Source organism: Paraburkholderia sp. BR10937 (genome assembly GCF_040965695.1).
Taxonomy (GTDB): Bacteria; Pseudomonadota; Gammaproteobacteria; order Burkholderiales; family Burkholderiaceae; genus Paraburkholderia.
Genome location: NZ_JBFRCL010000065.1, coordinates 1 through 50,925, shown reverse-complemented (window position 1 = coordinate 50,925; position 50,925 = coordinate 1). Strand labels below are relative to the sequence as shown.

At 67.0% G+C, this 50,925-nt stretch carries 42 protein-coding genes and 1 riboswitch; of the genes, 27 read left to right on the top strand and 15 right to left on the bottom strand.

Annotation, left to right across the window (positions count from 1 at the left end):
• From AB4Y44_RS35600 to glgC, 5 genes are all read right to left on the bottom strand, one after another.
• Window positions 1-758, bottom strand: a 758-nt coding sequence (locus tag AB4Y44_RS35600) for a branched-chain amino acid ABC transporter substrate-binding protein (protein WP_368702132.1), incomplete at its 3' end; no start/stop codon positions are given.
• 293 nt (window positions 759-1,051) lie between these two features.
• On the bottom strand, window positions 1,052-1,513 hold the full coding sequence (locus AB4Y44_RS35595; protein WP_342925106.1) for a hypothetical protein: 462 nt from the start codon (window positions 1,511-1,513) through the stop codon (window positions 1,052-1,054).
• 101 nt (window positions 1,514-1,614) lie between these two features.
• Window positions 1,615-2,487, bottom strand: a complete 873-nt coding sequence (pdxY, locus tag AB4Y44_RS35590) for a pyridoxal kinase PdxY (RefSeq protein ID WP_342925107.1) — start codon at window positions 2,485-2,487, stop codon at window positions 1,615-1,617.
• Between the two features lie 161 nt (window positions 2,488-2,648).
• A complete protein-coding gene (glgA, locus tag AB4Y44_RS35585) occupies window positions 2,649-4,139 on the bottom strand; it encodes a glycogen synthase GlgA (RefSeq protein WP_368702131.1) in 1,491 nt (496 codons plus the stop codon).
• A gap of 104 nt (window positions 4,140-4,243) precedes the next feature.
• Window positions 4,244-5,509, bottom strand: coding sequence for a glucose-1-phosphate adenylyltransferase (gene glgC, locus AB4Y44_RS35580; RefSeq protein ID WP_342925109.1), 1,266 nt, complete (start codon window positions 5,507-5,509; stop codon window positions 4,244-4,246).
• A 266-nt stretch (window positions 5,510-5,775) separates the two neighbouring features.
• Between glgC and AB4Y44_RS35575 the strand changes: the two genes are divergently transcribed.
• Window positions 5,776-7,020, top strand: a complete 1,245-nt coding sequence (locus AB4Y44_RS35575; protein ID WP_368702130.1) for an alpha/beta fold hydrolase — start codon at window positions 5,776-5,778, stop codon at window positions 7,018-7,020.
• A 24-nt stretch (window positions 7,021-7,044) separates the two neighbouring features.
• On the opposite strand, the gene AB4Y44_RS35570 is transcribed toward AB4Y44_RS35575, so the two are convergent.
• Window positions 7,045-8,049 (bottom strand): LLM class flavin-dependent oxidoreductase, encoded by a 1,005-nt coding sequence (locus AB4Y44_RS35570; RefSeq protein WP_368702129.1) that lies wholly within the window; start codon window positions 8,047-8,049, stop codon window positions 7,045-7,047.
• A gap of 705 nt (window positions 8,050-8,754) precedes the next feature.
• Here AB4Y44_RS35570 and hpnI point away from each other — a divergent pair.
• The 6 genes from hpnI (at window position 8,755) to AB4Y44_RS35540 (ending at window position 15,277) form a co-directional block, all read left to right on the top strand.
• Window positions 8,755-10,044, top strand: a complete 1,290-nt coding sequence (hpnI, locus tag AB4Y44_RS35565; RefSeq protein WP_342925112.1) for a bacteriohopanetetrol glucosamine biosynthesis glycosyltransferase HpnI — start codon at window positions 8,755-8,757, stop codon at window positions 10,042-10,044.
• A gap of 86 nt (window positions 10,045-10,130) precedes the next feature.
• A complete protein-coding gene (hpnJ, locus tag AB4Y44_RS35560) occupies window positions 10,131-11,552 on the top strand; it encodes a hopanoid biosynthesis associated radical SAM protein HpnJ (protein ID WP_342925508.1) in 1,422 nt (473 codons plus the stop codon).
• Window positions 11,552-12,451 (top strand): hopanoid biosynthesis-associated protein HpnK, encoded by a 900-nt coding sequence (gene hpnK / locus AB4Y44_RS35555; protein WP_368702128.1) that lies wholly within the window; start codon window positions 11,552-11,554, stop codon window positions 12,449-12,451. The genes hpnJ and hpnK overlap by 1 nt, the downstream gene beginning before the upstream one ends.
• On the top strand, window positions 12,448-13,536 hold the full coding sequence (locus AB4Y44_RS35550; RefSeq protein WP_368702127.1) for a lysylphosphatidylglycerol synthase domain-containing protein: 1,089 nt from the start codon (window positions 12,448-12,450) through the stop codon (window positions 13,534-13,536). The genes hpnK and AB4Y44_RS35550 overlap by 4 nt, the downstream gene beginning before the upstream one ends.
• A gap of 78 nt (window positions 13,537-13,614) precedes the next feature.
• Window positions 13,615-14,196: a hypothetical protein gene (locus AB4Y44_RS35545; protein WP_028204757.1), complete on the top strand. Its 582-nt coding sequence runs from the start codon at window positions 13,615-13,617 to the stop codon at window positions 14,194-14,196.
• Between the two features lie 43 nt (window positions 14,197-14,239).
• A complete protein-coding gene (locus tag AB4Y44_RS35540) occupies window positions 14,240-15,277 on the top strand; it encodes a patatin-like phospholipase family protein (RefSeq protein WP_342920700.1) in 1,038 nt (345 codons plus the stop codon).
• Here AB4Y44_RS35540 and AB4Y44_RS35535 read toward each other — a convergent pair.
• Both AB4Y44_RS35535 and AB4Y44_RS35530 read right to left on the bottom strand, forming a co-directional pair.
• Window positions 15,252-15,638 (bottom strand): type II toxin-antitoxin system PemK/MazF family toxin, encoded by a 387-nt coding sequence (locus AB4Y44_RS35535; RefSeq protein WP_368702126.1) that lies wholly within the window; start codon window positions 15,636-15,638, stop codon window positions 15,252-15,254. The two genes, AB4Y44_RS35540 and AB4Y44_RS35535, sit on opposite strands and share 26 nt — an antisense overlap.
• Window positions 15,639-15,780: 142 nt before the next feature.
• Window positions 15,781-16,410, bottom strand: a complete 630-nt coding sequence (locus tag AB4Y44_RS35530; protein WP_368702125.1) for a histidine phosphatase family protein — start codon at window positions 16,408-16,410, stop codon at window positions 15,781-15,783.
• Window positions 16,411-16,454: 44 nt separating this feature from the next.
• Window positions 16,455-16,600: riboswitch (cobalamin riboswitch) on the top strand.
• A 39-nt stretch (window positions 16,601-16,639) separates the two neighbouring features.
• On the opposite strand from AB4Y44_RS35530, the gene AB4Y44_RS35525 reads away from it, so the two are divergent.
• The 14 genes from AB4Y44_RS35525 to AB4Y44_RS35460 all read left to right on the top strand — a co-directional run bounded on the left by AB4Y44_RS35525 (window position 16,640) and on the right by AB4Y44_RS35460 (window position 31,604).
• Window positions 16,640-16,858 (top strand): CbtB-domain containing protein, encoded by a 219-nt coding sequence (locus AB4Y44_RS35525; RefSeq protein WP_368702124.1) that lies wholly within the window; start codon window positions 16,640-16,642, stop codon window positions 16,856-16,858.
• Between the two features lie 13 nt (window positions 16,859-16,871).
• On the top strand, window positions 16,872-17,624 hold the full coding sequence (locus AB4Y44_RS35520) for a CbtA family protein (protein ID WP_368702123.1): 753 nt from the start codon (window positions 16,872-16,874) through the stop codon (window positions 17,622-17,624).
• A gap of 325 nt (window positions 17,625-17,949) precedes the next feature.
• Window positions 17,950-18,639 (top strand): ABC transporter permease, encoded by a 690-nt coding sequence (locus AB4Y44_RS35515; RefSeq protein ID WP_028204762.1) that lies wholly within the window; start codon window positions 17,950-17,952, stop codon window positions 18,637-18,639.
• A gap of 13 nt (window positions 18,640-18,652) precedes the next feature.
• The gene (locus tag AB4Y44_RS35510; protein ID WP_158758056.1) at window positions 18,653-19,366 is read left to right on the top strand and encodes an ABC transporter permease; all 714 of its coding nucleotides are present in this window, start codon (window positions 18,653-18,655) and stop codon (window positions 19,364-19,366) included.
• A 23-nt stretch (window positions 19,367-19,389) separates the two neighbouring features.
• Window positions 19,390-20,178, top strand: a complete 789-nt coding sequence (locus AB4Y44_RS35505) for an ABC transporter ATP-binding protein (protein WP_133184153.1) — start codon at window positions 19,390-19,392, stop codon at window positions 20,176-20,178.
• Window positions 20,179-20,334: 156 nt separating this feature from the next.
• Window positions 20,335-21,306, top strand: coding sequence for a GlxA family transcriptional regulator (locus AB4Y44_RS35500; protein ID WP_368606966.1), 972 nt, complete (start codon window positions 20,335-20,337; stop codon window positions 21,304-21,306).
• Between the two features lie 230 nt (window positions 21,307-21,536).
• Window positions 21,537-22,754, top strand: a complete 1,218-nt coding sequence (locus AB4Y44_RS35495) for an aspartate aminotransferase family protein (RefSeq protein ID WP_368686481.1) — start codon at window positions 21,537-21,539, stop codon at window positions 22,752-22,754.
• Between the two features lie 42 nt (window positions 22,755-22,796).
• Complete coding sequence (gene aruF / locus AB4Y44_RS35490) at window positions 22,797-23,876, top strand: arginine/ornithine succinyltransferase subunit alpha (protein WP_342920694.1); 1,080 nt, start codon at window positions 22,797-22,799, stop codon at window positions 23,874-23,876.
• Window positions 23,873-24,907 carry an arginine N-succinyltransferase gene (astA, locus tag AB4Y44_RS35485; protein WP_342920693.1) on the top strand — a complete coding sequence of 345 codons (1,035 nt, stop codon included), beginning with the start codon at window positions 23,873-23,875 and terminating at the stop codon, window positions 24,905-24,907. The genes aruF and astA overlap by 4 nt, the downstream gene beginning before the upstream one ends.
• A gap of 2 nt (window positions 24,908-24,909) precedes the next feature.
• Entirely contained in the window at window positions 24,910-26,373 is a 1,464-nt protein-coding gene (gene astD, locus AB4Y44_RS35480) for a succinylglutamate-semialdehyde dehydrogenase (RefSeq protein WP_368702122.1), read from the top strand.
• 9 nt (window positions 26,374-26,382) lie between these two features.
• Window positions 26,383-27,723, top strand: a complete 1,341-nt coding sequence (gene astB, locus AB4Y44_RS35475) for an N-succinylarginine dihydrolase (RefSeq protein WP_368702121.1) — start codon at window positions 26,383-26,385, stop codon at window positions 27,721-27,723.
• Window positions 27,707-28,759 carry a succinylglutamate desuccinylase gene (gene astE, locus AB4Y44_RS35470; RefSeq protein ID WP_368702120.1) on the top strand — a complete coding sequence of 351 codons (1,053 nt, stop codon included), beginning with the start codon at window positions 27,707-27,709 and terminating at the stop codon, window positions 28,757-28,759. Before astB ends, astE begins: the two co-directional genes overlap by 17 nt.
• A 329-nt stretch (window positions 28,760-29,088) precedes the next feature.
• Window positions 29,089-29,889 carry an ABC transporter substrate-binding protein gene (locus tag AB4Y44_RS35465; RefSeq protein WP_368702119.1) on the top strand — a complete coding sequence of 267 codons (801 nt, stop codon included), beginning with the start codon at window positions 29,089-29,091 and terminating at the stop codon, window positions 29,887-29,889.
• Between the two features lie 329 nt (window positions 29,890-30,218).
• Window positions 30,219-31,604 carry an EAL domain-containing protein gene (locus AB4Y44_RS35460; protein ID WP_342920688.1) on the top strand — a complete coding sequence of 462 codons (1,386 nt, stop codon included), beginning with the start codon at window positions 30,219-30,221 and terminating at the stop codon, window positions 31,602-31,604.
• 108 nt (window positions 31,605-31,712) lie between these two features.
• Here the strand turns inward: AB4Y44_RS35460 and AB4Y44_RS35455 are convergent, their stop codons facing one another.
• Window positions 31,713-33,155 (bottom strand): HDOD domain-containing protein, encoded by a 1,443-nt coding sequence (locus AB4Y44_RS35455; protein WP_342920708.1) that lies wholly within the window; start codon window positions 33,153-33,155, stop codon window positions 31,713-31,715.
• 48 nt (window positions 33,156-33,203) lie between these two features.
• Complete coding sequence (locus AB4Y44_RS35450) at window positions 33,204-35,177, bottom strand: GGDEF domain-containing protein (RefSeq protein ID WP_342920687.1); 1,974 nt, start codon at window positions 35,175-35,177, stop codon at window positions 33,204-33,206.
• Window positions 35,178-35,585: 408 nt separating this feature from the next.
• Between AB4Y44_RS35450 and AB4Y44_RS35445 the strand changes: the two genes are divergently transcribed.
• The 5 genes from AB4Y44_RS35445 (at window position 35,586) to AB4Y44_RS35425 (ending at window position 39,142) form a co-directional block, all read left to right on the top strand.
• Window positions 35,586-36,878 carry an EAL domain-containing protein gene (locus tag AB4Y44_RS35445; RefSeq protein ID WP_342920686.1) on the top strand — a complete coding sequence of 431 codons (1,293 nt, stop codon included), beginning with the start codon at window positions 35,586-35,588 and terminating at the stop codon, window positions 36,876-36,878.
• A gap of 162 nt (window positions 36,879-37,040) precedes the next feature.
• Window positions 37,041-37,604, top strand: a complete 564-nt coding sequence (locus tag AB4Y44_RS35440; RefSeq protein WP_342920685.1) for a peroxiredoxin — start codon at window positions 37,041-37,043, stop codon at window positions 37,602-37,604.
• Window positions 37,605-37,738: 134 nt separating this feature from the next.
• A complete protein-coding gene (locus AB4Y44_RS35435) occupies window positions 37,739-38,206 on the top strand; it encodes a hypothetical protein (protein WP_342920684.1) in 468 nt (155 codons plus the stop codon).
• Window positions 38,207-38,289: 83 nt separating this feature from the next.
• Window positions 38,290-38,832, top strand: a complete 543-nt coding sequence (locus AB4Y44_RS35430; RefSeq protein WP_254357527.1) for an outer membrane protein assembly factor BamE — start codon at window positions 38,290-38,292, stop codon at window positions 38,830-38,832.
• A gap of 43 nt (window positions 38,833-38,875) precedes the next feature.
• Window positions 38,876-39,142, top strand: coding sequence for a hypothetical protein (locus tag AB4Y44_RS35425; protein ID WP_342920683.1), 267 nt, complete (start codon window positions 38,876-38,878; stop codon window positions 39,140-39,142).
• 51 nt (window positions 39,143-39,193) lie between these two features.
• Here AB4Y44_RS35425 and AB4Y44_RS35420 read toward each other — a convergent pair whose 3' ends face one another.
• The 5 genes from AB4Y44_RS35420 to AB4Y44_RS35400 all read right to left on the bottom strand — a co-directional run bounded on the left by AB4Y44_RS35420 (window position 39,194) and on the right by AB4Y44_RS35400 (window position 50,249).
• On the bottom strand, window positions 39,194-42,493 hold the full coding sequence (locus AB4Y44_RS35420; protein ID WP_368702118.1) for an efflux RND transporter permease subunit: 3,300 nt from the start codon (window positions 42,491-42,493) through the stop codon (window positions 39,194-39,196).
• A 4-nt stretch (window positions 42,494-42,497) separates the two neighbouring features.
• A complete protein-coding gene (locus AB4Y44_RS35415) occupies window positions 42,498-45,620 on the bottom strand; it encodes an MdtB/MuxB family multidrug efflux RND transporter permease subunit (RefSeq protein ID WP_368702117.1) in 3,123 nt (1,040 codons plus the stop codon).
• Window positions 45,621-45,626: 6 nt separating this feature from the next.
• Window positions 45,627-46,991 carry an MdtA/MuxA family multidrug efflux RND transporter periplasmic adaptor subunit gene (locus AB4Y44_RS35410; protein WP_342920680.1) on the bottom strand — a complete coding sequence of 455 codons (1,365 nt, stop codon included), beginning with the start codon at window positions 46,989-46,991 and terminating at the stop codon, window positions 45,627-45,629.
• Between the two features lie 398 nt (window positions 46,992-47,389).
• The gene (locus tag AB4Y44_RS35405; RefSeq protein WP_368702116.1) at window positions 47,390-48,226 is read right to left on the bottom strand and encodes an IclR family transcriptional regulator; all 837 of its coding nucleotides are present in this window, start codon (window positions 48,224-48,226) and stop codon (window positions 47,390-47,392) included.
• A 475-nt stretch (window positions 48,227-48,701) separates the two neighbouring features.
• Window positions 48,702-50,249: a class I adenylate-forming enzyme family protein gene (locus AB4Y44_RS35400; RefSeq protein WP_368702115.1), complete on the bottom strand. Its 1,548-nt coding sequence runs from the start codon at window positions 50,247-50,249 to the stop codon at window positions 48,702-48,704.
• 277 nt (window positions 50,250-50,526) lie between these two features.
• On the opposite strand from AB4Y44_RS35400, the gene AB4Y44_RS35395 reads away from it, so the two are divergent.
• On the top strand, window positions 50,527-50,925 hold a 399-nt coding region (locus AB4Y44_RS35395), incomplete at its 3' end, for a LysR family transcriptional regulator (RefSeq protein ID WP_368702114.1).

The window sequence follows — 50,925 nt, the reverse complement described above, 5'->3', positions numbered from 1 at the left end:
AAGTAGAGCAGATCGGCGTCGGCGGCCTTGATTTTCGCAAGCTGCGGGCCGAAGTCGCTCGCGATGCTTTCGGCGAACTCGCGCGCGACCACGGTGCCGCCATGCGCGCGCACCGCGCGCTCGAACACATCGGCTTCGCCCTGACCGAAGGCGGTGCGGTCGTCGATGATGGCCACGCGTTTGGCCTTCATCACGTCCACGGCCCACGCGCCGGCAATGCCTGCGTTCTGCGCGTCGTTTGCAATCACCATGAAGGTGTTGGCGAAGCCTTGCGACGTGATGACGGGATTGGTGGCCGCGGGGCTGATCATCGGAATGCCGGCGCTCTCGTAGATGCGCGAGGCCGGAATGGCCGAGCCCGAATTGAAGTGTCCGACCACGGCGTTCACTCCCTGATTCGCCAGCGTCGCGGCGGCCTGCACGCCGAGGCGCGGGTCGCTGCGGTCGTCGATGGGCACGAGTTCGAAGTGCGCCGTCTGCTCGCCGATCTTGAGGTTTTGCGCGTTCGCCTCATCGAGGGCGAGCTGCACGCCGTTTTGCAGATCGCGGCCGTAATTGGCGTAGTCGCCCGAGAGCGGCGAGACGAAGCCGATCCGCACGTCGAGCGGGCCGGCGGCCAGAGCGCCACGGCTCGCGCCGAGCGTCCCGACGGTGGCCAGCGCGCCGATCAGGAGCCCAGCCGCAAGCTTGCGGCACGCACGGTACGGCCTGGCGAATGCGCAGGCGCTAGCGGTTCCAGGCGCGGCAGCGAGACTCATGGTGACTCCTTGCGCGACAGCGGCGCGGTGTTCTTGTGTGCGTTTTGTCCGGGTACGCCGCGCCGTGCGCCGGCGTGGCGCGGAGGCTGGGCGTCTCGTTTTCAGGTCTTGCGTCTTGCTGTTTGCGACTGCGGCTTGCCGGGACGGGCTGTGCGACGGCTGCGCGCGCGGGTGGGGTGGTTCAGCCGGGTCCCCATGTGCGCCGGCTGGGCGCGCGCCTTCGTGAGGCGGCGGATGGCGAGCAATATAGCAGGCCGCCGGGTCAGTCGCTCACGCCGTGTCGCGCGGGTGGGCTACTCGCTCCTTTGCAGTTCGAAGAGCGCGTCGCGCAGGCGTACGAGCGGCGCCATGGTGTCGGCGCTCGCCCATCCTTCGAGGTCGTCGAGCGCGCGGTTGCAGCCGTCGAGTATCACGTCGAGATCGACGGGAATGCCGTTGGCGAGCGCAAAGCGAATCGTCGCTTCGAAGCGTTCGCATTCGTCGTCGCCGTACGAGATGTCGAGCGTGTCGGCAATGGTCTGGGCGATGTCGCTGCGTTGGCGGTCGCTCTCGTCGACGAAGTCGATGATGCCGCGCGCGACGTCGGGCGCATGGTAAAGCGCGATGTCGAGCCACACGGCGGCATCGAAATCGCTTTCGTGGCTTTGTTCCTCGAAGTATTCGATGGCTTCCTGCTCGTGGGTCTCGCCGGCGTCGACGGCGAGGCAAAGCTGCTCGAAATACTCTTCCTGTTCGCTACGGATTGAATCGGACATCGGTCATTCTCTAAAGACGGTGGGCGCCGCGGCCGTGTGCTGTGTCTGGCCGCCGCGAGTCATGCGGACGGCATTATAGGCCGTGCGCGCACCGCTTCAGTTTAGGCGGCTTCCACCGCCCAGGCGTCGAACCATTCGCGCGGGCGCGCGATCTGGTCTTGCGCCGCGACGATCTCCAGCTCGTAGCGGCCTGCGTCGTAAGTCGCCTTCACCACGGCGTTCACGGCCGCGAGCGTGTGTTCGAACGCGCGGCGCAGCGAGTCGCCGAGCATCAGGCGCGCGACGAACACCGCGCTCGTCACGTCGCCCACGCCCACCGGCTGGCGCGCGAACGGGTAGAGCGGGCGCTGGCCGAGCCACGCTTCATGCTCGGTCACGACGAGCATGTTGAAGCGGTCGGCAGGGCTGTTGCGGTCGAGCAGATGCTTCACGAGGACCAGCTTCGGGCCGCGGCGCAACAGTTCGCGGCACGCGAGCACGCCTTCTTCCGCGGTCTCGATCTCGCGGCCCACGAGCCGTTGCAGTTCGGTGTGATTGGGGATCATCGCGTCGGCGACCTCGGGCATGTTGCGCACGAGGAACTCCTGGATGCCGGGTTCGACGCGGCAGCCGTTCTCGGCGTTGAGCGTGCCCATCACCGGGTCGCAAAAGTAGCGCGCCTGCGGATTGGCGGCCTTCACGGCGCGCACCACGTCGATCACGGCCTGGGCCTGCTCGGGGGTGCCGAGGTAGCCCGACAGCACCGCATCGCAGCGCGGCAGCACGCCGATCGCGCCGATGCCTTCGACGAGATCCACGACCTCGTCCGAGCCGATGGCGGCGCCGGTCCAGTGGCCGTATTGCGTGTGATTCGAGAACTGCACCGTGTTGAGCGGCCAGACATTGACGCCCAGGCGGCGCATGGGAAACACCGCGGCGCTGTTGCCCGCGTGACCGAACACGACGTGCGACTGGATGCTCAAAACGTTTTTCATGGCCGGTCCAGATTTCGTTATCGCTTGCGGCGCTTCGAGCAGCGCGCCTTTGCGCAGTTGCAGCAACGATAACCGAATTCGCTGCGCCCAGTCGATGGATGCCTGGGCGCGGTGTTGCGTGTGCGCCCGCCGCGAGCGCCAGCACTGCGCCTGGGCAGGCGCTAGGCCACGACGTGTTGACCGGCCAGTTCCCGATAGAGCGACATGTAGCGCTGCGCCGAGGCCGCCCAGCCGAAGTCCTGCTGCATTGCACGCGTGCGCGTCTCGCGCCAGTCGCGGCTGCGCCCATAGAGCGCGAAGGCGCGGCGGATTGCGGCGGTGAGCGCTTCGGGTTCGAAGCGCTCGAAGACGAAGCCGGTGGCGAGACTATCGGCGAGATTTTCCAGCGAGGCGTCGACCACCGTGTCGGCGAGTCCGCCCACGCGGTGCACGAGCGGCAGGGCGCCATACGCGAGCGCATAGAGCTGCGTGAGGCCGCACGGCTCGAAGCGCGAGGGGACCATCATCACGTCGGCGCCCGCCACGATTTCGTGGGCGAGCGTCTCGTCGAAACCCAGTTCCACGGCCACCGATTCGGGATGCTGGTGCGCGGCGCGCGCGTAGCCCTGTTCGAGGCTGGGGTCGCCGGTGCCGAGCACGACGAGCTGCCCGCCGCGCGCGACGATCTCGGGCAGTGCCGCGAGCAGCAGGTCGAGGCCCTTTTGCTCGGTGAGCCGGCTCACCACGCCGAACACCGGGGCGTCGTGCTTCTGCGCGAGCTTCAAGCGCGTCTGCAGCGCCGCCTTGCAGCGCATCTTGCCGCTCTGGCGCGTGGCCGAATAGCGCGTGGCGATGGCCGCGTCGCTCGACGGATTCCAGACGGCGTAGTCCACGCCATTGAGGATGCCGACGAGGTCGTGTGTGCGTCCGCGCAGCAGCGCCTCGAGGCCGCCGCCCTGGGCGACCGTTTGAATCTCGCGCGCGTAGGTCGGGCTCACCGTCGTGATCTTGTCGGCGAAATAGAGGCCGGCTTTCAGAAACGAAAGCTGGCCGTAGAACTCCACGCCGTGCATGTCGAAGAAGTCGCGCGGCAGGCCGAGCGTGTCGAACTGCTGCGCGGGGAAGATGCCCTGGTATGCGAGGTTGTGAATCGTGAAGATCGAGCGCGCACCGCCGGGCGCCAAGCTCGTGCCGCGTTCGCGCGCCGCTGCGCGCAGATAGGCCGGCGCGAGCCCCGCATGCCAGTCGTGCGCCTGCACGATGGCGGGCGCCCAGTCGGGATCGAGGTGCAGCGCGAGCTGCGCGGCGGTCCAGCCGAGCAGCGCGAAACGTTGCGCATTGTCGCCGTAGGGCACGTGCTCGGCGTCGAGGTAGGGGTTGCCGGGGCGCGCGTAGAACGCATCGGCGCGGATCATGTAGACGGCCAGCTCGCTGCCGGGCAGGCGCCCGAGTTCCAGCGTCGCCTCGGGCGCGCCGAACGTGCGCGCGAGGCGCGCGACGGGGCGCAGGTCCTCGAGCCCAGCCGCCACGGGCGCAAAGCCCGGCAGCAGCAGGCGGGCGTCGGCGCCCTGTTCGATCAGCGCGGCGGGCAGGGCGGCGGTGACGTCGGCGAGGCCGCCGGTTTTCAGGAGCGGATACAGCTCGCTGGCTACGTGCAGGACGCGAATGGTCATCGGGAGTCTGTCCTCTCGGTGCTCGGGTTGCTTGCGGATTGCTTGCGGATCGGCGCGCCCGTGAGCGAAGCCGATCCGGCGGATCGGCCTCGCGAGGCGCACGGCTAGCCAGGCAGCTTCGCCAATGCCTCGCTGGTGACCAGTACGACGCCGCTCTCGGTGCGATAAAAGCGTTCGGCGTCGAGCGTGGCGTCTTCGCCGATCACGGTGCCGTTGGGTATCGTGCAGCCGCGGTCCACGACGACCTTGCGCAGCCGGCAACTCGTGCCCACCGTCACCTGTGGCAACAAGACTGCCTCGGCAATGTTGCAGAACGACTGCACGACGACATTCGACGAGAGCACCGAGCGCGAAATCTGCGAACCCGAGATCACGCTGCCGCCGCACACGATCAGGTTGGTGCCCGAGCCCTGCAGGCCGTTGAGGTCGCGCACGAACTTGGCGGGCGGCAGCTGTTCCTGGTAGGTCCAGATCGGCCAGTTGCGGTCGTAGAGATCGAGTGCGGGGATGGTCGAGGCGAGGTCGAGGTTGGCGGACCAGTAGGCGTCGACCGTGCCCACGTCGCGCCAGTACGGTTCGGCGGCCGGATCCGACGACACGCACGACATGCTGAACGGATGCGCGATCGCGTGCCCGTCGCTCACCACGCGCGGAATGATGTCCTTGCCGAAGTCGTGGTCGGTGGCCGAGCGCGAGATGTTCTCTTCGAGCAGATGGACGAGGTAGTTGGTGTCGAACACATAGATGCCCATGCTCGCGAGCGCGATGTCGGGGCGGCCGGGCATGGCGGGCGGGTCGTCGGGCTTTTCGACGAAGCCGGTCACGCGGCGCGACTCGTCCACGGCCATCACGCCGAATGCGCGCGCTTCCAGGCGCGGCACCTCGATGCAGCCCACCGTGCAGTCGGCGCCGCTCGCGGCATGGTCGGCGATCATGCGCGTGTAGTCCATCTTGTAGATGTGGTCGCCGGCCAGCACCACCACGTACTTCGGGCTGATCGAGCGGATGATGTCGAGGTTCTGGTAGACGGCGTCGGCGGTGCCCCGGTACCAGTGCGCGCCTTCCACACGCTGCTGCGCGGGCCACAGGTCGAGGAACTCGTTGAATTCGCCGCGCAGGAAGCCCCAGCCGCGCTGCAGGTGGCGCAGGAGCGAGTGCGCCTTGTACTGCGTGACGACCGCAATGCGGCGGATGCCCGAATTCAGGCAGTTCGAGAGGGCGAAATCGATGATGCGGTACTTGCCGCCGAAGTACACGGCCGGCTTCACGCGCTTGTTGGTGAGCGGCCCGAGGCGCGTGCCGCGGCCGCCAGCGAGCACGATGGCGAGGGTGGTGCGTTGCAGGTCGTTGAGGCTTGCCGGAGTTTCCATGGTCGTCTCCTTGTTGTGCCCCCCGGTACGGCCGCCGCGGCCCGCCTCGTCGTGCCCGGGCCGGTGCGGTCCCTCTTGCGTGCTTCGCGTGTCCCTGATGCGGCGCGTTTCGCGGTGCAACATGCGAGCGTCTCTCGCGTCGCGGACGTCTCGTGCGTCCTGTATTGACTGTTCTAGCACCGAATGCAGCGTAGCGCGAATTGCCTGTGCCCAGGGCCGGACATGCGCGCCGCGTTCGTGCGAGGCGTTGATGACCAGCAAACGGCATGCCGCTCGGTTCGCCGGGCGAGAAAACCGGCATGAGCGGGGCGGGGCCGCTAGAATCGCTGGCTGTACCGGCGCCATTTCGCCGTCCTGTTTTTCTGTCCGACCTTTCGCCCGATCTCCCGTCGATGAGAGCCATCCTGAACCACTCGCTTGCCCGCTTTGCTGCCCTCGCTCCCTTCGTTGCCGCGCTGAGCGCGGCCGCGCTCTGTCACGCCGCCCTCGCTGCCGACCCCGAGGCGAGCGGGGCGGCGCCGCTGGCGGCGTCGTCACCGCAAGCCGCGATCGAGACGCCCGACGGCCCCGCGTATGGTCCCGAGCTGCAGGGCTTCGAGTATCCGCATCCCGTGCATGACTTTGCGTTCGTTTCGCAGGGCCAAACGCTGCATATGGCGTATATGGACGTGCAGCCCGCGAAACCGAACGGACGCACCGTGGTCCTGCTGCACGGCAAGAACTTTTGCTCGGCGACGTGGGACGCCACCATCCGCGAGTTGCACGCCGCGGGCTACCGCGTGATCGCGCCGGACCAGATCGGCTTTTGCAAGTCGAGCAAGCCCGCTGCGTACCAGTTCAGCTTCCAGCAGCTCGCGCGCAACACGCATGCGCTGCTCGCGGCGCTCGGCGTGCATGACGCGACGATCGTCGGTCATTCGACGGGCGGCATGCTGGCGGTGCGCTACGCGCTGACGTATCCGCGCGAAACCGAACAGCTCGTGCTCGTGAACCCGATCGGGCTGGAAGACTGGAAGGTGAAGGGCGTGCCGTCGATTTCGGTGGACGACTGGTACACGCGCGAACTCAAGACGAACGCCGACGGTATTCGCCGCTACGAGCAGGCCACCTATTACGCGGGCCAGTGGCGGCCGGCCTACGAGCCGTGGGTGCAGATGCTGGCGGGCATGTATCGCGGGCCGGGCAAGACGCAGGTGGCGTGGGACTCCGCGCTGCTTTACGACATGATCTACACGCAGCCGGTGATCTACGAGTTCGGCCAGTTGCAGATGCCGACGCTCTTGCTCATCGGCGACAAGGACACGACCGCCATCGGCAAGGATCTCGCGCCGCCCGAAGTGCGCGCGCAGCTCGGGCACTATCCGGTGCTGGCCAAAGCCGCGCAGCGCGCCATTCCCCACGCAACGCTCGTGGAGTTCGCCGATCTCGGGCACGCGCCGCAGATGCAGGATCCGCGGGCGTTTCATGCCGCGCTGCTCAAGGGTCTCGACACGTTGAACGCCTCGCACTGACGGCGCGGTCGAGGGCGGGGGCGGTTACCGTCCCGCGGCGGCTTCCTTCAATTCTTCGCGCGCTTGCGCCGCCATCTCGAACGAACGCAGGCGCGCCGCGTGGTCGTAGATCTGCGCGGTGACGATGAGCTCGTCCGCGCCGGTCTGCTCGATCACCGAGGCGAGGCCCGCGCGCACGGTTTCCTGGTCGCCGACCACGGAGCAGGCGAGCGAGTGCGACACGCCGGCGAGTTCGAACTCGTTGGCCGCGATCTGCTCGACCGGCGGCGGCAACTGCCCCGGCGTGCCGCGCCGCAGATTCACGAACTGCTGCTGCAGCGAGGTGAAGAGAAAGCGCGCTTCTTCGTTGGTGGGCGCGCCGAACACGTTCACGCCGACCATCGCATGAGGCTTGGCGAGCACCGCCGACGGACGGAACTGCGAGCGGTACAGACGCAGCGCCGTGAGCAGATGGTCCGGCGCGAAGTGCGAGGCGAACGCGAACGGCAAACCCATGGCCGCCGCGAGTTGTGCGCCGTAGAGGCTCGAGCCGAGGATGTAGAGCGGGACGTTCAAGCCCGCGCCGGGCACCGCGCGCACGCGCTGGCCTTCCACGGGCGCGGCGAAATAGCGCTGCAACTCGGCCACGTCGTCGGGGAAGCTGTCGGCGCTGCCCTGCAGGTCGCGGCGCAGCGCGCGCGCCGTGGTCTGGTCGGTGCCGGGCGCGCGCCCGAGGCCGAGGTCGATGCGGCCGGGGTAGAGCGCTTCGAGCGTGCCGAACTGCTCGGCAATCACGAGCGGCGCGTGGTTCGGCAGCATGATCCCGCCCGAGCCCACGCGGATGGTCTGCGTGCCGCCCGCCACGTAACCGATCACCACCGAAGTCGCGGCGCTGGCGATGCCCGTCATGTTGTGATGTTCGGCCAGCCAGAAGCGGTGGTAGCCGAGGCGCTCGGCGTGGCGGGCGAGATCGAGCGTGTTGTGCAGCGCGGCGCCGGCATGCGAGCCTGCCGGGATGGGCGAGAGGTCGAGTACGGAGAAGAAGGTCATGGGCTAGCGTGGGGCCTGGTATGAGGGGCGCGACGCGCGTGCCGTGCGCCGGCGGTTGCCCGACGCGAGGCCGCAAGGCAGTCGCAAGGTGCGGCCATTGTGCCAAAGCACTTTCGTTCGTGCTGGCGGCCTTCGGGAACCCATGCCGCCCGCGTGGGTTCAAAAACGGCTGATTGCTTCTACGCCCAGTCGATTGGAATATTAATGAGAACCACTCCTGTTTCAATGCAAAAAACGCGCTTTCAATTCAAAATTATTAAAGGATCATTTCTATACGCTTACCGAATTTTTTCGGGGGCGGAAAGGCTCTGGAAGGTGGCTGTTTAATCGCTGAAATAGTTACGCTTTTACAACTTTGGCAACGCATTTTCCCGCGTCCGTCGGAAGCAACTGACGGAGCTTGCTGATACAATTTTCGGCGTCGAATCGGGGATCGACCATGTCCAATGTTTCATACGATGGTTTATCTCCATTCGTTGTTTGTTCAATTGCCTCGCATCCTGCAAACCGGCACCCATTGTCTGGTTTCCCGCTTCAAATACGTAATGCGGCTAAGATGCGCGGCTTATTTCTGGATTTTCAGGGCAGGGAAATGGTACGTGGTGAAACGCGAATTCCGGTCGGGGCACCGCAGGAGCTTCTCCCCTTGCGCGCAGCCCGCGGCGAGCGCGGCTTGGCCCACGTGACCCGGCAAGGCGGCGCGTCATGACGGTGGCGCAGGTTTTCGCCATCCCGGCGCCCTGGCCCGTGCTCGTCTGGGTCGTGGTCGTGCTGTGCGGCGTGGCCGCTTTCTACGGCCTCGTTGCCGCGCTGACGATGCCGCGCCTCGGTTCGGCCGCGCTCGTGCGCGAAGCCGCGCACCGCGCGCGCCGTGCGCAACCGCAGCCCGTGAGCGTGCTCAAGCCTTTGTGCGGCGCCGAGCCGCGCCTCTACGAGAATCTCGCGACCTTCTGCGAGCAGCGGCATCCGCGCTTTCAGTTGCTGTTCGGCGTGTCCTCGCCGGCGGATCCGGCGATTGCCGTGGTGCGCCGGTTGCAGGCGGCGTATCCCGGCCACGACATCGAGCTCGTGATCGACCCGCGCGTGCACGGCAGCAATCTCAAGGTGAGCAACCTCATCAATCTGGCTGCACGCGCGCGCTACGACGCGATCGTCGTGGCCGACAGCGATATCGCCGTCGAGCCCGACTATCTCGAGATCGTCACCGCGCCGCTCGCCGACCCGGACGTGGGCGTCGTGACCTGCCTCTACAGTGCCCGCAGCATCGGCGGTTTCTGGCCCCGCGTGGGCGCGCTCTTCATCAACGAGTGGTTCGCGCCTTCGGTGCGCGTGGCCCATTCCACGGGCTCGCGCGCGTTCGGTTTTGGCGCGACGCTCGCGCTTTCCCGTGCGACGCTCGAGCGCATCGGCGGTTTCGCCGCACTCAAGGACTGCCTTGCCGACGACTATCTGCTCGCCCGCTATGCGCGCGATCACGGCCTTGCCACGGTGCTGGCGCCCGTGGTGGTCGCCACCGACGTGATCGAGCCGACCTTCGGCTCGCTCTGGCTGCGCGAGACGCGGTGGCTGCGCACCATCCGCTCGGTGAATCCGGCGGGCTTTGCTTCGCTGTTCATTACGTTTCCCACGCCGTGGCTCGTGCTGGGCGCGCTGTTCTACGGCCTGCTGGCGGCGGGCGCGGGCATCGGCGCGTGCGCGACGACGCGCGCGGCGCTGGCCGGACTCGCCACGGCCACGATGGCGGGTATCATTGCGCGTTTGATACTGCACGCGCGAGCGAGCGGGAGCTGGCGCGGGTTCTGGCGCGATTTGCCGCTCGTGCCGCTGCGCGACGTGCTGCTGGCCCTGCAGTGGCTTTCCGCCGCGTTCGGCTCGCACGTGATCTGGCGCGGTGTGCGCGTGAGCGTCGCCAATCCCGAGGCCGAAGCGCCTTCCGCCATGGCCAGGCCCGCGAGCGCGCGGCGGCCTGCCGTCGAAGGATCGGACGCTCGCTGAGCGCGTCGCTGTTTACCGCGCTTCTTTACCGAATTGTCACCTCAATCATCACCCGACACAGTACGGGTACCCGGAGCACTCATCGCATGAAAACGCTGTTTCTGCAGGCCCCGTCGTATGACGGCTTCGACGGTGGCGCGGGCTCGCGCTACCAGGCAAAGCGCGAGATCCGCTCGTTCTGGTATCCCACCTGGCTCGCGCAGCCCGCGGCCCTCGTGCCCGACAGCCGCGTGCTCGACGCGCCGGCCGACGGCCTGGGTGTCGAAGAGACGCTGAAGATTGCAGCCGCGTACGACCTCGTCATCATCCACACGAGCACGCCGTCGTTCCCGACCGACGCGCTCTTCTGCGAAGACCTCAAGAAGCGCAAGCCGTCGATCGTCATCGGGCTGGTGGGCGCGAAGGTGCAGGTCGATCCGCACAATTCGCTCACGGCGAGCGAGGCGATCGATTTCGTCTGCCGCGAGGAGTTCGACTTCACCTGCAAGGAAGTCGCCGAAGGCATGCCGCTGGCCGAGGTCAAGGGCATTTCGTGGCGCGCGAAGGACGGCTCGATCGAGCACAACCCGGGCCGTCCGGTGCTGGAAGACATGGACTCGCTGCCGTTCGTCGCGCCGATCTACAAGCGCGACCTGAAGATCGAGAATTACTTCATCGGCTACCTGAACTACCCGTACGTGTCGATCTACACGGGCCGGGGCTGCAAGTCGCGCTGCACGTTCTGCCTGTGGCCGCAGACCGTGAGCGGCCACGTCTACCGCACGCGTTCGGTCGAGAACGTGCTTGCGGAAGCGAAGTGGATCCGCGAGAACATGCCGGAAGTCAAGGAGCTCATGTTCGACGACGACACCTTCACCGACAACCTGCCCCGCGCTGAAGAGATCGCCATTGGCCTCGGCAAGCTCGGCTGGACGTGGTCGTGCAACGCGAAGGCGAACGTGCCGTACAAGACGCTCAAGATCATGAAGGAAAACGGCCTGCGTCTCCTGCTCGTGGGCTTCGAATCGGGCGATGACCAGATTCTCGTGAACATCAAGAAGGGCGTGCGCACGGACTTCGCGCGCCGCTTCAGCGCCGACTGCAAGACGCTCGGCATCAAGGTGCACGGCACCTTCATTCTGGGGCTGCCGGGCGAGACGCAGGACACGATCAGGAAGACGATCGAGTACGCGAAGGAAATCAATCCGCATACGATTCAGGTGTCGCTGGCCGCGCCGTATCCGGGCACGACGCTGTACAAACAGGCCGTGGAAAACGGCTGGATGGAAGAGAACAAGACCATCAACCTGGTGAGCAAGGAAGGCGTGCAGCTCGCGGCGATCGGCTATGCCCACCTGTCGCGCGACGAGATCTATCACCACCTGGAGCAGTTCTATCGCCAGTTCTATTTCCGGCCGTCGAAGATCTGGGAGATCGTGCGCGAGATGCTCACGAGCTGGGACATGATGAAGCGGCGTCTGCGCGAAGGCGTGGAGTTCTTCCGCTTCCTGCGCGCACACGAGGCATGATGGACCGCTCGTCCCCCGATGCGCGCGCGCTCATCTTCACCGCCGACGACTTTGGCCTGCACGAGCGGGTCAATGCGGCGGTGGAGCGTGCGTATCGCGAGGGCGTGCTCGACTGCGCGAGCCTGATGGTGGCCGCGCCCGCCGCGGCAGACGCCGTGGCGCGGGCGCGCCGTACGCCGGGTTTGCGCGTCGGGCTGCATCTGGTGCTGGCGGACGGCGCGGCCATGCTGCCGCGTGCGCAGATTCCCGCGCTCGTCGACGCGCAAGGGCGTTTCGGCGACAACATGGTCCGCGACGGCGTGCGCTTCTTCTTCCTGCCGCACGTGCGCAGGCAGCTCGCGAAGGAGATCCGCGCGCAGTTCGAAGCGTTCGCTGCGACCGGGCTTGCGCTCGATCACGTGAATACGCACAAGCATTTTCATCTGCATCCCACGGTGCTCGCGCTGATCCTCGCGATCGGCCGCGACTATGGTTTGCGCGCGATGCGTCTGCCGCTCGAGGCAGGTGCGCCGTTCGCGCTCAAGCCCTGGCTCGCGCTCGTGCGCGCGCGGCTCGCGCGTGCGGGGGTCGCGCACAACGACTACGTGGTCGGCATCGCGAAGACGGGCGCAATGGACGAGGCCGCCGTGCTCGACGCGCTCGCGCATCTGCCCGCGCGGGGCGTGGGTGAGATCTACTGCCATCCGGCGCTCGCCGCCGAAGCGCACGAAGGACCCATCACGCCGTCGATGCAGACGTATCGCCACGCCGACGAATTCGGCGCGCTGATCTCGCCGCGCGTGGCCGCAGCGCTCGCGCAGGCGGGCGTGCGCCGGGGTGGTTTCACCGACGTGTTCTTCGGCGCCGCTTCGGGCTCTGGTCCCGCTGCGTCGCGCGGCCCAGAGGTGCAGGTGTCATGAAGTGGCTGCAATGGCTGGGCCTGCCCGTCGGGATCGCCATCCTGATCGGTCTCGTCGTCCATAACGGCGCGCACGACGTGCTGCGCGTGATCGGCACGGCAGGCCCCATGCTGCTCTGGCTCGTGCCATTCCACGCGCTGCCGCTCCTGCTCGACGCGCATGCGTGGCGCCTCCTGCTCGACAAGCGCGCACCGCTCAGCTTCCTCTGGTGGACCGCGACCGTGCGCGAGGCCGTGAACCGGCTGCTGCCCGTGGTTGGCGTGGGCGGCGAACTCGTCGGCATTCGCCTCGCGCGCTGGAAGGTGCGCAATGCGAGCGAGGTCACGGCTTCGGTGATCGTCGAGGTGTTCGTGACCATCGCCGTGCAATACGCGTTCTCGGCGCTGGGCGTCGTGCTGATCGTCGCGGCGACCGGCGCCGGCGGTTCAATGCGCACCATCGTGACGATCGCGCTGGCGCTCGTGCTCTCGGCGCCGCTGCCCGTGCTCGCCGTGTTTCTGGTGCGTCGCGGCGGCGTTTTCCATGCGATCGAACGCTGGGCCGCGCGGCTGCTCGGCACCGACAATCCGCTCATACTCGGCATCGACGGCAAGCAGCTCGACGCCGATCTCGACGCGCTGATGTCGCGCACGGGCCTCATGTTTCGCGCTTTCTTCTGGCAGCTCGGCGGCTACATGCTCGGCGCGTTCGAGACGTGGTGGGCGCTCTCGCTGCTCGGCCATCCGGTGACGGTGGGCGATGCGCTTGCCATCGAGGCCATCACCCAGGCCGTGCGCCATGCCGCCTTCATGGTGCCCGCCGGCCTCGGCGTGCAGGAAGTCGCCGTGGTGCTGCTCGCGCAACTCTTTGGCGTCAGCCAGGACGTGGCGTTCTCGCTCGCGCTCGTCAAGCGCATGCGCGAAGTGGTGTTCGGCGTGCTCGCGCTGCTGTCGTGGCAGGCCGCGGAAATCGTGCGCACGCGTCGCGCATTGCGCCCCGGCGCGCAGTCCGCCACACAGTCTGCCGATGCGCTGCCCGCCGCGGCGAGCGTGTCCGCACGCGCGCCCCGTCCGAAGCAGGACTCGCAGCACGATCAGGTCCATTGACGGTACATTGTGGGCATGTCGTGGCGCGCCGGATCGGCGCGCGTAGACGCAAGCCCATGTTGATGCGTTAGCAAGGACATGAAGCCCACGTTTTCACTCACGCGTTCGCTCGCGCTCGCGTGCGCCGCCACAGCGGCGTTCACGCTTTCCGGCTGCGACGATCGCCAGTTCGATGCCATGCTCGACACCATCCGGCAGGGATTCAAGGCGTTCTTCGATTCCGTGAAGCCCGACGCGCTGCTGCTCAAGGGCCTCACGCCCGGCGTTTCCACGCTCGAGCAGGTGCGCGAGCAAATGGGCAAGCCCGAGACCGAGCGCGTGTTCGACGACGGCTCGCGCCGCCTCGAATATCCGCGCGGCCCGCAGGGCCTCAAGACCTGGATGGTCGACATCGGTCCGAACGGGCGGCTCGTAGCCATTACTCAGGCGCTCACGGCGGAAAACTTCGCGAAGATCCGCGTCGGCATGAGTGAGGACGAGGTCCGCCGTTTGCTCGGTAAACCTGGGCAGGTGGCCGGCTATCGCTTGAAGAAGGAGACAGTGTGGAGCTGGAAGTGGCTGGAAGGGGGCGTGACGCCCGAAGCGTATTTCAATGTGCATTTCGGACCGGACGGGCGGGTCACGACGACCTCGCGCTCGGACGTGATCCGCGGTCGCTGACTCGGTCGAGCGAGTCGACCCAGGGCCACGCATGGAGGCGCGCATGATGAACCGGCGACGGCCCAAGCGCGTGGGACTCGTGCTCGGCGGTGGAGCGGCGCGCGGCTGGGCGCATATCGGCGCGATTCGCGCGCTCGAGGAAGCGGGCATCAAGCCCGACGTGGTGTGCGGCACGTCGATTGGCGCGCTGGTCGGCGCCGTGTACGCGAACGGCGATCTCGACTGGCTCGAGGAATGGGTGGGCAAGCTCACCTGGCAGACCGTGGTGCGCCTGCTCGACTTGCGTTTTTCGGGCGGCCTGCTCGGTGGGCGCAAGGTGATCGACCTGTTTGCGCACCAGTTCAACGGCCGCTCGATCGATGACCTGCGGCTGCCGTTCACGGCGGTCGCCACCGAACTCGATACAGGGCGCGAAGTCTGGCTGCGCGAAGGCGGGGTGGTGGACGCCGTGCGTGCGTCGATCGCGATTCCCGGCATCTTCACGCCGATCTGGCATGACGGCGTGTGGCTCGTGGACGGCGGACTGAGCAACCCGGTGCCGGTGTCCGCCGCGCGCGCGATGCGCGCGGACACCGTGATCGCCATCGACCTCAATCACGACATTCTCAACGGCCGCGACCTGGGCGGCGCGATCGACACGATGCCGCGCGAACTGCCCGTGGAGACGAGCGACGCGGCGACGGCGGCATCGGCTGCCGGGGCGGCCAGCGGTGCCGCCAATGGTGCTGAAAAAAGCGAAGCGGCGCCCGAACCGCTCCTGCGCCGCAACGGCAAGCGCTTCCCGCGCTGGCTGCAGCCTGCAGGCCCCGGTGCGGCTGGCGGGCCGGACGTGCGCGTGGCGCCGCCGCCCAGCACGCGCGTGCCTTCCGTGTTGAGCTCGGTGGCGCAGAGCATCGACATCATGCAGGTGCGCATTACGCGCAGCCGCCTGGCAGGCGAGCCCGCCGACGTGCTGATCCAGCCGCGCCTGGGCGGCATGGGGATCTTCGACTTTCATCGCGCCGCACCCGCCATCGAGGAAGGACGCGCAGCCGTGCAGTACATGATGCCGGCCATCAAGGCGCAGTTGGGACTGGACTAGGGCGCTTCCACTGCGCTGCTGGCGACAGCTCCAGAATGCCGGCGACGGCGAATTTCGCTGCCTCCAGTTCCTCGGCTGCCGCCGCTTCCCCTTTGTGCCGCCAGACTCTGCCCGCGAGCGAAAGCGTGGTGACCTGGTCGGCCATCGCGACGCAAGGCGTGGCAAGGCCGCCGATGGGGATTTCCGACTCCCACCCGTGAATGGTGCTGGTGATGGGCAGCCCCACGAAGCGGCCTGTCAGTTCGTTGAACTCGGCGTCGGTGAGGACGAGGGCAGGGCGATAGCCGTCCTGCTCGCTGCCTGCGCCCGGCCCGACGTTGAGCCAGAGGATGTCGCCTGCGTCTGGTGTGCCGTTTTTCATGCGTTTCTTACCATGGGTCGAAACGCGTGGGGTCATCGGGTCCGCCGATCTCGGTCCCTTGCGGCTGGCCGAAGTCGACGAGCGGGTGGGGCGTGTAGTTTCGCGGCGCATGGACGCAGATCAAGGAATGCCTTCCCTGTCCTCAGTCCATCGCTGCGAGCCATACCGAGCCTTGCTCCGTGCGGCGCAGCGCCGTCACGGCAAGCGGCGCGATTTCGATCGAGCGAAACCCCGGCGACGGTGCGCCCAACGCGTGAAGAATCGCCGCCCGGATCACGCTCGCGTGCGTGAAGGCGATCACGTTGCCCCCCGAGCAAGGCACCGCATCGAGCCAGGCGCCGACGCGCGCGCGGACATCGTCGAACGATTCGCCGCCGCCTGGCGGCCTGAAGCCTGGATCGCGCGTCCAGGCCGCAAGGGCTTCGGGCGCTTCCCGCGCGAGATCCGTCAGGTGCCGGCCTTGCCACGCGCCGAAGGCGGCTTCGGCGAGCGCGTCAGCTGGCGTTGCCCCCGCGAAGCCTGCCGCGCGTGCGCTCGCGCGCGCGATCGCTGCGGGACTCGTGAGCGCGCGCGGCGCCTCGCCATGGCGATGACCGCCGGCCAGCTGCGCGTGCCAGCGCTTGCGCCAGGCGGCGAGCGCCTCGAGTGCGCGCGCGTCGAGCGCTGCTTCGGCGTCATCGCCCACTACAGGCACGTCAGCCTTGTGCGGGAAGGTGCCCGAGCGCAGCGCGGCATTGGCCGCATGGCTCACCAGCCAGACTGTCGTCGACATGCTTCTCCTTTTGCTTCGCCACTCTGTGGCTGACATTCGAGCCGCGGCCAGCCGCCGCAGCGCGTAGAATACAGGCTCCACGACACGCGGAAGCCGGTGCAAGTCCGGCGCGGTCGCGCCACTGTAACTGGTTGCCGTCGAAAACATCGAAGCAACGGAAGTCAGACCTGCGCGTCGTGAACCACGCTTTCAACGACTAGCGGGGCGCGTAACCCCAGGAGAAGTCAGCATGTCCGAAACCACATTCGCCTTGCAGCACACACCGGCCGCGCCGGCGCCCATTCCGCTGCGAGACATCCTGCCCTGGGCGATCTTCGGCGGCCTCATGCTGCTGCTGGCCCTGTACTTCGTGGGCGCCGAGCAGGGCGCGACCTCGATCTTCCCCGGCATGTACGTCCACGAGTTCGTTCACGACGGCCGCCATCTGCTCGGCTTCCCCTGCCACTGACCGGGAGCTGAACATGGTTGGCAAGTTGCTGGTACGCGGCATGCTCGCAGGCATCGCCGCGGGACTCCTCACGTTCGGCTTCGCGAAGATCGCGGGCGAGCCCCAGGTCGATCAGGCGATCTCCTTCGAGGAGAAAGCGGACGCCGCGAAGGGCGAAGCGCCCGAGCCCGAACTCGTCAGCCGCAAGACCCAGGCGAGCGTCGGTCTCTTCACGGGCGTGATGGTCTATGGCGCGTCGATCGGCGGGCTCTTTGCGCTCGTCTTCGCGTATGCGAATGGACGCGTGGGGCGTCTTTCGCCGCGCGCGCTCTCGGCCTGGCTCGCGCTCGCGGCGTTCGTCGTGATCTACATGGTGCCGAACATCAAGTATCCGGCGAATCCGCCCTCGGTCGGCGACCCGGAGACGATCGGCTATCGCACCGGGCTCTTCTTCCTGATGATCTCGATCTCGATCGCCGTGTCGGTGTTCTCGCTCAAGGTGCGCGCCGCGTTCGTGCCGCGTCTGGGCGTCTGGAACGCTTCGATCGTGGCGCTCGTGCTGTTCGTCGTCGTGATCGGCGCGGTCCAGCTCGCGCTGCCGACGATCAACGAGGTGCCCGCCGCGTTCCCGGCCGTGCTGCTGTGGAAGTTCCGCACGGTGTCGATCGGCATGCAGCTCATTCTCTGGACCACGATCGGCCTGCTGTTCGGCGTGCTCGCCGAACAGCTGCTCGGCGCGAACGCCCGTGCGGGCAACGCACGCGGCACGCAAACGCGCGCCGCTTAAGCTCCGCCGGGGTCGCCGCGCGCACGCCGCACGCCGCGCGCCTATCGAAAAAGCGACCCCAAACTTGCGTAAATGCCCCGCGCGCCTCGCGTGCCGGGGCATTTTTTTTCGCCTTTCAAAAGCACCGCGCCCGCGGCTGTGCGGGCCCGGTCCGCACGCGGCCGCGCGCCGTACTCTAATGCTGCACCGCAATATCCACGCCGCGCGAGTTTGAGCAATCCATTTTGCACTGAGACGATCCGCGCCAGTTCATCGGTTTCCGCGGCGCTCAGGCGCCGCGCGAGGCCGCCCGACACGACAACACGATTCTGTTCCGGAGACGCGCGTGATCCTTTACGGCTTTGGCCCGGTGCTGCTCGCCGGCACGATCCAGACCATCGAACTTTCGCTCCTCTCGCTCGGCGTGGCTGTCCTGCTCGGCCTGGCGGGCGCGGCAGCCAAGCTCTCGTTCAACCGGCCGCTCGCGGCCGTGGCGACCGCCTACACGACGCTGATCCGCTCGGTGCCCGACCTCGTGCTGATGCTGCTGCTCTTCTACAGCATCCAGATCGGCGTGAACGAGGCCACCGACGCGCTCGGCATGGCGCAGATCGATATCGATCCGTTCGTCGCCGGCGTCGTCACGCTCGGCTTCATTTACGGCGCGTACTTCACCGAAACCTTCCGTGGTGCGTTTCTCGCGGTGCCGCGCGGCCAGCTCGAAGCGGGCCACGCCTACGGCATGAGCGGTGCGCGCGTGTTCGCCCGCATCCTCTTTCCGCAGATGATGCGTTTCGCGCTGCCCGGCATCGGCAACAACTGGCAGGTGCTCGTCAAGGCGACGGCGCTCGTCTCGATCATCGGTCTCGCCGATGTCGTGAAGGCCGCCCAGGACGCGGGCCGCAGCACCTTCAACCTGTTCTTCTTCCTCGTGATCGCGGCGCTCATCTATCTCGCGATCACCACGCTCTCGAACTTCGCGCTCGTCTGGCTCGAACGCCGCTATTCGGTGGGCGTGCGTCACGCGCAACTGTGAGGAAATGGCCGTCATGAACGAAATCATTCAGCAATTCGGCCGCGCGTTCCTCTACTGGGACGGCGAGCATGTCTCGGGCCTCGCGATGACGCTGTGGCTGCTCGTGATCTCCGTCGCCTTCGGCTTCGTGTGCGCGGTGCCGCTCGCCGTGGCGCGCGTCTCGAGCCGCCGCTGGCTCTCGCTGCCGGTGCGTTTCTACACCTACGTGTTTCGCGGCACGCCCCTCTACGTGCAGTTGCTGCTCATCTACACGGGCGTGTACAGTCTCGCGTTCATCCGTTCGGAGCCGCTGCTCGACGCGTTCTTCCGCAGCGGCCTGAACTGCGCGGTGCTCGCGTTCGCGCTCAACACCTGTGCGTACACGACGGAGATTTTCGCGGGCGCGATCCGCGCGACCTCGCACGGCGAAGTGGAAGCGGCGCGCGCCTACGGCATGAGCCCGTTCACGATGTACTGGCGCGTGATCCTGCCTTCGGCGCTGCGCCGCGCACTGCCGCTGTACAGTAACGAAGTGATCCTGATGCTGCACGCGACCACGGTGGCCTTCACCGCGACGGTGCCCGACATCCTCAAGGTCGCGCGCGACGCCAACTCGGCCACCTACCGCTCGTTCGAGTCGTTCGGCCTCGCGGCGCTGATCTACTGTGCGGTATCGTTCGTGCTGGTGGCCGCGTTCCGCCGCGCCGAAAAACGCTGGCTCGGCCATCTCGCCGTGCGCACCCGCTGATTCACCGGAAACTGGAGACCATCTTGGCTCAGACGCAATCCTCAGATAGCAAGCTCGTCGCGCGCGACATCCACAAGCGTTACGGCGACAACGAGGTGCTCAAAGGCGTCTCGCTCGACGCGAAGAAGGGCGACGTGATCAGCATCATCGGCGCGAGCGGCTCGGGCAAGAGCACGTTCCTGCGCTGCATCAATTTCCTCGAGAAGCCGAACGCGGGCGAGATCGTCGTGGACGGCGAGGCCGTGCGCACGAAGGCTGGCCGCAACGGCGACCTCGACGTGGCCGATCACAAGCAGTTGCAGCGCATCCGTACCAAGCTCGCGATGGTGTTCCAGCACTTCAATCTCTGGTCGCACATGAACGTGCTCGAGAACGTGATGGAAGCGCCGATCCACGTGTTGGGCGTACCGCGCAAGGAAGCCGAGGAGCGCGCGCGGCAGTATCTGGAGAAAGTGGGCCTCGCACCTCGCGTCGAGAAGCAATATCCCTCGCATCTTTCGGGTGGCCAGCAGCAGCGCGTGGCGATTGCGCGTGCGCTCGCCATGCATCCCGATGTGATGCTGTTCGACGAGCCGACTTCGGCGCTCGACCCCGAACTCGTGGGCGAAGTGCTCAAGGTGATGCAAAAGCTGGCCGAAGAGGGCCGCACGATGATCGTCGTCACCCACGAAATGGGCTTCGCGCGCAACGTCTCGAATCATGTGATGTTCCTGCACCAGGGGCGCACGGAGGAAGAGGGCGCGCCCGCCGATGTGCTCGGTGCGCCGAAGAGCGATCGCTTGCGTCAGTTCCTCTCCGGCAGTCTCAAGTAAGCGGCGCGTTCAGTCTCGCGCCGCGTCTTGCCGATGGTCCGTTCCGCCGCTCTTCCTTCCGCTTCAGTTCCGGCCGCCGCACCCGGCGGCCAGGCGCCGCTCGCTCGCGCCGGCCGCACGACCCAGGTGGCGATCGTCGCGCTCCCGCCCGTTTCGATGTCGGGCGTTGGCCCGATCGTCGACGCGCTCAATCTCGCGAACGAGATCGACGGCCGCGCGCTGTACCGCTGGCAGATGTGCTCGTGGAACGGCCGCCCCGTGCCGCTCGCGGGCGGCGCGCAGTGGCCCGCCGACTGCGCGTTCGGCGACGCCGTTTCCGCCGACTGGCTCATCGTCGTGACCGAGCGCTACCAGCAGTTCGCCGACTACCGGCTCTTTCTCGCGAGCCTCGCGCGCGTGGGGCAGCGCACGCCGCTCGTCACGGGCATTCACCACGGCATCTGGTGGCTTGCGATGGCGGGGCAGTTGCAGGGCTACCGCGTGGCCGCGAACTGGGAAACGTTCCAGCAGTTCGCCGAACAGTTCGAACGCACCATCGTCACGCAGCACATCTACGAAATCGACCGCGACCGCGCGACCTGCTCGGGCGGCCAGGCCACACTCGACTTCATGCTCGCGATGATCGGCCGCGACCATGGCCCGGAACTCGCCGAGCGCATTGCCGACGCGCTGGGCGCCAGCACGCTGCGCAGCGGCGACGAGCGCCAGCGCATTCCGTTCGTGACCGCGCCCGGTGAGCGGCATCCGCGCCTGAACGATGCGCTCAAGCTGATGGAGGCGAATATCGAGGACCCGCTCACGACCGACGAGATCGCGAATCTCGTGGGCGTGTCGCGGCGTCAACTCGAGCGGCTCTTTCGCCAGTACCTCGGCGCGATGCCGTCGAAGTACTACCTCGGCCTGCGCCTCGCCAAGGCGCGCTCGCAGTTGCAGCGCACCAGCAAGTCGGTGGTGCAGATCAGCCTCGCGTGCGGCTTCTCTTCGGCGGCGCATTTTTCGAATGCGTACCGCGAGCGCTTCGGCGTGACGCCGCGCGAGGACCGCCGCAACTGGATCGAGCGCCAGCACGGCGGGGCCGCCGCCGAGCCGCGCGCTGGCGCGCTCGTCGAGCCGCCGGAAGTGCAGTGAAGCTGGCCGCGGCGCAGCAACCGCCCGGACCTTGCAGGTTCCGTACGAAAAAATGCGTCGCGCCTGCGCAAGACGTTTGCGCGCAGCTTGCCTACACTGCACAGGTGTCGACGGGGCTTGGCGCTTGAGCGCTTAGTCCCGTCCCATGCAACGCTAGCTGAGCGAAAGGGCACAGCCCCAACGCATACCGACCCCGAATTCGACACGCACTGAGTAATAGAGGAATCGCCATGAACGATCAGACTGTGAGCCGCAAGACCTTCGACGAAGTGATGGTGCCGTGTTTCTCGCCCGCGCCGTTCGTGCCGGATCGCGGTGTCGGCTCGCGCGTGTGGGACACCGAGGGTCGCGATTACATCGACTTCGCCTGCGGCATCGCCGTGACGTCGTTGGGCCACGCGCATCCGGAGCTACTGCGCGTGCTGCAGGAGCAGGGCAGCAAGCTCTGGCACATCGGCAACGGCTACACCAACGAGCCGGTGCTGCGACTCGCGCGCCAGCTCGAAGCGCTCACGTTCGCCGATCGCGCGTTCTTTGCGAACTCGGGCGCGGAGGCCAATGAGGCGGCGCTCAAGCTCGCGCGCCGCGTGGCGTTCGATCGGCACGGCGCCGACAAGTTCGAGATCGTCTCGTTCACGCAGTCGTTCCACGGCCGCACGTTCTTCACCGTGAGCGTGGGCGGCCAGCCCAAGTATTCGGAAGGCTTCGGCCCCGTGCCGGGCGGCATCACGCATCTGCCGTACAACGACATCGAAGCGGCGAAGCGCGCCATCGGCGCGCAGACCTGCGCCGTGATCGTCGAGCCGGTGCAGGGCGAGGGCGGTGTGATTCCCGCCGATCCCGCGTTCCTGCGCGCGCTGCGCGAAGCGTGCGATGCGCATGGCGCGCTGCTGATTTTCGACGAAGTGCAAACGGGCGTGGGCCGCACGGGCCACTTCTACGCCTACGAAGATACGGGCGTCACGCCCGACATCCTCACGACGGCCAAGGCGCTCGGCAACGGCTTCCCGATCGGCGCGATGCTGACGACCGAAGCGATTGCCGCACACTTCAAGGTGGGCGTGCATGGCACGACCTATGGCGGCAATCCGCTGGGCGCCGCGCTGGCGGGCAAGGTGGTCGAGCTGGTGAGCGATCCGGCGCTGCTGGCGGGCGTGCGTGCGCGCGGCGAAGCGATTCGCGGCAAGCTCGCGAAGCTCAACGAGCGCTTCGACATGTTCAAGGAAGTGCGCGGCAAGGGGCTGTTGATCGGCGCCGAACTGAACGCCCGCTTTGCGGGCCGCGCCAAGGACTTCAACGGGGCGGCCGCGAATCGCGGCGTGATGATGCTGATTGCCGGGCCGGACGTGCTGCGCTTCGCGCCCTCGCTCATCATTCCCGAAGCGGACCTCGACGAAGGCTTTGCGCGCTTCGAGCAGGCGTGCGCAGACGTGATCGGCGCACGCTAAATCGCAACCCAGCCGCAACCCAGCGCACACACAGGATCGACGATGCTATTCGTTCGCCCCGCCAGGCTTTCCGATCTCGACGCGATCGCCCACATGGCGCGCACCGCGCAGCCGGTGCTGCATTCGCTGCCGCACGACCGTGCGGCGCTGGAAGCGCGCATCGCGCTTTCAGAAGATTCGTTTCGCGCGGACGTGGACTTCCCCGGTGAGGAGTTCTATCTGTTCGTGCTCGAAGACTCCGCCACGGGGCGGCTCGTCGGCACCTCGAGCATCGTGGCGGCAGCCGGCTACGCCGAGCCGTTCTACGCGTTTCGCAACGACGCTCTGATTCACGCGTCGCGCGAACTGCACGTCAATCGCAAGATTCACGCCCTCACGATGTCGCACGAACTCACGGGCAAGAGCCGCCTCGCGGGCTTCTACATCGAGCCGACGCTGCGCGGCGACGCGGCCGCGCATCTCATGTCGCGCGCGCGCATGATGTACGTCGCGATGAACCGCAGGCGCTTCACGCCCGAAGTGTTCTCGCTGCTGCTCGGCGTGACCGACGAGACGGGCGCCTCGCCCTTCTGGGAGGCCGTGGGGCGCAAGTTCTTCGGGCGCGATTTCAAGGACATCGAACTGGCCTCGGGCGGACGCAGCCGCACTTTCATCGCCGAGGTCATGCCGGCTTATCCGCTTTATGTGCCGCTGCTGCCGGAACCGGCGCAACGCGTGCTCGGCGAGCCCGATCCGAGCGCCTTGCTCGCTTACGAGATTCATCTGGAAGAGGGCTTCGAGCCGGACCGCTACGTCGATATTTTCGATGCGGGCCCGGTGCTGACCGCACAGGTGGACCGCACGGCATCGGTCGCCGGCAACGAGACGCGCACAGTGCGTGAAGTGGCGGGCGCAACGAACATGGAAGGCGCGGCGTATCTGGTCGCGAGCCAGCGCGCGGGCGAGTTCCGCTGCGTGCTCGCGACGCTGCCTGAAAGCGAGAAGGGCGCGGGCATCATCGCGCCGCTCGATGCGAGCGCGCGCGCCGCGCTCAGCGTGCAGGACGGCGAGCCCGTACGCTGTGCGCCGCTGTATCGCGCCACCCCGCAAACAGAGGATGCTTATATGGGAGACGCACAATGATCGTGGTACGCGTCGTGCAAACGGGCGACGTGGACGCGCTCGTCGCGCTCGCCCAGGAAACGGGCCCCGGCCTCACCACCTTCAAGCCCGACCGCGAGGCGCTCAAGGCGCGCATCGAGCGCGCGCGGCGCACGCTCGCAGGCGAAGCCGCGCCGCGCGAAGCGGGCTACTTCTTCGTGATGGAAGATACGGCCACGGGTGACGTGGCGGGCGTTTGCGGCATCGAAACGGCCGTGGGCCTGGAGCAGCCGTTCTACAACTACCGCGTAAGCACCGTGGTGCATGCGAGCCAGGAACTCGGCATCTGGACGCGCATGCGCGCGCTCAACATCTCGCACGATCTCACGGGCTACGCCGAAGTGTGCTCGCTCTTTCTTTCGCCGCGCTATCGCACGGGCGGGGTGGGCAGTCTGCTGTCGCGTTCTCGCTTCATGTTCATCGCGCAGTTTCGCGAGCGCTTTCCCGAGCGCCTGTGCGCGGAATTGCGCGGCCATTTCGACGCGCAGGGTACGTCGCCGTTCTGGCGCGCGGTCGGTTCGCACTTCTATCAAATCGATTTCAACGCTGCCGATTACCTCAGCTCGCATGGGCGCAAGTCGTTCCTCGCAGAGCTGATGCCGCGTTACCCGGTGTACGTCGAACTGCTGCCTGAGGAAGCGCAGGCTTGCGTCGGCCTCACGCACGCCGACACGATTCCCGCACGCCGCATGCTCGAAGCCGAGGGGCTGCGCTATGAAAACCACGTCGATATCTTCGATGCGGGCCCGGTGCTCGAATGCCATATCAGCGACCTGCGCACGGTGCGTGACAGCGTGGTCGTGCCGGTCGAGATCGGTGAGGCGCATGCCGAAGAGGGTGTGCGCTCACTCGTATCCAATACGTCGCTCGGCGATTTCCGCGTGGGTTTCGCGCCGGGCGTCGTGCGCGAGGGCGTGTTCACGCTGAGCGCCATGGAAGCGGCGTCGCTGAACGTCGCGGCGGGCGATCCGGTGCGCGTGCTCGGCCCCGCAGCAAAGCATAAACAGGGATGACCATGAACGAGCTTTACATCGATGGGCAATGGTGCGCGGCCTCGGGCCCCGCGTTCGCTTCGCGCAACCCCGGCACGGGCGAGACCGTGTGGAGCGGCAACGCCGCGAGCGCCGAAGAGGTCGACCGCGCCGTGAACGCCGCGCGCCGCGCGTTCGCCGCGTGGGCGCAAACGCCGCTCGAAGCGCGCTGCGAGATCGTGAAGCGCTTCGCCGCGCTCGTCACCCAAAAGAAAGAAACGCTCGCCCAGGCCATTGGCCGCGAGACCGGCAAGCCGCTCTGGGAAGCGCGCACCGAAGCGGCGTCGATGGCCGCGAAGGTCGCGATTTCGATCACCGCTTACGGCGAGCGCACCGGCGAGAAGCGCGCACCGATGGCCGACGGCGTGGCGGTGCTGCGCCATCGCCCGCATGGCGTCGTTGCCGTGTTCGGTCCGTACAACTTCCCGGGCCATCTGCCCAACGGCCACATCGTGCCGGCGCTGATCGCGGGCAACGCGGTCGTGTTCAAGCCTTCGGAGCTCGCTCCGGAAGTGGCGCGCGTCACGGTCGAACTCTGGCGCGAAGCCGGCTTGCCCTCGGGCGTGCTCAACCTCGTGCAGGGCGAGCGCGACACAGGCATTGCGCTTGCGAATCACAAACAGATCGACGGGCTCTTCTTCACGGGCAGCTCGGACACGGGCACGTTGCTGCATCGCCAGTTCGGCGGCCGGCCCGAGATCGTGCTCGCGCTGGAGATGGGTGGCAACAATCCGCTCGTCGTCGCGCCGGTCGAGGACATCGACGCTGCCGTGCATCACACGATCCAGTCGGCGTTTCTTTCGGCGGGGCAGCGCTGCACGTGCGCGCGCCGCATTCTCGTGCCCGCGGACGCATTCGGCGAGCGCTTCCTCGCGCGCTTCGTCGAAGTGAGTTCGCGCATTACGGTGGGTGAGTACGACGCCGAGCCGCAGCCCTTCATGGGCGCCGTGATTTCGGCGCGCGCAGCGGGCAAGCTGATGGGTGCGCAGGCGCAGTTGCTCGAGCGCGGCGCACGCGCCTTGCTGCCGATGACACAGCGCGACCCGGCGCTCGGCTTCGTGACGCCGGCGATTCTCGACGTGACGGGCGTGGCCGACCTGCCCGACGAGGAGCACTTCGGGCCGCTCGCGCAGGTGATCCGCTACGCCGGTTTCGACGACGCCATCGCGCAGGCCAACAATACGGCGTACGGCCTCTCGGCGGGCCTGCTCGCCGACGACGAAGCGCTGTGGCAGCGCTTCACGCGCGAGATCCGCGCGGGCGTGGTGAACTGGAACCGCCCGACCAACGGTGCGTCGAGCGGCGCGCCGTTTGGCGGCGCGGGCCGCTCGGGCAACCACCGGCCGAGCGCGTACTACGCCGCCGACTACTGCGCCTACCCGATGGCCTCGGTGGAGAGCGCGCAACTGCAGATGCCCGCGAGCGTTTCGCCGGGTCTTCACTTCTAAGGAACGACGATGCAAACCCTTGAAGCCAACTTCGACGGACTCGTCGGCCCCACGCACAACTACGCCGGGCTGTCGTTCGGCAACGTCGCCTCGCAGAGCAACGAGAAGTCAGTCGCGAACCCGCGCGCCGCGGCGCAGCAGGGCTTGCGCAAGATGAAGCGGCTCGCCGACCTCGGCTTCGCGCAAGGCGTGCTGCCGCCGCAGGAGCGCCCGTCCATGCGGCTGCTGCGCGAGCTGGGCTTCGGCGGTAAGGATGCCGAAGCGATTGCGCGCGCCGCCAAGGACGCGCCCGAACTGCTCGCCGCAGCAAGCTCGGCGTCGGCCATGTGGACCGCCAATGCGGCCACGGTGAGCCCTTCGGCGGATACGCCCAATCGGCGCGTGCACTTTACGCCCGCGAACCTGTGCAGCAAGCTGCATCGCGCGATCGAGCACGAGTCCACGCGCCGCACGCTTTCCACGGTGTTCGCGGACCCGTCGCACTTCGTCGTGCACGAAGCGCTGCCCGGCACGCCCGCGCTCGGCGACGAAGGCGCGGCCAACCATACGCGCTTTAGCGCACAGTATGGCGAGCGCGGCGTGGAGTTCTTCGTGTACGGGCGCAGCGAATACCGCCGCGGACCGGAGCCCAAACGCTTCCCGGCGCGCCAGACGTTCGAGGCGAGCCGCGCCATCGCGCAGCGCCACGGCCTGACCGATGCGGGCACCGTGTTCGCGCAGCAGAATCCGGACGTGATCGACGCCGGTGTGTTCCATAACGACGTGATCGCCGTAGGCAACCGCAGCACGCTGTTTTGCCACGAGCGCGCGTTCGTCGACCAGAAGGCGGTCTACGACGAGTTGCGCACGAAGCTCGCGGCCTACGACGCGCCGTTCCACGTGATCGAAGTGCCCGAAGCGCGCGTGAGCGTGGCCGACGCGGTGTCGTCCTATCTCTTCAACAGCCAGTTGCTGAGCCGCGCGGACGGCACGCAGATTCTCGTCGTGCCGCAGGAGTGCCGCGAGAATCCGCACGTGGCGATATACCTCGACGAACTGGTCGCGAGCAGCGGGCCGGTGGACGAAGTGCTCGTGTTCGACCTGCGCGAGAGCATGAAGAACGGCGGCGGTCCGGCGTGCCTGCGCCTGCGCGTGGTGCTCAGCGCGGAGGAGCGCGCGGCGACGGCGCCCGGCGTGTGGATGAACGACGCGCTCTTCACGCGCCTCGACGGCTGGATCGAGCGGCACTATCGCGACCGGCTCGCGCCGCAGGACCTGACCGATCCGGCGCTGCTCGTCGAGTCGCGCACGGCGCTCGACGAACTCACGCAGATTCTCGGCCTCGGATCGCTCTATGACTTCCAGCGCTGATACCCCGCTCGCGGATTTTCTCGCGTACACGCTCGCGGGCGCGCGTCCGGCCACGCCCGCAGCGGCGCGTGGCGAATGCGCGGGCGGCGTGCGCTGGCAGTGGCTTGACGAGGGCGTGCTGGAGCTGGAACCGGCACGCATCGACGAGACGACGCGCAGCGTGCTGCTTTCGGCGGGTGTGCACGGCGACGAAACGGCGCCGATCGAACTGCTCTCGCAGCTCGTGGCCGACATCGCGGCGGGCCGCGCGCCCCTCGCGTGCCGCGTGCTCGCGGTGCTCGGCAATGCCGGCGCGATGCGCGCGGGCGAGCGTTATCTCGACGACGATCTCAACCGCCTGTTCGGCGGTGGCCATGCGCGTGTGCCGGCGAGCCGCGAGGCGCCGCGCGCCGTGGCGCTCGAAGCGGCGGCGCAGCGTTTCTTTGCGAAGGCCGCGAGTTCCGCCGACGCGCCCTTCGCGCGCTGGCACCTCGACATGCATACGGCGATCCGCGCTTCGGCGTTCGAGCAGTTCGCGCTGCTGCCTCATACGGGCGAGCCGCTCGCGCGCGCGCTGCTCGAATGGCTCGCCGACGCGCGCATCGCGGCCGTGCTGATCCACACCGAGAAGGGCGCGACCTTGTCGTCGTTTACGGCCGAAACGTGTGGGGCGCTTGCCTGCACGCTCGAACTGGGCAAGGTGCGTCCGTTCGGCCAGAACGACCTGGCGCGCTTCGCCGGTGCCGATGCCGCCGTGCGCCGTCTCGTGGCGGGAGAGTTGTCGTTGCCGAAGGGCGCGCAGATGCCGCGCATCTTCACGGTGATCGGCCAGATCACGAAGCAGAGCGCGGCGCTCAAGCTCAACGTGGCCGCCGACGTGCCCAACTTCACGCCGTTCCCGCGCGGCGAGGTGCTGGCGGAAGACGGCGCCTACCGCTACGTCGTGCAGCACGACGAGGAGCGCATCGTGTTTCCGAATCCGGGCGTGAAGCCGGGCTTGCGCGCGGGCCTGCTCGTCGTCGATACGACCCGCGAGACGCTCGCGGCGCTTGCCTGAGCGCTAGTCGCAAGCGCACGCGCTTTCACGCGCTTGCGCTGCCACGACACCCACTTGCATGTTCGAACGCAGCGCGTGAGCTCGCCGCCGCGCGCGGGCGCGCCATGCGCCGCTTGCCGCCCGCGCGGCGGGGTGCCGGCGCCGTCGCGGTACAATCGCGCCCTCGCGGTTGTTGCGGTGCACCACACGCGGTGCGCGCGATTGAGCCGTGTTGTTGGCGCAGCGATCCTGTGCCGGCGCCGGGAAGCCGTTTTTAGCCGCGAATCGAACCATGAAGCGGCAGGAACGGGTTTCGCCGGCGCACCCAATCTGACTGGAAAGAGACACTGATGAAGACGAACTGGAACAAGCTGGCAACGCTCGCATTCTGCGCGGCCGCCATGACGGCAGGTGCGGCAGGGGCCGCACACGCCGCCGATATCAAGGAAATCCGCTTTGGTGTGGAGGCGTCGTACGCGCCGTTCGAATCGAAGTCGCCCGCGGGCGAACTGCAGGGCTTCGATATCGACGTGGGCAATGCCGTCTGCGCGAAGCTCAAGGCAAAGTGCGTGTGGGTGGAAAACTCGTTCGACGGCCTGATCCCGGCGCTGCAGGCGCGCAAGTTCGCCGCGATCAATTCCGACATGTCGATCACGGACCAGCGCCGCCAGGCCATCGACTTCACCGACCCGATCTACGCGATTCCGAACCAGATGATCGCGAAGAAGGGCAGCACGCTGCAGCCCACGCCCGAGTCGCTCAAGGGCAAGCACGTGGGCGTGCTCCAGGGCACGATCCAGGAAACCTACGCGAAAGCGAAGTGGGCGCCCGCGGGCGTCGACGTCGTGCCGTACCCGACGCAGGACCAGATCTACGCGGATCTCGTTTCGGGCCGCCTCGACGCCTCGTTTCTGGATGCCGAAGCCGCTTCCAAGGGCTTCCTGAACAAGCCGCAGGGCGCGGCCTTTGCGTTCGCGGGCCCGCAGGTCGTGGACGCCAGGCTGCTCGGCGAGGGCGTAGGCTACGGTGTGCGCAAGAACGACGCGGCGCTCAAGGCCGCGCTGAACGGTGCGCTCAAGGACCTGAAGGCGGACGGCACGCTCGAGCGCATCGCGGCGAAGTATTTCGACGTGAAAGTCGTGCTGAAGTAATCGGCCCGTATCGATTGATCGATAGACCGGCCGGCTGGACGAAATCCAGCCGGCCGGTCTTTTTCGCGCCTTTGCTTCGGATTGCGTATCAAATCCTTCGAGCGTCGAACGGCAACGCAGCGCCGGTGACGCGTGCGGCACTGCAAAGACCACAAAAAAATCCCGCGGATCGCGCAGAACTTCATTTCCGCGCCTTACTTGCCAGGATAAAATCGACACAAGAAAGTGCCGCGTCCGGCGCGCAATGTGTGCGAAGCGCAAACGGTTGCGGCATGCCAAGAAACAAGACCAGGGCGCCGCCATGCGCGCGGCGCCGCGCGGGGGACCCCATGAGCTTGAACGCCGCAGACCGGCCGCAGATGTCAGGAGTCGCGGGCAGCACGCAGTCGCCGGAACAAGCCGGCCCGCCCATCGACGTGTATTTCGCGCGCCAGCCGATGCTCGACCGGGAGGGCCTCCTCTGCGCGTTCGAGACGTCGCCGCGCCTCGTGGACCGGCGCGAAAGCGCCGAAATCGAACAAGAGGCCGAAGCAGCCGCCAAAGACCAGGCCTCGGGCCTGACGCCCAAGCCTTCCGCCACGAGCACCGCGCTCCTCAAAAGCTTCGCCGCGCCCGGCTTGCGTGCCTCGCTCGCGGGCCATCCCGCCTGGCTCGACATGACGCGCGATGCGCTTTTCCACGACGGCCTGCTGCGCGTGAGCCCCGAGCGCGTCATGCTCGAGTTGCCCGTGGACATCGGCTCGGACGCGGACCTGATCGCGCGGCTCGTCGAACTGCACCGGCGCCGCTACCGCTTCGCGCTCGACCACGTGTCGAAGGCGGATGAGTCGCTCGCGAAACTGCTGCCGTATGTGGACGCCATCAAGATCGATATCCGCGAGATCGCGCCCGCGGTGCTGCCGAAGTTCGCGAGCGTGATGAAGGCGGCGGGCAAGCTTCTCGTGGCGATGGGTGTCGAGACCCAGGAAGACTATCAGCGCACGCACGCACTCGGCTTCGACCGCTTCCAGGGCTATTTCTTCGCGAAACCGCACGGCGGCGCGCGCCGCTCCAGCGCGCCGCGCCAGGCGCTGCTGAACCTGCTGCATCTGCTCGCGGCCGAACCCACGGTCGCGCAGCTCGAAGCGGAACTGAAGCTCAACCCCGTGCTCGTGATGCATCTGATGCGGCTTGCCAACTCGGGCAGCATGAACATCGGCCGCAAGGTGACGACGCTGCGCGAGGCGATCAATGCGACCGGCACCAACGCGATCGCGCGCTGGACGCAGTTGCTGCTCTACGCCGACGGCCGCAAGATCGCTGCCGAAGACGACCCGCTGCTGCAACTCGTGGCCACGCGCGCGCGCTTCATGGAAATCGCGGTGACGCAGCTTGCCCACGCGCACCTCGAAGAGGAGGACGCGGCGTTCCTCGTGGGGGTGTTCTCGTTCGTCGAGGCGGTGTTCGGCGGTCCGCTCGAAAGCACGCTCGAAGTGCTCACGCTGGCCAAACCGATCCGCACGGCGATCGTCAAGCGCGAGGGCGCGCTCGGGCGGCTGCTCGAACTCTCCGAGGCATTGGAGCGCGCAGACTGGGCTCGCGTGGATGCGCTGTGCGCCGAACTCGAGCCGCTCGACGCCGCGACGGTCGCGGCGATCACGCTCACGGCCGCGGAATGGGCGGGCACGTCCGGCCGCGACGCGGAAGACGAAGGGCTGGAGCGGATCGAAGATTGAGCGGGCGGGGCGGTGCCGCGAAGCGATGCGGCGCGCCCCGGCTCAGTCGGGAGTCAGTCGAGACTCAATCAGGACTCAATCAGGACTCAATCAGGACTCAAGCGGGACTCAAGCGGTCTGCGGAACGTGCGTGAAGAAGCGCGCGAGCTGCTGGGCGAGGTCGTTCAACGCGCTCATCTCTTTCTGTGAAATGCGGCGCGGCTCCTGGTTCACGAGCCAGTCGCCGTACATCAGCGCAACGGGTCCGACGCCAGGCGCGCCCACGGGCAGCAGGACGAACGCGCGCGCGTCGTCGAAGCTCGAGCGATACCAGCCGGGCAGGCGCGCGAGAATCTTCGCATCGCGCGCATTCTCGATGAAGATGCCGACCTTGTTCGCGATGGCGAGGTGAAACACGTCGGGCTGGAACGCGGCGGAAAACGCGAGCTTGGGCAGCACGTCGCCCATGTGCGGGCCGAAGCCGTGCTGCGCCTCGAACATGTTCGCGCCGCGTCGCACGAACACCACGCTGCGTGCGAAACCGAGGCCCGCGAGCACGGTTTCGGTTGCGAGCGTGAGGGCGGTGCTCAGCGCGCTGTCGGCCGGCAGCGCGCGCAGGTCCTCGACGCCGGCCGCAATGCGCGCCTCGGGATCGAGCGCTTCGCGGGCGATGGCGTCGGCGTTGGCGCGTAATTCGACGATCTCGCGCATCACGCCGTCTTCGGCTTCCTCGCGTGCGAGCGCGAGGCTCATCTGCACGAGCACGTCGGCATCGGTCGAGAGCGCGCGGCCATAGTGCTGCGCAAGCTCGGCGATATGCGTCTCGCGCATCTCTTCGGAGAGGCCCTGGGTGGTCAGCACGCGCGCGACTTCGGTCGAATAGTTGGTGATGGCGCGCAGCCACTGCACGTCGCGCGGTTCCTTGTCGGCCGGGTCGTACTGGCGCATGCCCGCACGGATCGTGTCGGGCAGGCGCCAGCGCGTGGCGGCTTCGAGGCCGAGTTCTTCGAAGGTCACGCCGAGCACTTCGAGGCAGGCCTCGTCGTCGCTCGAGCCTTCATCGATCTCGCGGCGGATCTGGTCCCACTCGGGTTCGAGATAGAACACCACGAGCAGCTTGCCCACCTGGCGCATCAGCGTGCAGACCACGGCCTCTTCGCCCGCGCGCAGGTCGCCGTGCTCGGTGAGCTTGCGCGCGACGCAGCCAGAGAGCATGGTGCGGTTCAGTTCGAGCTTGGCGTCGATGCGGCGCGGCGCGCTGTGGTGAAAGTGATCGACGATCTTCAGGCCGACGACGAGATGGCCGACCGCGTCCATGCCGAGGACCATCAGCGCGCGCGTGACGGTCGTGATGTTGCCGCCGAACGCCATGTACATGGCCGAATTCGCGAGACGCAGCACCTTCTGCGTGAGCGCGAAATCCGAGAGCACGACCTTCACGAGCGCGCTGAAATCGTAGTCGTCGTTCGTCATCGCCGCGACCGTGGTGCGCAGCGATTGCGACAGCAAGGGGAAGTCCCCGCGTTCATTCATGCGGGCCCACAAGCGGTCTAGCAGGACGGCCTTTACCATCTGAACCATGTCAATTTCGCGAAAGCCCTGCGGTTTGCGATGCCCGCATCATTGCACTTCGTGCACGTGCAACGCACCCGAAACGAAGCGCTGCTGCAATTCTTCTGAAGGCAGCGCCTTGCAAACGAGCCATCCCTGGATATGCTCGCAACCCATGTTCGTCAGCAGCTCGCGCTGCGCCTCCGTCTCCACGCCCTCGGCCACGAGCTCGAGATCGAGCGTACGCGCGAGCCCCACCACCGCGTTGACGATCGCTTGATCGTTGCGCGAAGTGATGAGGTTCTCGACGAAGCTTCGATCGATCTTCAGCTTCGAGAGCGGGAAGCGCTGCAGGTACGCGAGACTCGAATACCCCGTGCCGAAGTCGTCCACCGCGAAGCGAATGCCAAGCGAGGTGAGCTCTTCGAGCAGCGTTTTCGCATGCTGCGGATCGTGCATGAGCAGGCTTTCGGTGATCTCGAACACCAGCCGGCCCGGATCGACTCCGGTGAGCTCGATCGCCTCCTCGACACTTTCCCTGAACCGCGGATTGCGGAACTGCTGGGGCGAGACATTGACCGCCACGTACTGCAGCTCGATGCCTTGCTCGTCCCATTGGGTCAGTTGCATACAGGCAGCCTTCAAAACCCAGTTGCCGAGATAATTAATCAGGCCGACGGATTCCGCAAGCGGAATAAATGTTGAAGGCGGCACGAGACCGTGCAATGGATGTTGCCAGCGGATCAGTGCCTCCACGCCGACCACGCCACGCGACGCGCTGCTCGTGATGGGCTGGAAGTGTAGCGAGAATTCGCCGTTGCGCACACCGTCGTAGAGGTCCGACTCCAGCTTCAGGCGCATGGCGTCGGTGGGATCGTCGACGGGCACGTGCAGCGTCAGCGTGTTGCCGCCGATCGCCTTGGCCTGCTGCAGCGCCTGGTCCGCGCGGCGGATGAGCGGCGTGGTGTCGGCGCTGGCATCGGCCTCGCTCGCGCCGGAGGCGTCCGGGCGCTGGTCCGGATGGAACGCAATGCCGATGCTCGCCGAAAGGTGCACGGGCTGGTTGCGAAACGAGTACGGCTGCAGGATGGAGGTGAGCAGGCGGCGCCCAAGCGCTTCGGCGGCGGCGCGCACTTCGTCGGGCGCGGCGTGGCGTTGCGGCGTGATCAGGATGGCGAACTCGTCGCTGCCGATGCGCGCGATCATTTCGCCCTGCAGCGCGAGGTGGGTGAGGCGCCGCGCGGTTTCGCACAGCAACTCGTCGCCGGCGTCGTAGCCGAGCGCGCGGTTCACACGCTGATAGTCGTCGAGGTCGAGCAGCAGCAGCGCCACCGGCACGCCGAAATGGTCCGCGTCGGCCTGGGCGCGCTGCAGCGCGGGCGCGAGCGCGGTCTGGTTGGGCAGGCCGGTGAGCGGGTCGTGATGGAGCGCGTGGGTGAGCGCGGCCTCGGTGCCCTGCCAGCCGGAGACGTCGAAGCCCGCCACGGCGAAGCCGGCCGTTTCGCCGTACTGGGCGCGCTGCACGCGCAGCTCCACGGGAAGCGGGTAGGTGAGTGCCTTGACGAGGTCGATCGTGTCTTTTTCCACAGCGCCGCTGTGCGCGGCGCGCGCGATGAGCGCCTCGAGGCGCTCGTGATGCTCGGGCGTGACGATGTCGGCGAGCGTGGCGCCGAGCAGGAACTCGCGGTGATAGCCCGCAAAGCGCAGGCTCGCGTCGGAGACGTAAAGAAAGTGCAGCCTCGCGTCCACGTGGACGAGGAAGTCCACCGCCGCGGCCGTGTTCTCGAACGAGAGCGAAACGGCGTCGGCGTAGTCGGGTCCGGCTGCGGCAGGCGACGGGGGCACGAGTTGCGCGGCGCCCTGGTCGACGGCTGCTTCGGCTGCTTGCGCTGCACCCTGTGCCTGCGCGGCATGTGAGGCGTTCGCGTCGCCAGGCATGGGCGGGTCGCCGGCAATGCCCTTGAGGCCGGCAAGCGCGTAAAACCGGTCGACGACCGTGCGCAACCAGCCCTGGCGGGGCGCGGAGATCCTGTTCGCTTCCATGTCTGTCGCTGGCAACCCTTTGTTTGTCTGTGGCGTCCCGGCCGGTTTCCATATCCGGCTGAAGCCGCCCATCAGAGCAAGTTATCGACCCCGGACGAGAAATCTTTAGCCGCGGCGGCCGAAAAAACACCTAACGCATAAACGTGACGGGAGATCGGTGCGGTGGCGTCCAGATTCGGTTAAAGTGGCGCCGGTCGAGACGCCGTTCGCCATGCGCGATGGGTCGGCGCGCGTGAAGCGCCCGTCTTGCTGGCCGCAGGGGCGGCCCGGCGCGTCGGCGGCCATTACCGGCCATTCCATCCGTACGAGTCATCCGCCATGTCCGATTCATCGTCAGCGTTTGCCGTGCCGGCAAGCGAGGCTGCGCGAGACGATGCGGGCAGGGGCACCCCTGGTTCCGCGCCTTCTATGCCGTCAGCTTCACAACCCGGCCTTGCTCCCGGGTCATCAACCGGTCCGCAGCCGTTCGTCTATCTCGGGCGGCAGCCTATTCTCGATCGCAATGGCGCGCTCAACGCCTATGAGCTGCTGTTCCGCGGCGGCGCGCAGAACCGCGCGGACGTCGACGACGACGCGCTCGCCACGGCCCAGGTGATGACGCGCACGATCGGTCAGCTCGGCGTGCCCGCGGTGCTCGGCCGTCACTACGGCTACGTCAACATCAGCCGCGAGCTGCTGTTCGACGACATCGTGCATCTGCTGCCGCCGGGCCGCTTCGTGCTGGAGGTGCTCGAACACGTGCGCTTCGACGCCGCGGTGCTGGAGCGTCTCGCGCAACTGCGCCGCGCCGGCTACCGCATTGCCTTCGACGACGTGTGCGAGATCACGGAGAACCTGCTGCGCGCCTTGCCCTACGCGGACATCATCAAGGTCGACCTGCTGCAGACCGAGCGCGCGGCGCTGCCCGGCCTCGTCGCGAGCCTCGCCGCGCATGGCAAGACGCTGATCGCCGAGAAGGTCGAGACGGGCGAGGACTTCGAACTGGCCTCGTCGCTCGGCTTCGAGCTGTTTCAGGGCTACTTCTTCGCGCGCCCGCAGGTGCTGCGCGCGCCGCGTGTGCGCGCTTCGCGCCTCGCGCTCGTACGCCTGCTCGCGCTGGTGGCCAACGACGTCGGCACGGCCGAACTCGAGCGCGAACTGCGCAGCCACCCGGGCGTAGTGGTGCAACTGTTGCGTCTCGTCAATTCGAGCGCGTACTCGCCGGGGCGGCCGATTTCGTCGCTGCGCGAAGCGGTGCTCGCGGCGGGGACGCGGCAGATCGCGCGCTGGGCCCAACTGCTGCTCTACGCCAGCGGACGCGACCTGCCCTGGGGCTCGGACCCGCTCGTGCAGCTCGCGGGCACGCGCTCGCACTTCATGGAGCTTGCCGCACGCAGCCTGAGCCCGCAGGACCCAGATTTCGCCGATGCCGCCTTCATGACCGGCATCTTTTCGCTCGTGCACGTGCTGGTGGGCTCGACGCCTGAGAACACGCTCGATCGTCTCGGCCTTGCACGCGAGATCGTCGAGGCCGTGGATGGTCATCGCGGCGAGCTCGGCACGCTGCTGCGCATCGCCACCGCGGCCGAGCTTGGCGATCACGACGGCGCGCAGCGTCTCGCGCGCGAGGCGGGCGGCATGTTCAACGCGCTCACGCCGCCGCTGCTCGGCGAGTTGAACCTGTGGGCCGGCGCGTGGTTCACAGCTTACGCCGAGGGTTGAAATCAGATCGTAAGATTGGCGCCGGGGTGCGCGCTGCGGGTGCCGCAATTGTGTGATCCAATATCGGTATCGCCGTGGCGTCATGCGTCTCATTCGCATGATGGGCAAGACCCGCGGGCAAAACGCGCGCCGGCGTGGCGATTCAACTCGAGGGCATTTGACATGAAACCGAGGTTTTTTGCGGCGGGAGCCGCGGCGCTCGTCTGCGCCGGGCTTGCGCTCTTTGCGTTGTCTGCACAGGCGACACTCAAGCCGGGCGATTCCGCGCCCGACTTCACGACCCAGGCATCGCTGGGGGGCAAGACCTACACCTATTCGCTCGCTTCGGAGCTGAAGAAAGGGCCGGTGGTGGTGTACTTCTATCCGGCCGCGTTCACGAAGGGTTGCACGATCGAGGCGCACGAATTCGCTGAAGCGGTCGATCAGTACAAGCAGTACGGCGCCACGGTGATCGGCGTTTCGCACGACAACATCGACACGCTCACGAAGTTCTCGGTGAGCGAGTGCCGCAGCAAGTTCCCGGTGGCCGCCGACGAAGACTCGAAGATCATCAAGTCGTACGACGCGTCGATGCCGATGCACGAGTCGATGGCCAATCGCGTCTCGTATGTGATCGCGCCGGACGGCAAGATCATCTACGAATACACGAGCCTGTCGCCGGACCAGCATGTGACGAACACGTTGCGCGCCCTGAAGGAATGGGCCGCGCAGCATCCGCAGCAGTAGTGATCGCGAGTCGTCGCAAACCGTAACAAGCCACGAGGCCGGCCACGCGCGCGGGCCTCGTCGCGATCTGTCGCAGTCGTCCCTCCGCGTTTCGCCCTGGTGTTTCTCTCTCTTCCGCCGCACGGATTCCTCGCATGCCGATCGTCGTCGTTCTCCTTGCCTTCGCCGCGCTCGTCTACGGCGCGTACTGGTCCTTCAAAGCCATCGCGGCGCAGTTCGGCACGGGCGTCGCCGTGGGCGCGGCCGTGCTGGCCGCGGCCTTGTTCGTCGCGCTCATCGCCTGGGTTTGGCGCCGGATGCGCGACGTGGCGCCCAACGTGCGCGGCGAAGGCGACTGGACGCACCGCGTAGCCGGCGGCTGGGGCGAGGCCCGTCTCGCGGCCGGCAAGCGCTTTTGCGAGTTGACGCAGGGCGGCGCGCATGGCGCGTATATCTTCGCCGACCTGCAAGGCGCGCAACCGGAGCGCGATGCCAACGGCTGGCACGTGGCGCTGCGCGTCGCCGATCCGAAGCGCCCGCTCTGGCAACTGCCGATGCCAGGCGAGCGCGAAGCGAAGCGCTGGGCGCGCATTTTCACGCTGGCGATCGCGCAGAAACTCTGAGCGTCGCAACCGCGTCGAACGATCCGGCCGCGCCGCTGTCCCAACAAGTTCCCGGCAGTCCTGGCCGGCAACGCACACTCGATATGTCACGAAAACCCTGGATCGCGGCGGCCTTGATCGCCGTCTGCGCCACGCTGCTCGCGGCGTGCGACCAGCAAAAGGTCGCCGACGCCGTCAACGCGATCAAACCCGATTCGATGGCGTTCGGCGGCCTGCGCATTGGCGTGTCGACGGTGGAGGACGTGCGCCGGCAGGCGGGCAAGCCCGAAATGGTGTGGGAGGACGACGACGGCGCGCAGCGCCTCGAATACCCGCGCGGGCCCAACGGCCTCACCACGTGGATGCTCGACTTCGACGCGAACGGCAAGCTCGTGGCGATGACCCAGGCGCTCACGGCGCAGAATATCGCGCAGGTCGTGCCGGGCATGCCGCAGGACGAAGTGCGGCGCCTGCTCGGCAAGCCGGCCACGGTAGCAAAATACGCGTTGAGCCACGAGGAAGTATGGAGCTGGCACTGGGCCGAAGGCGGCGTGGCGGGGGACGGCATGTTCAACGCCCATTTCGCGCCGGATGGACTCGTGATCAGGACGTCGCGCTCGGACGCACCGGGCCACGAGCAGCATTGAGGCGGCGAGCGCATCGATCGCGCGAGCCGCAAGGAGGAAGCAGATGAAACGTATCGCGTTGCTATGGCATGTGGTGAAGGGCGATGCGCGCGTGCTGTGGCACGCGCTGCGCCAGCCGGGGCGTCCCGTGTGGCTCGTGCCCGCCACGGCGCTGCTCGCGCTCTATGCGCTCGACCCGTTCAATATCGCGATGCCGGTCGCCGGTATCGTCGACGACGGCATCATCGTGCCGCTGGTGCTGCATCTGATCGTACGTTGCCTGCCCGCGCATTTGCGCCAGCGCGAGCCTCGAAGCGCTGCACGCGCATAAAAAAACGGCTGAAGCCACGCTTCAGCCGTTTTCTGCTGCAAGACGGCCCACTCACTCCGCCTGCGCCGCGGGTGCCGCGCGCCCGCGCTTCGCGTCCCACCACACGCGCAGCCGGTCCATGTACAGGTAGACCACCGGCGTTGTATAGAGTGTGAGCATCTGGCTCACGATCAGCCCGCCCACGATCGAGATACCGAGCGGCGCGCGCAGCTCTGCGCCTTCGCCGCGCCCGAACGCGAGCGGCAGCGCGCCGAGCAGCGCCGCGCAGGTCGTCATCAAGATCGGCCGGAAGCGCAGCAGACAGGCCTGGTAAATCGCATCGCGCGAACTGAGCCCCTTACGCGACGCCTGGATCGCGAAGTCCACCATCATGATCGCGTTCTTCTTCACGATGCCGATCAGCAGAATCACGCCGATCAGCGCGATGATGCTGAACTCCGTCTTGAAGAGCAGCAGCGCGAGCAGCGCGCCGACGCCCGCCGAGGGCAAGGTGGAGAGAATCGTGAGCGGGTGGATGTAGCTCTCGTACAGGATGCCCAACACGATATACACGGCCGCGAGCGCCGCGAGAATCAGCAGCGGCTGGTTGTCGAGCGACTGCTGGAACGCCTGCGCCGTGCCCTGGAAGCTGCCGTGTATCGTCGCGGGCATGCCGATCTCGCCCATCGTGTCGTAGATCGCCTGGGTGGCGTCGGAGAGCGATTTGCCGGGCGGCAGGTTGAACGAGATCGTCGAGGCCACGAACTGGCTCTGGTGATTCACCGAAAGCGGCGTCGTGCCCGGGCCGAACGAGGCGATCGACGAGAGCGGCACCATGGTCTCCTTCGACGTGGACACAGCCGCGCCCGACGACGCGCTCGACTTGCCGCTCGCGGCGAGCGAGTTGGTCGCGAGGTTGCGCGCCGAATCGGCGGCGATGGCTGCGGCGCTCGTCGCCGTGGTGGCGGCCGTGCCGCCCGTCGAAGCGGGGGTGGGGCCCGTCACCGTGCCCGCCGTCGCGTTGGTGCTCTGCGAGCCGCTCGCCGTGCCGCCCGAGGTGCTCACCCAGATCTCGTTGAGCATGGTCGGGCTCTGCCAGTACTTCGGCGCGACTTCCATCACCACGTGGTACTGGTTGAGCGGGTTGTAGATCGTCGAGACCTGGCGCTGGCCGAACGCGTCGTAAAGCGTGTTGTCGATCTGCGAGGGCGTGATGTTCAGCCGCGCGGCGCTCTGCCGGTCGATGTTGATCATCGATTCGAGGCCACCTTGCTGCTGGTCCGAATTTACGTCGGTGAGTTCGGGGCGCGCCTGCAGCGCCTCGGTGAGCTTCGGCCCCCACTTGTAGAGGTCGGCGGTGTTGTCCGCGAGCAGCGTGAACTGGTATTGCGCGTTCGACTGCCGGCCGCCCACGCGAATGTCCTGCACCGCCTGCAGGAAGGTGCGCGCACCCGCCACGTTCGAGAGCGGCCCGCGCAGTTGTGCGATCACCTCGTCGGCGGAAAGCTTGCGCTCGCTCTTGGGCTTGAGCGAGACGAACATGAAGCCCGAGTTGGTCGCGCGCCCGCCCGAAAATCCCGCAACCGATTCGACGGCCGGGTTCGCCTGCACGATGCGCATCATCTCGGCGAACTTCACCTTCATCGCCTGGAACGAGGTGGACTGGTCGGCCTGGATGCCGCCGACCAGGCGCCCCGTGTCCTGCTGCGGAAAGAAGCCCTTGGGCACGACCACGTAGAGCGCGACGTTCAGCGCGATGGTTGCGATGAGCGTGAGCAGGATGACGAACGGATGCGCGAGTGCCCAGCCGAGCGTGCGCTCGTAGCCGCCCTGCATGCGCTGGAAGCCGCGTTCGAGCCACTGCGCGAAGCGGCCTTCTCCCTTCTTTTCGTGCGCCTCTTCGAGCAGGCGCGAGCACATCATCGGCGTGAGCGTGAGCGAGACGGCCAGCGACACCGCAATGGCGAGCGAGAGCGTGAGCGCGAACTCGCGGAACAGGCGCCCGACGATGCCGCCCATCAGCAGAATCGGCAGGAACACGGCGACGAGCGAGACGCTGATCGAGAGCACCGTGAAGCCCACCTCGCGCGCGCCGAGCAGCGCCGCCTTCATGCGCGGCACGCCGTTCTCGATATGCCGCGAGATGTTCTCCAGCACGACGATGGCGTCGTCCACGACGAAGCCGGTCGCGATGGTGAGCGCCATCAGCGAGAGGTTGTCGAGCGAGAAGCCCATCAGGTACATCGCCGCGAAGGTGCCGATGATCGAGATGGGCACGGCCACGCTCGGAATGAGCGTCGCGCGCCAGTTGCGCAGGAACAGGAACACCACCATCACGACGAGCGCCACGGCGATCATGAGCGTGTGCTCGGTGTCCTTGAGCGAGGAGCGGATCGTGACCGAGCGGTCGGACGTCGGGATCACCTCGACGTCGGCGGGCAGCGACGCCTTGAGCTGCGGCAGCATGGCGACGACGCGGTCCACGGTCTCGATGATGTTCGCGCCCGGCTGGCGGTAGAGGATCACGAGCACGGAGCGCTTGCCGTTGGCGAGGCCGATGTTGCGCAGGTCTTCGACCGAATCGACCACTTCGCCCACGTCCGAGAGCTTCACGCCCGCGCCGTTGCGGTAGGCGATCACGAGGTCCTTGTACTGGCTCGCCTTGCTTGCCTGGTCGTTGGTGTAGAGCTGGAAGCGCTGCGTGCCGAATTCGATATCGCCCTTGGGGCTGTTGGCGTTGGCCGAGGCGAGCGCGGCGCGCACGTCTTCGAGGCCGATGCCGTAGTGAAAGAGCGCATGCGGCTCCAGCTCCACGCGCACGGCCGGATTCGCCGAGCCGCTCACGTCGACTTCGCCCACGCCGTCCACCTGCGAGAGCGACTGCTGCAGCACCGTGGCCGCCGAGTCGTAGAGCTGGCCCGCGCTCAAGGTGGGCGAGGTGAGCGCGAGAATCAGGATCGGCGCGTCGGCGGGGTTGACCTTGTGGTAGGTCGGGTTCTGCCGCAGGCTCGTGGGCAGGTCCGCGCGCGCGGCGTTGATCGCCGCCTGTACGTCGCGCGCCGCGCCGTCGATGTCGCGGTTCAGGCCGAATTGCAGCGTGATGCGCGTGCTGCCCACCGAGCTTTGCGAGGTCATCTCCGTGACGTCGGCGATCGAGCCGAGGTGCCGCTCCAGCGGGCTCGCCACGCTGGTTGCGACCGTTTCGGGGCTCGCACCCGGCAAGGTGGCCTGCACGGAGATGGTCGGAAAGTCCACCTGCGGCAAGGGCGCGACCGGCAGCTTCGTGAACGCGAAGAGGCCGGCCAGCGCAATGCCGACGGCGAGCAGCGTGGTCGCGACGGGGCGCGAGATGAACGGGCGCGAGAGATTCATCGCGTCAGCTCTCCGACGAAGACGACGCCGCGCCGTGCGAACCGCTGCCGAAACGCTGGCGCAGACGCTGCGCGATCCGGTCGAACGCGAGATAGATCACCGGCGTCGTGAAGAGCGTGAGCGCCTGGCTCACGATCAGGCCGCCCGCAATCGCGATGCCGAGCGGCCGGCGCAGCTCGCTGCCCGCGCCGTAGCCGAGGATCAGCGGCACGGCGCCGAGCAGCGCCGCCATCGTCGTCATCATGATCGGCCGGAAGCGCAGCAGACACGCCTGGTAGATCGCCTCGCGCGGCGGCTTGCCTTCGCGGCGCTCGGCCTCGAGCGCGAAGTCGATCATCATGATGGCGTTCTTCTTCACGATGCCGATCAGCAGGACAATGCCGATGATGCCGATGATGTCGAGGTCGTGCCCGGTCAGGATCAGCGCGAGCAGCGCGCCGATCCCGGCCGACGGCAGCGTGGAGAGAATCGTGATCGGATGCACGAAGCTCTCGTACAGCACGCCGAGCACGATATACATCGTGACAATGGCAGCGAGGATCAGGAACAGCTCGTTGGACAGCGACGCCTGGAACGCGAGCGCCGCGCCCTGGAAGCGCGTCTGGAACGAGCCCGGCAGGCCGATGTCCTTTTCCGCCTGCTGGATCGCCTTCACCGCCGCGCCGAGCGAGGAGCCCTGCGCGAGGTTGAACGAGACCGTCGTGGCCGGGAACTGCGAGAGATGCGTGACGAGCAGCGGCGCGGGCCGCTCGTGGAACTTCGCGATGGCCGACAGCGGCACCTGGCCCGTGGTCGAGGTCGAAGAGGGCAGGTAGATCGAATTCAGCGCGTCGGTGTAGTGCTGCAGAACCGGATCGGCTTCGAGGATCACGCGGTACTGGTTCGACTGCGTGAAGATCGTCGAGATGATGCGCTGGCCGTAGGCGTCGTACAGCGCGTTGTCCACCGTCGCGGGCGTGATGCCGTAGCGCGCCGCGCTCGCGCGGTCGATCTCGATGAACACGGAGCTGCCCTGGTCCTGCAGGTCGGTCGCCACGTCCGCGAGTTCGGGCAGTTGCTTCAGGTGTTGCACGAGCTTCGGCACCCAGGTCGTGAAGTCCTGGATGTTCGGCGTGGTGAGCATGAACTGGTATTGCGTCGGGCTCACCGTCGAGTCGATCGTGAGGTCCTGCACCGGCTGCATGTAGAGCGTCGCGCCCGGCACGTGAGCCACGCTCTTTTGCAGGTCGCGGATGATCTCGCTCGCCGTTTCGCTGCGGTCGTCGCGCGGCTTCAGGTTGATGAGCATGCGGCCGCTGTTGAGCGTGATGTTGGTGCCGTCCACGCCGATGAACGAGGTGAGGCTCTCGACGTTCTCGTTCTTGAGAATCTCCGCGGCGAGCGCCTGCTGGCGCTCGGCCATCGACGCATACGACACCGACTGCGGCATCTGCGTGATGGCCTGGATCACGCCCGTGTCCTGCACGGGGAAGAAGCCCTTGGGCACGATCACGTAGAGAATGCCGGTGAGCACGAGCGTGATGAGGAACACGATCATCGTGAGGCGCTGGCGGGCGAGCACCCATTCGAGCGCCACGCCGTAGCGGCCGATCACATAGTCGAAGAACGCATGCACGCGCGCCTCGAAGCGGTGGCTTTCGGGCGGCGGCGTGTGGCGCAGCATCTTCGCGCACATCATCGGCACGAGCGTGAGCGAGACCACGGCCGAGATCACGATCGTCACCGCGAGCGTGATGGCGAACTCGTGGAACAGGCGGCCCACGACGTCGCCCATGAAGAGCAGCGGAATCAGCACGGCGATGAGCGACACCGTCAGCGAGATGATGGTGAAGCCGATCTGCTTCGAACCCTTTAGCGCCGCTTCGAGTGGTGTGTCGCCCGCTTCCACGTAGCGCGCGATGTTCTCGATCATGACGATGGCGTCGTCCACCACGAAACCGGTCGCGATGGTGAGCGCCATCAACGACAGGTTGTCGAGCGAGAAGCCGCACAGGTACATGACCGCGAGCGTGCCGATCAGCGAGAGCGGCACCGAAAGGCTCGGAATGATCGTGGCGTAGATGTTCGCGAGGAACAGGTACATCACCAGCACCACGAGCACCACCGACATCAGCAGCTCGAACTGCACGTCGCGCACCGAGGCGCGGATCGTGGTGGTGCGGTCGGTGACGATCTGCACGTCGAGCGAAGAGGGCAGTGCTTCCTGCAACTGCGGCAACAGCGCCTTGATGCTGTCCACCACCTGGATCACGTTCGCGCCCGGCTGGCGCTGCACGTTCAGGATGATCGCGGGCGTGCCGTCGGCCCATGCGCCGAGCTTGGTGTTTTCCGCGCCCTGCACGATGTTCGCGACGTCGGTGAGCATGACGGGGCGGCCGTTGCGGTACGCGATCACGGCGTCCTTGTAGGCGTCGGCGTCGGTCAGCTGGTCGTTCGCGTTGATCGTGTAGGCGCGCGTGGGGCCGTCGAAGTTGCCCTTGGGCGTGTTGACGTTCAGGTTCGAAATGCTCGTGCGCAGGTCATCGAGGTTCAGGCCGTAGGCCGCGAGCGCGCGCGGATTCGCCTGGATGCGCACGGCCGGGCGCTGGCCGCCCGAGAGGCTCACGAGGCCCACGCCCGCCACCTGCGAAATCTTCTGCGCGAGGCGGGTGTCGGCGAGATCCTGGATCTGCGTGAGCGGCAGCGTTTTCGAGGTGATCGCGAGCGTGAGGATCGGCGCGTCGGCGGGATTGACCTTGGCGTAGATCGGCGGCGCGGGCAGGTCCGAGGGCAGCAGGTTGCCGGCCGCGTTGATGGCGGCCTGCACTTCCTGCTCGGCCACGTCGAGCGGCAGGTCGAGGCTGAACTGGAGCGTGATGACCGAGGAGCCCGCCGAGCTCTGCGACGACATCTGATTGAGCGACGGCATCTGGCCGAACTGACGTTCGAGCGGCGCCGTGACCGAGGACGTCATCACGTCCGGGCTCGCGCCCGGGTAAAAGGTCTGCACCTGGATGGTCGGGTAATCGACTTCGGGCAGCGCGGAAAGTGGCAGAAAGCGCAGCGCGACGAGGCCGACCAGCATGATCGCCGCCATGAGCAGCGCCGTGCCGACCGGCCGCAGGATAAAGGCGCGGGATGGATTCATGCTGGCTTACTGGGCTTGCGTCTGCGAGGCGTGGCGATGGCCATGACGCGCGCCCGAGGCCGCGCTGGCCGCCGAGGCGCCTTGCGCGCCCGCGGCGCCCGACGCCCCCTTCGCGTGTTGCGGATGCTCGGCGGGAATCGTGATCTTCGCGCCTTCGCGCAGACGGTCGGAGCCGTCGGTCACCACGCGCTCGCCCACGGTGAGGCCCGAGGCGATGCTGGTGCGTTCGGCATCGACTGGGCCGACCTTCACGAGCCGCACTGTCACCGTGTTATCGGGCTTCGCGACATAGACGTACTGCCCCTGCGAGCCGTTGAGCACGGCCGAAGTGGGCACGATCACGGCGTCGTGGATCGTATCGACGAGCAGGCGCGCGTTCACGAACTGGTTCGGAAAGAGCCCTTGTTCGTGGTTCGTGAAGCTCGCGCGCAGCTTGACGGTACCCGTGGTGGTGTCGATCTGGTTGTCGATGGTCTGGAGCGACCCGGCTTCGAGCATCGTCGTGTTGCTGCGGTCGTAGGCCGTGACCGACATTTTGGTGCCCGCGCGCAGCTGCTTCATGATGGGGGGCAGGTTGTCCTCCGAAGTCGTGAAGATCACGCTGATCGGCTCGAGTTGCGTGAGCACGACGATGCCGTTGGTGTCGCTGGGCGTCACGTAGTTGCCCGGATCGACCTGGCGCAGGCCCACACGGCCCGAGACGGGCGCCGTGATGCGCGCGTAGGTGAGGTCGAGCTTGTAGGTATCGACGCTGGCCTGATCGGACTTGACGGTGCCCTCGTATTGCTTGACGAGCGAGGCCTGGGTGTCGACCTGCTGGCTCGCGATCGAGTCTTGCGAGAGCAGCGTCTGGTAGCGCTTGAGGTCGAGGCGCGCCGTGGCGAGCAGCGCCTGGTCGCGGGCGAGCTGGCCTTCGGCGTTGGCGAGCGAGATCTGGTACGGGCGCGGGTCGATCTGCGCGAGCACATCGCCCTTTTTGACCATCTGGCCTTCCTGGAAGTACACGTCCTGAAGCGTGCCGGATAGTTGTGTGCGCACCGTGATGTCGGCGAGCGGCGTGACCGTGCCGAGCGCGGTGATGACGATGGGCATGTCGCCGGCCTTCGCCGTGGCCACGCTCACGGGCTGCGGCATGTTGGCCATGGCGCCCGGACCGCCGCGCCGCGCGTGCGCGCCGGCCGCCGGTGCGGCGTTGCCGCCCGAGAGCGCCTTGTTCCACGGCTGCCAGCGCGCGAGCACGATACCGGCGATCACGATGACCACGCCCAGCGCAATGAACTTGCCCTTGCCGCGCCTCGCGGCGGCCGGAGCGGGGGACTGCGGCGTCGTGTCTTTACGGGGGGAATCCGGGCGCTTTTCTTGTTGATCCATCGGTCAGGTCGGTAACAGGTTCTCGAAGCGGGGTTCTCGGAGGCTCTTGGCTGAGCTCACTACAGGGTGCCGGCCGCGAAGCGCTCGCAGAAGCGCGCAGCAGCGCACGGCGCCGGCGCAGCGGGCGCGCGCCGATGCTATGCAGGCCGTGCGCTAGCAAGATGTCAGGACGCGCCGCGCTGCGGCCCGCATGCGGCGCCATGCGCTCACGGGCATGGAAGGCGTCGCTGGCGGCTGGCTGGCGTTACGGGCGATGGGCGGCGGCGCAGCTGGCCCTTGCCGCCAAAAAGCATGATGCTACGTTGCCCGCTTCGTTACAGTCCAGTGCCGTTTCTTTCGAGACGTTACGAGCGTTACACCCTTCGTGTGTTTTTTGTAAGGCGCAGGCGCTCGGGTTGTCAGGTCGCGTGGGGTAGGCGCAGGGCGCCGCCGATTTCGTCGACGACGCGCGCGACGCATTCGCGCATCAGCGGCACGACGTGGCTGACGAGCCACTCGCGCGGGCACTGCTGCGCGGCGCCGCCGCAGTTGATGGCGTAGATCTCGCCGTTGGGACCCGCGAACGCCGTGGCGATGGCGTTGAGCCCCTCGTACCACTCGCCGATCGCGAGCCCGTAGCCGTGGGCGGCGGTCTCGGCGAGCGCGGCGTCGAGCCGGCTGCCGACGACGCCCCAGTCGTTGCCGGTCGAAGTCTGCAGTGCGGCAGTGAGTTCGGCGCGCGCGTGCGGATCGAGCGCGGCGAGGTAGGCGCGCCCGACGGCGGTGCGGCCCATGTCGATGCGCGAGCCGACCTCGAGGCGCGTGACGAGCACGGCGGTGCGCGGGCGGATCGCGTCGATCACGACCATGTCCAGACGGTCGCGCACGGTCAGGTGCACCGAGAGCGCGGTGCGCTCGGCCAGCCGCGTGAGAAACGGCCGCGCCCGGCTGCGGATGTCGGAGTTGCGCAAGAAGCCGTTGGACAGCGCGAGTACCGACGAGGTGAGCACGAAGCGTTCGCTGTCGGGCAGCCGGGCGAGAAAGCCCGTGCTCACGAGCGTGCCCGTGAGGCGCGAAAGCGTGGGCTTGGGAATGCCGGTCAACTCGGTCAGTTCGCGGTTGCTGAGCGGCGCGTCGGCGGCCGCGACGCAGCGCAGGACGGCAAGGCCGCGCGCGAGCGCGGTCACTTCGTCGGCGCCGCCGTCTTTATCTCGCGGCGTGTCGTCAGGAAGGCGCGAATCGGGTGCGGAAGTCATTGGCGGGACAATTTTCCGAAACAGGATTTCAGTTTTGAGATTTCGCGCGAGGCGTTACAAAGTCAGCGCGGGCATGCCGCGCAGTACAGTCGTTTGCGTTCGATCAACGCGTCGCTCCCTAAATTAGGGCGCAAATTATCAGACGATTGTAATGGATGCCAGAAGCTCGACGATTGGCGCATTTTGGCGAGATTTTGCTTGACTTAGTCAGCATGTAGGTAAAAAATGGAATCCGATTTCGGCAATCCGCCTCGACCCCGCAAAATTGCGGGGTTTTAATGTGCCTCGCGTTATGCAATTCGCATAATTGCGTATCTTTTTCCGATGGCACGGCGCATCCGAATACCGTCTCTCAGGTTCTAGCACGGCCCTCGGAATGGCTAGAACTTTTCAAGGCGCCACGTGCAAACGTGGCGCTTTTTTTTCCGCCCGGCTGCAAACAGGCAAACGAGGCACTCCCGCGCCTGGCGTCCGGTCAGGCGACCTCGCCGCGAAAACCCTCGCGCAACTCGCGCTTGAGCACTTTGCCGATCGGGCTGCGCGGCAGCGCGTCGACGATCACCACGTCGGCAAGTCGTTGCATCTTCCCCAATTGCCCGTTGGCCCAGTCGGCGAGCGCGTCGGCGGTCAATGCCGAACCGCGCCGGAGCGTGACGAACGCCACCGGCGTTTCGCCCCAGCGTACTGACGGCACGCCGACCACCGCGGATTCAAGGACTTCGGGATGCCGGGCGAGCACCTGTTCCAGATCGCTCGGGTAGATGTTGAAGCCGCCCGAGATGATCATGTCCTTCTTGCGGTCCATCAGCACGAGGAAGCCGTCTTCGTCGAAGCGGCCGACATCCCCGGTCCGGATGAAGCGCCGGCCATCGCTGTCGTACCACTCGGCTTGCGCCGTCTTGTCCGGTTGGCGGTAGTAGCCGGTCATCATGGCTGGCGAACGCCCGACGATTTCACCCGCTTCCCCGGCAGCGACCTCGCGTCCGTCGGCATCGATCAGGCGCATTTCATGGCCGTTCAGCGGGCGGCCAACGGTGTGCAGCTTGTCGGGAAACTCGTCCGCGCAAAGCTCGCATGACGCGCCGCCTTCGGTCATGCCATAGAACTCGGTGAGCTTGCCGGGCCATCTGCGCAGGGCGTCCGCCTTGAGGGCCGCCGCGAACGGCGCGCTCGTGCAGAACTTCGAGTGGAAACTGGACAGGTCGTAGCGATCGAAGTCCGGATCGCCGAGGATGCGTTGGTATTGCACCGGCACCAGCATGGTGTGCGTGACGTGCTTGCGCTCGGCAAGCTCGAGATACTGCTTCGCATCGAACTTCGGCATGAGGACAACCGTTCCGCCGAGCGCCAGGGTCGGGAAGAAGCTCACCAGCGTGGTGTTCGAATAGAGGGGCGTCGCAATCAAGGTGACGCACTCCGACCCGTATCCGCGCTCGAGGCTTCGCAGCGTATAGGCGTAGCGCATCGCGTGCGACTGGACGATCCCTTTGGGCGCGCCCGTCGTGCCGGACGAGTAAATGATGTTGAACGCCCACTCCGGCCGGATCTCCACGTGCCGGGGCGCGGCGCCCACGGGCGCGAGCCAGGCATCGTATTGCCCGGCTGCACTGATGTCGATGACGCGCAGCGCAGGCGGCAGCGTGACGCCTGCGAGCAACTGGCGAACCGCGTCGTCGGCGAAGAGGATCTGCGCCCGCGAGTTCTCCAGCATGGCGACGAGGCTGTCCGGATGCGTGGAGGGCGACAGCGGGGCGACCGCAAGTCCTGCCCGCAGCGCGCCGAAGAAGACGGCGGCATAGGAGATGGAACTCGACGCACAAATGGCCACGACGTCTTCGGTTGCCAGCCCGTCACGCTGCAGTGCGGCCGCACAGCGGTCGATCAGCGCATCGAGCGCGGCGAACGTGACGGTCTCGTCTTCGCAGACAATGGCCGCGCGCGCGCCATGTTCCGCCGTGCGTTGGCGAATCATGGCGGTCAAGTCGACGAACGGGGAGTCGGGGGACGGGGACTGCACGGACATGGCCTCATACCTCACTGGAAAGATGGCTTCGCGGTGGCGTGATGCGGTTCTCTTGCGCAATGGTCTCCCTTCTGAAGGGCGCGCTGGCACGCTTCACGGTTTGTGAACGTGCGTTCGATTCTCGGGCCGGTAATTACGCGAGACAACGACAATTTTGTTGGACAGACCGTCAAGGCGACTTTGACAGTCTGCCCGCAAGGCCGCAGCGTCATTTGATCCGACCCACGCCGCGTTTCTGCCATACCATCGCGTGACCACCCGTTCGATGGAATCGCACATGCTCTCCGAAGAGGAACTGGCGTTGCTCGACGCCATCCGCGAAACCGGCAGTCTGTCGCGCGCGGCGGCACGCCTGAACAAGGCGCCTTCCACGATTTCGCACGCGGCGCGCCAACTCGAGGCGCGCTTCGACGCGCTGCTGTTCGACCGCCGGCGCTACCGGCTGCAGCTCACTCCGGCCGGCCATCTGCTCGCCGAGGAGGCGAGCCGCCTGATGCAGGACGTGGCGCGCATGACGCAGCGCGTACGGCAGGTCGCGAACGGCTGGGAAGACCGTTTGTGGATCGTCACCGACGAGATCCTCGAATTCGAACTGCTGATGCCGGTGATCCGCGACTTCGACGCGCTGCAGTCGGGCGTCAAGCTGCGTTTCACGCACGAGGTGCTCGCCGGCACC

Bases quoted from the DNA above. Each gene is read 5' to 3' on its own strand.
- glgC (WP_342925109.1), bottom strand. From the start codon at position 5,509: ATGGAAACTCCGGCAAGCCTCAACGACCTGCAACGCACCACCCTCGCC.
- AB4Y44_RS35510 (WP_158758056.1), top strand. From the start codon at position 18,653: ATGAACGAAATCATTCAGCAATTCGGCCGCGCGTTCCTCTACTGGGAC.
- AB4Y44_RS35525 (WP_368702124.1), top strand. From the start codon at position 16,640: ATGTCCGAAACCACATTCGCCTTGCAGCACACACCGGCCGCGCCGGCG.
- AB4Y44_RS35500 (WP_368606966.1), top strand. From the start codon at position 20,335: ATGTCGGGCGTTGGCCCGATCGTCGACGCGCTCAATCTCGCGAACGAG.
- AB4Y44_RS35545 (WP_028204757.1), top strand. From the start codon at position 13,615: ATGAAGCCCACGTTTTCACTCACGCGTTCGCTCGCGCTCGCGTGCGCC.
- AB4Y44_RS35400 (WP_368702115.1), bottom strand. From the start codon at position 50,249: ATGTCCGTGCAGTCCCCGTCCCCCGACTCCCCGTTCGTCGACTTGACC.
- AB4Y44_RS35420 (WP_368702118.1), bottom strand. From the start codon at position 42,493: ATGAATCTCTCGCGCCCGTTCATCTCGCGCCCCGTCGCGACCACGCTG.
- aruF (WP_342920694.1), top strand. From the start codon at position 22,797: ATGCTATTCGTTCGCCCCGCCAGGCTTTCCGATCTCGACGCGATCGCC.
- hpnI (WP_342925112.1), top strand. From the start codon at position 8,755: ATGACGGTGGCGCAGGTTTTCGCCATCCCGGCGCCCTGGCCCGTGCTC.
- astE (WP_368702120.1), top strand. From the start codon at position 27,707: ATGACTTCCAGCGCTGATACCCCGCTCGCGGATTTTCTCGCGTACACG.
- glgA (WP_368702131.1), bottom strand. From the start codon at position 4,139: ATGACCATTCGCGTCCTGCACGTAGCCAGCGAGCTGTATCCGCTCCTG.
- AB4Y44_RS35520 (WP_368702123.1), top strand. From the start codon at position 16,872: ATGGTTGGCAAGTTGCTGGTACGCGGCATGCTCGCAGGCATCGCCGCG.
- AB4Y44_RS35460 (WP_342920688.1), top strand. From the start codon at position 30,219: ATGAGCTTGAACGCCGCAGACCGGCCGCAGATGTCAGGAGTCGCGGGC.
- AB4Y44_RS35455 (WP_342920708.1), bottom strand. From the start codon at position 33,155: ATGGTAAAGGCCGTCCTGCTAGACCGCTTGTGGGCCCGCATGAATGAA.
- AB4Y44_RS35540 (WP_342920700.1), top strand. From the start codon at position 14,240: ATGATGAACCGGCGACGGCCCAAGCGCGTGGGACTCGTGCTCGGCGGT.
- AB4Y44_RS35595 (WP_342925106.1), bottom strand. From the start codon at position 1,513: ATGTCCGATTCAATCCGTAGCGAACAGGAAGAGTATTTCGAGCAGCTT.
- pdxY (WP_342925107.1), bottom strand. From the start codon at position 2,487: ATGAAAAACGTTTTGAGCATCCAGTCGCACGTCGTGTTCGGTCACGCG.
- AB4Y44_RS35410 (WP_342920680.1), bottom strand. From the start codon at position 46,991: ATGGATCAACAAGAAAAGCGCCCGGATTCCCCCCGTAAAGACACGACG.
- AB4Y44_RS35450 (WP_342920687.1), bottom strand. From the start codon at position 35,177: ATGGAAGCGAACAGGATCTCCGCGCCCCGCCAGGGCTGGTTGCGCACG.
- AB4Y44_RS35440 (WP_342920685.1), top strand. From the start codon at position 37,041: ATGAAACCGAGGTTTTTTGCGGCGGGAGCCGCGGCGCTCGTCTGCGCC.
- AB4Y44_RS35415 (WP_368702117.1), bottom strand. From the start codon at position 45,620: ATGAATCCATCCCGCGCCTTTATCCTGCGGCCGGTCGGCACGGCGCTG.
- AB4Y44_RS35495 (WP_368686481.1), top strand. From the start codon at position 21,537: ATGAACGATCAGACTGTGAGCCGCAAGACCTTCGACGAAGTGATGGTG.
- AB4Y44_RS35575 (WP_368702130.1), top strand. From the start codon at position 5,776: ATGCCGCTCGGTTCGCCGGGCGAGAAAACCGGCATGAGCGGGGCGGGG.
- hpnK (WP_368702128.1), top strand. From the start codon at position 11,552: ATGGACCGCTCGTCCCCCGATGCGCGCGCGCTCATCTTCACCGCCGAC.
- hpnJ (WP_342925508.1), top strand. From the start codon at position 10,131: ATGAAAACGCTGTTTCTGCAGGCCCCGTCGTATGACGGCTTCGACGGT.
- AB4Y44_RS35435 (WP_342920684.1), top strand. From the start codon at position 37,739: ATGCCGATCGTCGTCGTTCTCCTTGCCTTCGCCGCGCTCGTCTACGGC.
- AB4Y44_RS35570 (WP_368702129.1), bottom strand. From the start codon at position 8,049: ATGACCTTCTTCTCCGTACTCGACCTCTCGCCCATCCCGGCAGGCTCG.
- AB4Y44_RS35405 (WP_368702116.1), bottom strand. From the start codon at position 48,226: ATGACTTCCGCACCCGATTCGCGCCTTCCTGACGACACGCCGCGAGAT.
- astB (WP_368702121.1), top strand. From the start codon at position 26,383: ATGCAAACCCTTGAAGCCAACTTCGACGGACTCGTCGGCCCCACGCAC.
- AB4Y44_RS35550 (WP_368702127.1), top strand. From the start codon at position 12,448: ATGAAGTGGCTGCAATGGCTGGGCCTGCCCGTCGGGATCGCCATCCTG.
- astA (WP_342920693.1), top strand. From the start codon at position 23,873: ATGATCGTGGTACGCGTCGTGCAAACGGGCGACGTGGACGCGCTCGTC.
- AB4Y44_RS35465 (WP_368702119.1), top strand. From the start codon at position 29,089: ATGAAGACGAACTGGAACAAGCTGGCAACGCTCGCATTCTGCGCGGCC.
- AB4Y44_RS35425 (WP_342920683.1), top strand. From the start codon at position 38,876: ATGAAACGTATCGCGTTGCTATGGCATGTGGTGAAGGGCGATGCGCGC.
- AB4Y44_RS35430 (WP_254357527.1), top strand. From the start codon at position 38,290: ATGTCACGAAAACCCTGGATCGCGGCGGCCTTGATCGCCGTCTGCGCC.
- AB4Y44_RS35530 (WP_368702125.1), bottom strand. From the start codon at position 16,410: ATGTCGACGACAGTCTGGCTGGTGAGCCATGCGGCCAATGCCGCGCTG.
- AB4Y44_RS35445 (WP_342920686.1), top strand. From the start codon at position 35,586: ATGCCGTCAGCTTCACAACCCGGCCTTGCTCCCGGGTCATCAACCGGT.
- AB4Y44_RS35535 (WP_368702126.1), bottom strand. From the start codon at position 15,638: ATGAAAAACGGCACACCAGACGCAGGCGACATCCTCTGGCTCAACGTC.
- astD (WP_368702122.1), top strand. From the start codon at position 24,910: ATGAACGAGCTTTACATCGATGGGCAATGGTGCGCGGCCTCGGGCCCC.